This is a genomic window from Sphingomonas sp. Y38-1Y (genome assembly GCF_032391395.1).
Taxonomy (GTDB): Bacteria; Pseudomonadota; Alphaproteobacteria; order Sphingomonadales; family Sphingomonadaceae; genus Sphingomonas.
In genome coordinates, this window is record NZ_CP135916.1 from 230,686 (window position 1) to 285,831 (window position 55,146).

Consider the following 55,146-nt stretch of genomic DNA (forward strand, 5'->3'; position numbering starts at 1 on the left):
GCGCGATCGGCAAAGGGACGACCGTGGCGCTGTGGCTGCCGATCAGCACCGTGCTGCCCGATGGCGAGCACCAGCCGAACCGCGCGCCGCGGCCGGGCGAGGCGCGCGGTACCGCGCTGCTGGTCGACGACGAGGATCTGGTGCGCATGAGTACCGCGCACATGCTCGCCGACATGGGCTATGACGTGGTCGAGGCGAATTCGGGCGAAGGCGCGCTCCAGATGGTGCGCGGCGGGCTCGGACCCGACCTGGTCGTCACCGACCATCTGATGCCGGGCATGAACGGCGCGCAGCTCGTCCGCGAACTGCGCGAGCTGCGTCCGTCGCTCCGCGCGCTGATCGTGTCGGGCTATGCCGAGGCGGAGGGGATCGATCCCGACATCCCGCGGCTCACCAAGCCGTTCCGCAGCGCAGAGCTTGCCGCCAGCCTGGCGACGTTGTCGGGGGACACGGCCGCGCCGGGCGAATAAGAAGAGCAAAACAGGGAGGGACAGATGAAGCGCATCGTTCGATTGATCGCATCGGCCGCGTTGATCGCGGCGACACCGCTGCAGCTTGGCGGCGCGGCCTATGCCCAGGTCCGCAGCGAAGCGCGCGGCCCCGCGCCGATCTCGGCCGAGCGGCTGGATCGCGTGTCGCAGCTGATGCAGCGTTACGTCGATCAGGGCCGGATCGCCGGCGCGGTCGTCCAGATCCAGCAGGACGGGCGCCCCGTCTATGCCCGCGCGTTCGGCTGGCGCGACAAGGAAGCGCGCGACCCAATGCGTCCCGACGCGATCTTCCGCATCGCATCGCAGACCAAGGCGCTGACGAGCACCGCGGTGCTGATGCTGATGGAGGAGGGCAAGCTCCTCATCAGCGATCCGGTCGGCAAGTACCTCCCCGAATGGCGCAAGACGAGCGTCGCGGTGGCGCGGCCCAATGGCGGGTACGACGTCGTCCCCGCCAAGCGCGAGATCACGATCCGCGACCTGCTGACCCACACCGCCGGCATCTCCTATGGCAACGGCGCGGCGGAAAAGGCGTGGCGCGATGCCGGCATCTTCGGCTGGTACTTCGCCGACCGGGCCGAGCCCGTCGCCAGCGTCGTCGCGCGCATGGCCGCGCTGCCGATGGCGGAGCAGCCGGGCGAGAAGTTCGTCTATGGCTACAACACCGACATCCTGGGCGTGATCGTCGAGAAGGTCAGCGGCCAGACGCTGGAGGCGTTCCTGAACGAGCGGCTGATCCGGCCGCTGGGCATGAAGGACACCTCCTTCTACCTGCCGCCCGCAAAGGCGAACCGGCTGGCGACCGTTTATGGCGCCGAGGGCGGCGAGCTGCGCCGCGTGCCCGATCCCGGCGCGTGGCAGGGCGGCGGGCATGTCGGCCAGGGGCATTATCTGCGAGGACCGCGCGTCGCCTTCTCGGGCGGGGCGGGGCTGCTCTCGACCGCTGCCGATTACAGCCGCTTCCTCGAGATGATCCGCCGCGGCGGCGAGATCGGCGGGCGACGCTATCTGGGCCGCAAGACGGTCGAGCTGATGACGGCCAACCATCTGGGCGACATCCCGTACCAGGCGGGCAAGGGCTTTGGCCTCGGCTTCAACGTCCGCACCGATCTCGGCAAGGCGGGCGAACCGGGGTCGGAGGGCGAGTTCGGCTGGGGCGGCGCCTATCACAGCCAGTATTGGGTCGATCCGGAAGAGGGACTGACCGTCGCCTATATGGTCCAGCTGCTGCCCGCGGGCGACATCGACGACCATGGCAAGCTGCGCGCGGCGATTTACCAGGCGCTGAACTGAGGCGGAGGAGAGCGGCCGTCAGGCGTCGGGTTCCTCGATCTCCTGCTCGGCCGCTTCCATGAAGTCGCGCGCGGCGTCGCGGTCCTCGGGATCGTCGAACGCTTCGTCGACGTCGGGCGCGATGCCCAGCATGAACATCAGGCACCAGAGCGCGAAGCGGCGACCCGAGTCGCGCTCCAGCCCGAAGGCGATGCGGAGGCGGTCGACGCCCGCCGCGACCTGCGCCGGGGGCAGGTCGCCGATCGCATCGGTGCCGAAGAACTGGTGAAGCAGTTGGTCGAAATCCATCGCCCCTCGCTACATCAGAACACCCGCCGCCGCGACGACGAAAGCGGCTATCGCGTGCCGTCCCAGCCGCCGCCCATCGCCTGATAGAGCGCGACCAGCGCGGTCAGGCGATCCGCCTCGGTCTGGACGAGTGTCAGCTCGACGTTGAGGAGCGCGCGCTGCGCGTCGAGCTGTTCGAGATAGGAGGCATAGCCCGCGCGGTAGCGGTTGCTGGCGTGGCGCAGCGCCTCCGCCACCGCGACGCGTTGCGCTTCCAGCTCGCGCGCCTGACTTGCGAGGCGATCGATCGCGGCGAGGCTGTCCTCGACCTCGCGGAACGCGGTCAGCGCGGTGCGGCGATAGCCGAACGCCGCCTGATCGCGCCGCGCGGCTGCACCGTCCATCTGCGCGTCGAGGCGCCCGCCCTGAAAGATCGGCGCGAGCACGCTGGCGCCCAGCGACCAGATTGTGACGGGATCGGCCAGCGCGGTCGACAGCGTCAGCCCCGCCGATCCCGTCAGCCGCAGCGTCGGCAGGAACTGCGCCCGCGCAGCACGGAGCGAGGCATCGCTGGCGGCGAGCGTGAACTCGGCCTGGGCGATGTCGGGCCGGCGGCGGAGCAGGTCCGAGGGGAGGCCTGCGGGCACCGGCGGCGACCGCAGTTGGTCGAGTGCAACGCCCCGCTCGATCGCGCGCGGTGATTCGCCGAGCAGCAGGCTCAGCGCATTCTCCTGGCGCCGGATGGCCAGGTCCACCTGCGGCAGGATCTGCGCGGTCGCGCGATACTCGGCTTCGGCCTGGCGCAGCTCGAGCTGGGAGGTGTAGCCGACTTCCGCACGCGATCGGGCGATCCGCAGCGCCTCTGCGCGGGAGGCGATCGTCGCCTCGACCACGCGCCGCCGCGCATCGAGCGCGCGCAGCGTGACATAGCCGCTCGCCGTCGCCGCCGCGACCGACAGAAGCGTGGTGTCGCGCGCCGCCTCTGTCGCGAGGGTCGACTGCCGCGCCGCCTCGACCTGGTTGCCGATGCGGCCGAACAGGTCGAGTTCATAGGCGGCCTGAAAGATCGGCTGCGCGCCCGTCGTCTCGCTCGGCTGGCCGAGCGCATTGACCGCCCGCGCGCGCGTCAGCCCCGCCCCGCCGTCGAGCGTCGGGAACAGCTGCGCGCGCGCCAGCCGCTCGTTGGCGCGGGCCTCCTGCACCCGGGCCGCGGCGATCGCGACGTCGACGTTGTTGGCGCGCGCCGTCTCGACGAGCCGGGTCAGCACCGGATCGCCGAAGCCGTTCCACCACGCCGCGTCGATCTCGCCGCCCACCGGCAGCCCGGTACGCCAGGCGAGCGGCGGCATCACCGATGCCGATTGCGGCGGCTGCGGGTCGGGCGCGGTACAGCCGGCGACGAGCAGGCCGAGAAGCCAGGCGCGCTTCATCGCCGCGGCGCGGGCGCGCCGCGCGTGTCGACGCGCGCCTCCACCGACATGCCGGGGCTGAGCCGCGCATAGAGCGGATCGCGCGCGTCGATGGCGATGCGCACGGTCAGCCGCTGGGGCACCTTGACGAAATTGCCCGTCGCGTTGTCGGGGCGAATGACCGAGAATTCGCTGCCCGCCGCGGGCGACAGCCGCTCCACCCGCCCGCGGATTTCGGCACCGCCCAGCGCATCGACGCGAAGCACCGCGGGCTGGCCGGGCAGGATGCGCGCGGTCTGCGCCTCCTTGAAGTTCGCCGAGACCCAGACGGTCGGCGGGACCAGGAACATCAGCTGCGATCCGGCGGTGACATACTGGCCGAGCCGCACCGACACTTCGCCGAGCTTGCCCGCTTGCGGCGCGCGGATGATCGTGTTGGCAAGGTCGATCTGCGCGAGCCGGAGCGCCGCGCGCGCATTCTCGACCGCCGCCTCCAGCCCGCCGCGTGCGACGGAGACGGTACGCACCTCCTGCTCGCCGATCGTCCGCTGTGCCTGTGCCTGGCGGACACCGGCCTGCGCCTGCGCCAGCGCCGCGCGCGTCTGGTCGCGTTCGCGCAGGGACACGGAGCCTTCGGCGACGAGTTCGTCGACGCGGCGCATGTCGGCCTGGGCGCGGGCGAGCTGCGCCTCCGCGGCCTGGATCGCGGCCTGCTGCCCGCCGACCGCCGCTTCGCGCGACCGCGCACTCTGCTGCGAGTTGGCGAGGTTGGCGAGCTGCGTCGCCAGCGTCGCCTGCGCCTGATCGACGCGTTGGCGATAGATGCGGTCGTCGATGCGCGCGAGCAGCGTGCCGGCCTTCACGCTCTCGAAATCGCGGACGGGCACGGCGACGACATAGCCGTTGACCTGCGGCGCGATAATCGTCGTCTGGCCGCGGACATAGGCGTTGTCGGTGACCTGGATGCTCCGGCGAAACGGCGGCAGATCCCATGCCCAGAGCGCGAGCAACGCGCCGGCGAACACCAGCGCGACGAAGAACAGGGTGGAGCGAAGGCCACCGCGCGGCGGCGCCCAGCCACGCCGAGGCGCTGCCTGGGCCCCCGGCTCGACCGGATCGTCCAGCCGCGCAGGCTCGGTCGTCGACTCGTTCATTGCGCCGCGCGCTCCCGCATCTTCTGCATCGCAGCCAGTTCCTCGGCGAGCGGATTGATCCGGTTCGCCCTGAGCCAAAGCCAGCGCCCGCCGAGCCACAGCACGACGAGAAGCGCAAGCACCGCGATCAGGAAGAACACGTCGTTATAGGCAAGGATGTTCGCCTCGCGCGAAACCTGCTGGGCAAGGAGGACGCCGCCCTCCGCCTGGCGGAGCGCTGAGTCGCCCTGCACGCGGGCATAGGCGCCGCCGAGTTGCTGGAGGCGCTGGCCGACGAGGGGGTCGGTCGCGATCAGCGCCTGGACAAGGTCCTGCGAATGCGCCCGCTCACGCGCGATCTGCATCGTGCCGAGCCATGCGGAGCCCGCCAGGCTCCCCAAGGTCTGCGACATGCCGAACACCGCCGAGAAGCTGACCAGATGGCTCGGCCCCCGGGAGATCGCGCGAAGGATGCCGACCATCGTCACCGGCCCGAGCCAGAACAAAGCGGCAAAGGCGATCAGCGCCTGACTGAAATAGAGGTTGGCGGGACGCGTCAGGTTGGTCGCGTGCGCGTCGAGATAGGCGCCCACCGCGATGATCGCCGCGGCGACGACCACCGGCCAGAGCAGATCCTTGGGATTGAGCGTGGCCACCCCCGCCGCCAGTCCGGCGATCGAGGCGAGCAGGATCACCGCGTTGAGCGAGACGAGCTGGTCGTTGGTCATGCCGAGCGCGGTCAGGAGGCCGGTCGACCCCACGGTCTGTTCAGACAGGAGGATGCGGATCGCGAACACGATGACGATGAAGCGGAGCACGTTGCGCGTCCGCATCCAGCGCGTGTTGAGAAGCGGGTTGGCACGGTTGTGCTCGATCAGCATCGCCGCGCCGATCAGCACGATCGCCGCCGCCAGCGCATAGCCGAGCCACGGCGTCGTCCACCACATGATCCGACCCTGGACGAGCACCGCGCAGAGCAGCGCCATGCCCGGCGCGAACAGCGCAAAGGTGAGGAAATCGAGCTTCTCGAACGCGGGGAAGCGATCCGCGGGCGGCAGTCGCAGCAGCGCGACCGCGCCCAGGCAGAGCAAAGTCAGCCCCAGCTCGAACACGAACAAGGTCTGGATGTCGCCGTCGACGAGCAGCAGCGGCGAGATCACGCGCGCCAGCGGAAGCCCGAGCTGGACGATGCCGAAGCCGATGATCATCCCCGACAGCCGCGACGCGGCGGGCATCGCCTGCATGATGTAGAAGAAGCTGAGCGTCGTCAGCGCGCTGCCGACCAGCCCCGCGGCGCCGCGCGTCAGCAGCTCCACCTCATAGCTGTGGACGAACACCTGCAGGACGGTCACGCCCAGGAACCCGGCCAGGAACAGCCGCGTGAAGCGCTGAAGGCCGAATTGCTGGCGAAACTTGATGAGCAGCAGGCTCATGCACACGCTGGTCATCGAATAGATGGCGTTGAGCCACCCGCCCTCGACCGGGGTCAATCCCAGCGAGCCCTGGATCAGCGGCAGGTTGGCCAGCAAGAGCCCGTTGCTGAGCCCGCCGGTCAGCCCCAGCAGCACCCCGATCGCGAAATAGCCGATGCGGCGCGGCAGCGGGTGATCGGGCGTCGCCGGCGACCCCGGCAGGAACGGCCGTTCGTGCGGTTTGAAGTCATAGGCGCCGGCAGTGCTCAAGCCATGGCTTTGCCAGCGACCGGCGGCGAATCCAAGCGGCCGGGCTCAGTCGCCCAGCAGATGGAGTGCGATCTGGCGGCGGTGCGGCCGGACGCGATGCTCAAACAGATAGATGCCCTGCCACGTGCCCAGCATCGGCCGGCCGGCCATGACCGGCACCGACAATTGCACCTGCGTCAGCGCGGCGCGCAGATGCGCGGGCATGTCGTCCGGCCCCTCGTCGTCATGCGCATAGTCGGCGCTTTCGGGCGCGATCCGGGCGAAATAGGCTTCCAGGTCGGTCCGCACCTCGCGCGCCGCATTCTCCTGGATGAGGAGCGAGGCGGAGGTGTGGCGGCAGAAGATCGTCAGGAGTCCGGTCTCGATCCCCTCGCCCGCCACCCAGCCGACGATCTCTCGCGTGATCTCGACCAGGCCCTGGCGCTGCGTCGCGACGGTCAGCACGTGCGCGGCCTGCCTCATGCCGGCGGCTGCACGTCGGCGATGGTGCGCAGGCGCCAGCCAGTCGGAAGGAAGTCGGTCGACATGTAGAAATAGAAAGCACAGCCACCGCCGCTGCGATAGCTGCCGCCCTTGAGGATGCCATAGGCGGTGGTGCCGAGGAACACGGGCGAGCCGCTGTCGCCGCCCTTGCACGATGGCCCCGCGACCGTCGTCCAGGTCGGCAGGCAGGCGCCGCCGCACAGGTCGCCCGCCGGCGCGAAGTCGGTGAGCTCGACCTGCGAGCAGCTGTACCCCGTCCGCTCGCCGCGGTGGCAGACGACGTCGCCCGTGCGCGTCGCCGCCCGGCCGACCGCGCCGGTGACCGATCGCCGGGCGGTGCGCGCCTTGTCGGTGAAGAAGGTGGGCGCGAGCACCCCGGCGCTCAGGTTGAGCTGGACGTCCTGATAGCCCCAGCCCCATTGCCCCGCGAACGGCAGCTCGGCCTCGCGCCCCGCGGCGTCGCGGATGCTGAGCGTGTCGGGACAGTGCGCCGCGGTGGTGAGCGCGTCGCGCGTGCCGTCGGTGACGACGAAGCCCGCGGTGCAGAGGTAGCGGCGTTCGTCGCCCGGCCGACTGCCCATCATCCGCATCCCGCCGCCGATGCCGTCATCCTCCTGAAAGTCGAGCGCGGGATCGTCGACGACGCGCAGCCGGATCGGCACGCGCGTCAGCTCCCACAGGCGCGTGCGAAGCGCCTCTGCCCCCTCGCGCGCGATGTCGCGGGTGGAGACGACCGCAACGAGCTCGCCGGTGCGCTGGTCGACGCCCAGACCCGGCGGGACGATCAGGCTGGCGCGGATCGCCGCCTGATGCGCGGTCAGCGCCTGGACGAGCGCGGTGTGGCTGGCGGGCGCGCCGACGACATAGACCGCCTCCACCCGCTCGCCGGCGAGCTCGAGCCATTCGGTCGCGACCGGCTCGCTGCCGGTCAGGCGGACGACGATGCGGAAGCCGGGCTTGTGCTCGACCGACATGCCCGCGAGCCGATCGGCAAAGCGCGCGGCGATCGCGTCGGTCGCGGGAATGCTGGCGAGCTGGAGGCGGAGCGTCCGCGCTGCCTCCAGCGGGGTGATTCCCAGCCGGTCGGCGACGGCCGCAGCATCCTCGTCGAGCGCGGCGACCGGAAGCGTCTGCGCCGCGACCGGCGTCGCGAAGATCGAGAGCAGTGCCGCGGCCAGCGCGGTTCGCAGGTTCCTATGCACGCGGCCGAACATAGCCTCCGTCACTTGGCCGCGAGCTGAATGGGCGTGTCAGTCGCGCTGAAGGACGATCTTGGGCAGGGTCTTGATCGGTTCGACGGTGATCGACCGGAACCAGGTTTCGGCGCCTTCCGACTGAAGCTGGATCTGGCCGTGGGTCAGCGGCTGGCGGCTGCCGTCCGGACCGATCACGGCGAGGTCGCGGACCTCGGCCACTGGTACGCCGTTCACCACATGCACCGCGCGGTCGCCGACGACATAGAGGTCGAGCGTGTTCCACTCGCCCACCGGCCGCTCCGCATCGGTCGCCGCCTCGACATTCCAGGTCGGCGTGCCGTTGACGATGTCGACCTCGCGCCCGCCGAACCGATAGCGCAGGTGCGGCGCGATGATCGCCGGGTCGAACGAGACATTGGTATGCCCGCGCACCTTACCGCCGACCGCGACGATCATGCCGGTGGAGCCGGTCATGATCTCGAACTCGGCGGAGGGGCGCCAGGTGCCGAACACTTCGCCGGGCTTGCCATGGGTGTGATAGAGCAGGCCGTTGTTACGCGGCTGCGTCTCGCGCGGCGCCCAGGTCTTGGTGCCCCACTTGAACTCGAGCCGAAGGTGATAGTCGCGAAGGTCGGCGCGGTGGACCAGGCTGCCCCAGGTCTCGCCCTTGACCCAGATTGCGGGGGCGCCGTCGACGCGACGGACCGCGAAGTCGCCGCTCGTGTCGCGGCTGATGCCGACCGGCACGGCATCGGGCCCAGCGCGATAGGTGATCGCGGGGTCGGCATAGCCCAGCCACGGCGTCCAGCCCGCCAGGCTGCGCCCGTCGAACAGCGCGGTCCGCTTGCTCGCCGGCTTCGGCACGTCGATCAGCACCAGCCGCTGAGGCGCCGCGGCGGGCTCACCGGCGATGGCGCGTGCCGCTTCCTTCGAATCCTGCGCCAAGGCCGGCATGGCGATGGCGGCAAGCGCGGCGACGATCGATACGGTCCTCATGGCTCCCCCTCTCCCTCAGGCTCAGCGCGTCGGCACCGGCTCCGGGCCGGTCCAGTCATAGAAGCCGCGGCCGACCTTCTTGCCGACCCAGCCCGCCTCGACATATTTGACGAGCAGCGGGGCGGGGCGGAACTTCGGATCGCCCGTCCCGTCGAACAGCACGCGGCAGATGTCGAGGCAGGTGTCGAGGCCGATGAAGTCGGCGAGCGTCAGCGGACCCATCGGATGGTTGAGCCCCAGCTTCACCGCGGTGTCGATGTCGCGCACGCTCGCCACGCCTTCGCCGAGCGCGAAGCACGCCTCGTTGAGCATCGGCAGCAGCACGCGGTTGACGATGAAGCCCGGCGCGTCGTTGGCGTGGACGATCTCCTTGCCCAGCGTCCGGCCATAGGCCTCGACCGCGGCGACCGTCGCGTCGGCGGTGGCGAGGCCTCGGATCAGCTCGATCAGCCCCATCACCGGCACGGGATTGAAGAAGTGCACGCCCATGAACCGAGCCGGGTCGGGCGACGCCTGTGCCAGCCGCGTGATCGGGATCGAGGAGGTGTTGGAGGCGAGGATCGCGGTGTCCGACAACACCTTGCCCACCGCCTCGAAGATCTGGCGCTTGATCGGCTCGCGCTCGGTCGCCGCCTCGATGACGAGGTCGCAAGGCCCCATCGCCTCGACGCTGTCGACGGGCTCGATCCGGGCGAGCGCGGCGTCGCGGTCGTCGGCGCTGATCTTTTCCTTGTCGACCGCGCGCGACAGCAGCTTGGCGATGCCCGCCTTGCCCGTCTCGGCCCGCGCCTTGTCGACGTCGGACAGGAGCACGCGATAGCCCGCCTGCGCCGATACCTGGGCGATGCCCGCCCCCATCTGGCCCGCGCCGATCACGCCAATGGTCTTCATCGTTCCACTCCTGCCTATCGATTGGACAGGCTCCTACCGGGTGCTTAGCGTCAGCGCCATGCTCCGTACCGCGCTGGCCTCGACGCTTCTCGCCCTCGCGGCGCCCGCAATGGCGCAGGCCGCACCCGGCGAGCTGCGCCGGTTCGGCGATTGGATCGTCGGCTGCGACAACACGCTGCGGTGCGAGGCCGCGGCGCTGGGGCCGGAAGCCGACCCGTTCGACAAGCCATTGCTGTCCTTCGTCCGCGAGCCCGGCCCCGGTGGTGCGATCGACATCACCTTGGACAGCGAGGCCAAGCTTTCCGACATCACGGTCGATGGCAAGCGCACCGGCGACCAGCCGCTGGCGATCGCACGCGCCTTCGCCGCCGGGCTAGGTGCGCGGATCGGCAAGGAGGGCGCCCTGTCGCTGACGGGTGCGGCGGCGGCGCTGCGCTATATCGACGATCGACAGCGGCGTGGGGGCACGGTCGACGCGATCGTCGCGCGCGGATCGGCAAGCGGCGCGGCGGCCCCTCGCCCGCCTGCGCCCGTCATCCGCGTGCCGCGGATCGCGGGCCGGGCGGCGGCCCTCGCACCGGCGATGCTGGAGCGGATGCGCAAGACGGCGGATTGCCAGCCGATCGACGATGCCGCGATGGCCCGGCCCGAGCTGCACCCGCTTGGCGGCGGTCGGACGCTGGCGATCGTCCCGTGCGGGCTCGGGGCCTATCAGTCCTGGTCGGCGATCTATGTGACCGACGGCACGCGGTTCGCCCCGGCGCGCTTCGACGTGCCGCCGAACGGCGACGGCGAGGTCGTGCCGACCGTGGTCACGCCGTCCTATGATCGCGGTATCCTGTCCTCCTATGCCAAGGGACGCGGTCTCGGCGATTGCGGCGTGTCACAGAGCTATGCGTGGGACGGCAGAAGCTTCAGGCTGACCGAGCGTGCAGAGATGACCGAGTGCCGGGGCAGCCGCGCGCTGATCCGCACCTGGATCGCGCGGGTGGCGCGCTGATCCTCAAGGCGCCAGGTCGACCGGCTTCGCTTCGGCCAGGATCAGCGAGAACCAGCCCTTGGGGTCGGTCCATTCGGCGACCGGCGTCCAGCCGCCCGAACGGAGCAGCACGCGCGCGCCGCGCTCGCCATATTTGTGGCTGTTCTCGGTGTGGATCGTCTCGCCAGCGGCAAGCGCGAACGGCCGTCCCTCGACGGTGAAGGTCGCGTCGCGCTGCGCCTCCAGATGCATCTCGATGCGCGAGGCGGCGTCGTTCCACACCGCCTTGTGCGCGAACGCATCGACGGGGATCGTGCCGGAAAGCTCGCGATTGATCCGCTCGATGAGGTTGAGGTTGAACGCCCCCGTGACGCCCGCCGCATCGTCATAGGCCGGGACGAGCACCGCGGGATCCTTTACCCGGTCGATGCCGATCAGCAGCATCGCGCCCTCGCCCAGGCTCGTGCGCATCGCGCGGAGCAGGTCGGTGGCGGCGAAGGGCGTCATGTTGCCGATCGTCGAACCGGGAAAGAAGCCGAGCTTGGGCATGTCGGCGACCGCGGCGGGCAGCGGCACCGGATGCATGAAATTGGCCTCGACCGGCAGCACCGGCAGGCCGGGGAATCCTCGCGCCAGTTCGGCCGCGGAGGCGCGCAGGAAATCGCCCGAGATGTCGATCGGGACATAGGCGGCGGGATCGGTACAGCCGAGCAGGCGCGGCGTCTTGGTCGAGGAGCCGGAGCCGAACTCGATCACCGCGCGGCCCGGTCCGACCTGTTCGGCGATCTCGCCGCATGCGCTGTCGAGCAGCGCGACTTCGGTGCGGGTGGGGTAATATTCAGGAAGCTCGGTGATCGCCTCGAACAGCTCCGATCCGCGCCGGTCGTAGAACCAGCGCGCCGGGATTGCGCGCGGCCGCGCGGCGAGGCCGGTGAGCACGTCGGCGCGGAACGCCGGGTCCGCCAGGCTGACCTGCCCGTCCTCGATCTCAGGCTTCAGCATGTCAGAGGTCCTTTGCCAGGCGCACGCCGGTGAACTGCCAGCGCTGATGCGGATAGAAGAAGTTGCGATAGCTGGTGCGAAGGTGGCCGCGCGGGGTCGCGCACGATCCGCCGCGCAGCACGAACTGGCCGCTCATGAACTTGCCGTTATACTCGCCGACCGCGCCCTCGACGGGGCGAAAGCCTGGGTAGGGGCGATAGGCGCTGCCCGTCCATTCCCAGACGTCCCCGACCAGGGCGGGTCCGCCGGGCGAAGGCCGCGGCTCGACCGCGCCGGCGGCGTCCATCTGGTTGCCGCCTGCCGGATCGGCATCCGCAGCGACAACTTCCCACTCGGCCTCGGTGGGCAGGCGCGCGTCGGCCCAGCTGGCATAGGCGTCCGCCTCGTAGAAGCTGACATGCGTCACCGGCGCGGCCGGGTCGACCGGGCGACGCCCGTCCAGGCCGAAGCGCGTCCAGGTATCGCCATCCTTGGCCCAATAAAGCGGCGCCTCGATCGCTTCCGCCTTCACCCACGCCCAACCGTCGGACAGCCAGTGGCGCGCGTCGCGGTACCCGCCATCGGCGATGAACGCGGCCCATTCGCCATTGGTGATCGTGCGGTCGGCGATCGCATGGGGATGGAGCAGCACCCGGTGCCGCGGCCCCTCGCAATCGAAGGCGAAGCCGGTACCGTCATGGCCGATCTCAGCGATCCCACCTGCATGCTCGATCCAGCCGACCGGGCCGGGCATCGCCACCGGCTGCTTGCGCTGCGGCTCGTACAGCGCGGGCTCGCAGGGGTTTTCCGAGAAGAGGTGAAGGATGTCGGTGACGAACAGCTCCTGATGCTGCTGCTCGTGATGGATGCCGAGCTCGATCAGCTCGAGCGCGGCGGGCGGCAGCGTGGGCAGCGCCTCGGCCACCGCCGCGTTCACCGCCGCGCGATAGTCGAGCACCTCGGCCAGCGTCGGCCGCGTCACCATGCCGCGGCGATGCCGCGCATGACGTGCGCCCTCGGCCTCGTAATAGCTGTTGAACAGGAACGGGTAGCGATCGTCGAAGCGCTGATAGCCCGGCACATGGTCGCGCAGCACGAAGGTCTCGAAGAACCAGGTAGTGTGCGCGAGGTGCCATTTGGCCGGCGACGCGTCGGGCATCGACTGGACGGTGGCGTCGGCGTCGGAGAGCGGCGCGGCGAGCGCCTCGGTCAATCCGCGCGTCGCAAGGAAAAGGTTCGCCAGGGATGGCGACCGCGGGCTGGTCTGGCGATCTGGCTGCAACGCGCGTCTCCCGTCGTGGCGACACGGCGCGCTGGAAAGCCAGTCAGACGTTCAGCGTGATGCCCCCGGAACCCATAGAACGTCGCCGCCGGCACTTTGGTTCAAACAGCGAGCGACAACAAATGTTAAATCTGACAGTCGGTTGATGTAGATCAAGGCTTCGGGATTGAGCGCGTGATCGCCGGCTGCGGCCACGATCGCGCGCTCGGCCCGGCGGATCGTCGCACGGGCGACATGCATCGCGGCCGCGGCCGGCGTTCCGCCCGGCAGGATGAAGCTGGTCAGTGGATCGAGCGCCGCGGTCGCGCGGTCGATCAGCGCCTCCAGCCGGCCGGTCTGAGCGGGCGTTACGCGAAGATCGTGCTCGCCGCCCGGCCATGGCGTCGCGAGGTCGGCGCCCAGGTCAAACAGCTCGTTCTGGACGATCGCCATCCCGGCGCGCCACTCGTCCTCCGGCATCAGCGACAGCGCGACGCCCAGCGCCGAGTTCGCCTCGTCCACCTCGCCGATGGCGGCGATCAGCGATCCTGCCTTGGACACGCGCGACCCGTCGACCAGGCCGGTCGTGCCCGCGTCGCCGGTCCGCGTGTAGATCTTGTTGAGCTTGACCAGAGGATCAGGTCCGGCCGGCGGCGAACATGATGACGACGACGATCAGGATCGCCAGCGCCTGAAAGAAGATGCGGAACTGCATCATCTTGTTCGACTTGACCGAGGAGGCGGACGGCCCGCCCTCGCCCTTCAGATCGGCCTCCGTCACCTTGAGGAAGGCGACGATGCCGCGGATCAGCGCGACGACCGTCGCGATCATCGCGGCGATCAGGAGGATGACGAGAAAGGTGTTCATGACGCCTTATCTAGTCATCCAGCACCCCGAAACCAAGCGGAAGCCGCCCTCTCTTTAGGTCCATGGCGAGCGCCCGCCCGTCCATGCCCGCCGCCCTCAGGTTGGCGAGCGATGGCGCGCCGTGCCGCTTTGCCAGGCGTGTCCCGTCGGCGCCGGCGAGCAGCGGGTGATGACGATAGATCGGCGTTGGCAGGCCCAGCAGCGCCTGAAGCAGCCGATGGACGTGCGTCGCCTCGAACAGGTCGCGTCCGCGCACGATATGGGTGATGCCCTGTGCCGCGTCGTCGACGGTCACGGACAGGTGATAGCTCGACGGCGCGTCCTTGCGCGCAAGCACGACGTCGCCGTGGCTCGCCGGATCGGCGGCGATCGTGCCGGCGATCTCGTCAGTCCAGACGAGCGGTCCGGCCGCCGCGATCGCCGCCGCCATGTCGAGCCGCCAGCAATGCGGCTGCGACAGATCGGCGGCGCGCTCGCGGCACGTGCCCGGATAGACCACCCCCGCCGGCCCATGCGGCGCGCTCGCCGCGGCGGCGATATCGGCGCGCGTGCAGGTACAGGGATAGACGAGGCCCATCACCCGCAGCCGGTCGAGTGCCGCCGTGTAGCGGTCGAGCCGCGCCGACTGGAACACCACGTCCCCGTCCCAATCAAGGCCGAGCCAGTCGAGATCGGCGAGGATGCCCGCCACATGCTCGGGCCGGCTGCGCGTGCCGTCGATATCCTCGATCCTGAGCAGGAAACGCCCGCCGACGTCCCTCGCCCGCACGTGGGCCTGCACCGCCGACCAGGCGTGGCCCAGGTGCAGCGCGCCGGTGGGGCTCGGCGCAAAGCGGGTCGTGACGCTCATCGCCACCCTTGACCGCGAGTCGATCGCCGTGCTGTCATGGCAACGTCATCCTGTTCGGCGACAGGAGGACCCGCGCGTTGGTGACTGGGAGCTTCCATGTACCATCCCGATCTGATCCGCCATCCGGACGGTTGCCCGGCACTGGTGCTCAATGCCGATTTTACCCCGCTCAGCTATTATCCGCTGTCCGTCTGGCCGTGGCAGACCGCAATCAAGGCGGTGTTCCTCGACCGGGTCAACATCGTCTCGCATTACGAGCGCGAGATCAGGAGCCCGAGCGCGGCGATCAAGCTGCCCTCGGTCATCGCGCTCAAGCAATATGTGAAGCCGTCGCAATTCCCCGCCTTCACGCGGTTCAACCTGTTCCTGCGCGACAAGTTCAGCTGCCAATATTGCGGGACGCCGAGCGACCTGACCTTCGACCATGTGGTGCCGCGCGCCTATGGCGGGCGCACGACGTGGGAGAATGTCGTCACCGCCTGTGCGCCGTGCAATCTCAAGAAGGGCGGTCGCACCCCGCGCGAGGCCCACATGCCGCTCTACGAGCAACCGATCCGGCCGACGAGCTGGCACCTTCAGGAAAACGGCCGGCGCTTCCCGCCGGGCTATCTGCACGAGACGTGGCACGACTGGCTCTATTGGGACGTCGAGCTGGAGGCGTGATTCCACTTTTCGGCCGCCCGCACGCGCGATAGCGTCGCGGCGGGGGGACGAGACCATGAGCGAGATGCGGATCGACCGGCGCGGCGCGCTGGGCCTGGCGGCGATGGGTGCGGCCGGATTGGCCTTGCCCGGCGCGGGGCGGGCACAGGCGGCGACGTCGCGGTTCGACCCGGCCTATGTCGACGGCGTCGTCGCCACCTTCATGCGCCGGTTCGAGATCCCCGGTGTCGGCATCGCGGTAATCCGGCCCGGCGCCGAACCGTGGCTCAAGGGCTATGGCGTCCGCACGGTCGGCCAGCCGGGCGCGATCGACGCGCACACGCGCTTCGCCATCGCCTCGAACAGCAAGAGCTTCACCGCCGCGGCGCTCGCGCTGCTGGTCGAGGAGAAGAAGCTTGGCTGGGACGATCCGGTCCGCAAGCACATCCCCGAGTTCCGGATGAAGGATCCGCTCGCGACCGAGAACCTGACGGTGCGCGAACTGCTCGTCCACAACAGCGGGCTGGCGCTGGGCGCCGGCGACCTGATGCAGTTCCCCGCCAGCGACCGGCCGGCGAGCGACATCCTGAAAGGGCTGCCCTATTTCCCGTTCGCGCGCGGTTTTCGTACCGGCTATGCCTATGACAATGCGCTCTATGTCGTTGCGGGGCTGCTGATCGAGCGGGTGAGCGGGCAGAGCTGGGACCGGTTCGTCGAGGCGCGGCTGCTCAAGCCGCTTGGCATGGCGGATGCGGTGCCGGCGCTCCGCTTCTTGAAGGACGCCAACGTCGCCGGGCGCCACGCGCGATTGGGGCCGCCGGTGCGGGGACAGGGCAAGCTCGCCCGCGTCGCCCCCGACGAGGGGCCGATGACCGACGCCGCGGGCGGCATCAACGCCAGCGTTACCGACATCGCCAAGTGGCTCCGGGTCCAGCTCGCCAAGGGCGCGCTGCCCGGCGGCGGGCGGCTGTGGAGCGAGGCGTCGGCGGCGGAGATGTGGAAGCCTGTCACCATCGTCGGGTCGAGCGACGGGCCGAGTGCCGATTGGCCCTCGCGCGGCGTCACCTCGACCTATGCGCTCGGCTGGTTCGTGCAGGATTATCGCGGCGAACGGCTGGTCCATCATTCGGGCGGACTGTCGGGCCAGATCACGCAGACGGCGATGCTGCCGCGGCTGGGGTATGCGGTGGCGGTGTTCACCAACACGGAGGACGGCCCGTCGGCGGCGCTGCGCAACGCGATCCTCGACCATCTGATGGGCGTCGGGCCGTTCGACTGGGCGGGCGCGTTCGAGAAGCGGCGCGATGCGATGGACAAGGAAGCGTTCGCCGCGGTCGCGGCGGCGGGCGGCATCGACAAGGCACCCGCGGGCGCGCCGAGCCTGCCGCTCTCGGCCTATGCCGGGCGGTACCGCGATCCGTGGTACGGCGACGTCGCCGTCGCTGAGCGGGGCAAGGGGCTCCACATCGATTTCGTGCCGACCCCGGTGTTCACGAGCGCGCTGGAGCCCTGGGGCACCGACGCGTTCCGCACGCGGTTCAAGCCCGGCGCGGGCGAGGATGCGGTGGTGACCTTCACTGTCGAGGGTGGCCGCGCGACGGGAGCAAAGATGAAGGCGCTCTCGCCGCTGGCGGACTTCAGCTACGACTTTCACGATCTGGATTTTACGAAGGTGGGATAGATCGTCACCCCAGCGCAGGCTGGGGTCTCATGCCGCATGAGCGCGCCTACTCGATAGCGGCCCCAGCCTTCGCTGGGGCGACGGTGTTTTTCCGTTCGTGCTGAGCCTGTCGAAGCACGTGCCATCGGGCGCTCCGCTTGTGAAACGTCCTTCGACAGGCTCAGGACGAACGGGTTCTGAGGCTAGCGCTCAGTTCGCCATCGGCAGGCGGAGGCGCACGAGGAGGCCGCCCAGATCCTCGCTTTCCTCCAGGCTCACCGTGCCCTCGTAGATTTCCGCCACGTCGCGGACGATCGCGAGGCCCAGGCCCGTGCCCGGCTTGCCGCTGTCCAGCCGCACGCCGCGATCGAAGATGCGGACGCGGTCGGCCTCGGGAATGCCGGTGCCGTCGTCCTCGACCAGGATCTCGACGAAGCCCGTCGTCGCGCCGACGGTGATGAACACGCTGCCACCGCCATATTTCGCGGCATTCTCGACCAGGTTGCCGAGCAAATCGTCGAGGTCCTGCCGCTCGATATGCGCGGTGAGGTCCTTGCGCCCGTCGACGTCGATGCGGACGTGGCGATAGAGGCGCGCGACCGCACGCTCGACCGCCTCGATCGAGGGCCACACCTCCGCCCGGCTGTGCGCACTGCCCCGACGCCCAACCGCGCGAGCGCGCGCGAGGTGGTGGTCGATCTGGCGGCGCATCGTCCGCGCCTCGCGCACCACCGTGTCCGGCAAGTCGTCGCTGCCCGCCGCCGCCGCGTTCATGATGACCGTCAGCGGCGTCTTGAGCGCATGGGCGAGGTTGCCGGCATGGCGCCGCGCTTCCTCGGCCTGGCGCTCATTGTGCTGGATGAGGCCGTTCAATTCCTCGACCATCGGCGCGACTTCGGCGGGCATCGGCCCCTCGATCCGCGGCGAATCGCCGCCGCGCATCGCCGCCAGCTCGCGACGGAGCTTCTTGAGCGGCAGCAAGCCATACCAGGTCTGGAGCGCGGCCATGACGATCAGGCCGAGCCCGAGCAGCAGGAAGCTTCGGATCAGCGTCTGGCGAAGCGCGGCGATCTGCGCGTCGAGCATCGCGCGGCTCTGCGCGATCTGGAACCGCCACCAGACCGTCGACCGCGGCAGCTTCACGTCGCGTTCGGCGACGCGCAGCTTCTCGTCGGGAAACTCTTCCGAATCATAGGTGTGGACGGCGCCGTTGGCGGCGTGCGGATGCACGCGCAGCACCCGGTCCCACAGCGAGCGGGAGGGAAACGGCCGGAACCCCTTGCCCGACACCTGCCAGTAGAGGCCCGAATAGGGTTCGAAGAAGCGCTGGTCGGCGAGCTCGCGGTTGAACGTCACCTCGCCCTCGCTGTCGATCTCGGCCGAGACGATCATCGAGGTGAGGAGATAGTCGAGCTGGTCGTCGAAATTGCGCGTGATCGCGCCCGTCAGCACGCGGTCGAGCGCGAACCCGCCGCCCGCGAGCAGGAGCAGGATCCACGCCGAGGCGATCACGATCATCCGCCGGCTGAGCGAGCCGGTGATCCGCACATAGGGGCGCGGGCGGTCGGGCGCGGCCTCGCTCACGGCGTTTCGCCCTGGATCAGTCGGCGCTGGCCGGCGCGCCCGACGGGTCGTCCAGGCTGTAGCCGAGACCGCGGATCGTGGTGATGACGTCGGGTCCCAGCTTCTTGCGGATACGCGTCACGAACACCTCAATCGTGTTCGAGTCGCGGTCGAAATCCTGGTCGTAGATGTGCTCGATCAGCTCGGTCCGGCTCACCACCTTGCCCTTGTGGTGGAGAAGGTAGCTGAGGAGCTTGTATTCCTGCGCCGTCAGCTTGACCGGGTCGCCCGCCTTGGTGACCTTGCCCGAGCGCGTGTCGAGGCGGATGTCGCCCGCGGTCAACTCGGCCGAGGCATTGCCCGATGCGCGCCGGATGAGCGCGCGCAGGCGGGCGATCAGCTCCTCGGTCTGGAAGGGCTTGGCGACATAATCGTCGGCGCCCGCATCGAGCCCGGCGACCTTGTCCGACCAGCTGTCGCGCGCGGTCAGGACGAGGACGGGCGTCGTCCGCCCCTCGCGCCGCCAGCGGTCGAGCACGGTCAGCCCGTCGATCTCGGGCAGGCCGAGGTCGAGGATGATCGCGTCATATTGCTCGGTCTGGCCCAGGAAGAGCCCTTCCTCGCCGTCGCTGGCGGTATCGACGGCATAGCCCGCGCCGATCAGCGTGTTCGACAGTTGCTGGCGAAGATTCGGTTCGTCCTCGACGATCAGCACGCGCATCGCGTTCCCCTAAAGCAGTCGCTGTCAGTTGCCCGAGCGGCCCAGAACCTGACCTGAACGCCCGTCGACATCGATCCAGATCACATTTCCATCGCGCAGGAACTTGAGCGTGTAAACCGCGGTTCCCGAATCGAAGTCGAAGCCGATGTACCGGGCGTTCTTCACGCGCGGCACGACGCGGCTCTCGATCTCGCGCAGCGGGAGGATGCGGCCTTCGACCCGGGCGGCGCGGGCGGCGCGATGATCGTCGGCACGCTGTTCGACCGGCGCGGCGATCGCATCGCCGCTTCCCGTCCACGCGCACGCCACCGCCGCCAGAACCGAAAGGCCCGTCATCCTCATGGCGCATCGCATAGGGTCGGGGCGTTGAACAGCCTGTGAATAGGGACGTAACTATCGGGCAACGCTGTCGTGGCTTTCGGGCAACGGCCGCGATCCTTGCTGGCGCGGGCCGAAGCGCCTAACTGGCGGCGCCATGGCCGCACCTGTCCTGTCCTATGAAGATCTCGGCCTCGTTCAGGGGTCGGGCTGGCTGTTCCGTCACCTCGACCTCTATATCGGCGCGCGCGACCGGCTGGCGCTGATCGGGCGCAATGGTGCGGGCAAGACGACGCTGCTCAAGCTGATCGGCGGCCGGCTCGACGCGGACGAGGGGCGGCGCACGATCGTGCCCGGCACCAACGTCGTCATGCTGGAACAGGACCCGCAGGTCGCCGGCTGCGCGACATTGCTCGACTTCGTGCTGGGCGGCGACCGCCCGCCCGCGCGGCACGAGGCCGAGGCGATCGCCGACCAGCTCGGCATCGACCTGGGCCGGGAGGCCGCAACGGCGAGTGGCGGCGAGCGGCGCCGCGCGGCGATCGCGCGCGCACTGGCGCAGAACCCCGACGTGCTGCTGCTCGACGAGCCGACCAACCATCTCGACATCACCGCGATCGAGTGGCTGGAGGACTGGCTGAGCCGCTTTACCGGCGCCTTCGTCGTCATCAGCCACGATCGCACCTTCCTCACCCGCCTGACGCGCCAGACGCTGTGGCTCGATCGCGGCAGCATCCGCCGCGCCGAGGTGGGCTTCGGCGGGTTCGAGGCGTGGACCGAACAAGTCGCCGCCGAGGAACAGCGCGCCGCCGAGAAGCTGGATGCCCGCCTCAAGCTCGAGGAGCATTGGCTCCAGCGCGGCGTCACCGGCCGGCGCAAGCGCAACCAGGGTCGCCTGACCAAGCTTCTCGAAATGCGGGCCGAGCGGGCGGCGATGCAGGGGCCGCAGGGCGCCGCGGCGCTCAGCGTCGGCACCGACGATGCCAAGACGCGGGTCGTCATCGACGCCAAGCACGTCGCCAAGCATTATGGCGACCGCCCGATCCTGAAGGACCTCAACCTGCGCGTCACGCGCCGCGACCGGATCGGCATCGTCGGCCCGAACGGCGCGGGCAAGTCGACGCTCATCAAGCTGCTGACCGGGCAGATCGAGCCCGATACGGGCGAGGTGAAGCTCGCCAAGACGCTCGAACCCGTCATCATCGACCAGCAGCGCAGCCGCATGGCACCCGAGAAGACGGTGCGCGACGTGCTGGCCGACGGCGGCGAGTGGATCGACGTGCTCGGCGTGCGCAAGCACGTCCACGGGTATTTGAAGGAGTTCCTGTTCGCGCCCGAGCTGATCGACGCCAAGGTCGGCACGCTGTCGGGCGGCGAGCGATCGCGGCTGTTGATGGCGCGCGAGTTCGCGCGGCCGTCGAACCTGATGGTGCTGGACGAGCCGACCAACGACCTCGACCTCGAGACGCTCGACCTGCTCCAGGAAGTGATCGGCGATTATGAGGGGACGGTGCTGATCGTCAGCCACGATCGCGACTTTCTCGACCGCACGGTGACGGTGACGCTGGGACTCGACGGATCGGGCACCGCCGACATTGTGCCCGGCGGCTATGCCGATTGGGAGGCCAAGCGGAAGGTGCGCCAGGTCGCGGCCAGGAAGACCGCACCGAAGCCGGTCGAGATAGCCCGGCCCAAGGCGGCGAAGCTCACCTACAAGGACCAGCGCGACTACGACCAACTGCCCCAGCGGATCGAGGCGATCGACGCCGAGATCGCCGCAGCGGAGGCGGCGATGGCGGACCCGGCGCTTTACGCGAAGGACCCGGCGCGCTTCGACAAGTTGATGAAGGACGTCGCGCGCCTGCACGGCGAGAAGGACGCCGCGGAGATGCGCTGGCTGGAGCTGGCGGAACAGGTCGAAGCGCTGGGGTAAGGAGCCGCGCTCCCGCGCAGGCGCGAGCGCAGGGTCACCAACGCCGCGCTGCTTGGCTCTGGGCTCCCGCCTGCGCGGGAGCACGGGTCCTTTGAACGTCACCCCGGACTTGATCCGGGGTCCCGCTTTCTGCCCGTTCGATCAGAAGAAGCGGGATCCCGGCTCAAGGCCGGGATGACGAAGCTTGCACCCCGGCGGAGGCCGGGGTCCAGTTCGGAAAGCCTCCGTTGGCAGTCGCTGCGCGCAACCAAAGACGTTCCCTACGTGGGCCCCAGCCTTCGCCGGGGCACAGATGAGGTCAGCCCTCGACCTGACTCACGTCGCGTACCGCGCCGCGCGACGCGTTCGTCGTCAGGGCGGCGTATGCACGCAGCGCCGCCGAGACCTCGCGCTTGCGGCCGACCGGCTTCCACGCCTTGGCGCCCTTCTCGACCATCGCCGCGCGGCGCTGCGCGAGCACATTCTCCGGCAGGTCGAGCGCGATCAGGCGGTTGGGGATGTCGATGACGATCGGGTCGCCCTGCTCGACCAGCGCGATCAGCCCGCCCTCGGCCGCCTCGGGCGAGACATGGCCGATCGACAGCCCCGAGCTGCCGCCCGAGAAGCGCCCGTCGGTGACGAGCGCGCACGCCTTGCCCAACCCCTTCGACTTCAGATAGCTGGTCGGGTACAGCATCTCCTGCATCCCCGGCCCGCCCTTCGGCCCCTCATAGCGGATCAGCACGACCTCACCCGGCTTGACCATGTTGCCGAGGATGCCGGCGACCGCGGCGTCCTGGCTCTCGAACACATGCGCGGTCCCGCGGAAGGTCAGGATCGACTCGTCCACCCCCGCGGTCTTCACGATGCAGCCTTCGGGCGCGAGGTTGCCGAACAGCACGGCAAGGCCGCCATCCTTCGAAAAGGCGTTCTCGACCGAGCGGATGACGCCGCCCGCGCGATCGGTGTCGAGCTCGTCCCAGCGCTCGGCCTGGCTGAACGCGGTCTGCGTCGGCACGCCGCCGGGCGCCGCGCGATAAAAGGTGCGGACCTCGTCCGAGTTGGTGCGCGACACATCCCAGCGGTCGAGCGCGTCGGCGAACGTCGCCGAATGGACGGTGGGCAGCGAGGCGTCGAACAGCCCGCCGCGCTCCAGCTGGCCCAGGATCGCCATGATCCCGCCGGCGCGGTGGACGTCCTCCATATGCACGTCGGCGACCGCGGGCGCGACCTTGCAAAGCACCGGCACGCGGCGGCTGAGGCGGTCGATCTCGGCGATCCCGAAATCGACGCCGCCCTCCTGCGCCGCCGCCAGCAAATGGAGCACGGTGTTGGTCGACCCGCCCATCGCGATGTCCAGGCTCATCGCGTTCTCGAACGCGGCGCGGCTGGCGATGGTGCGGGGGAGCGCGGTGTCGTCGTCCTGCTCGTAATAACGCTTGGCGAGGTCGACGATCAGGTGCCCCGCCTCGCGGAACAGCTTCTCGCGATCGGCATGCGTCGCCAGCACCGACCCGTTGCCGGGCAGCGCCAGCCCCAGCGCCTCGGTCAGGCAGTTCATCGAATTGGCGGTGAACATGCCCGAGCACGAGCCACAGGTCGGACAGGCCGACCGCTCGATCACCGCCACTTCCTCGTCGGTGTAGCTGTCGTCGGCGGCGACGACCATCGCGTCGACCAGGTCGAGCGCGCGCTCCTTACCCTTCACGACGACCTTGCCCGCCTCCATCGGCCCGCCCGACACGAAGACGACGGGGACGTTGAGGCGCATCGCGGCCATCAGCATGCCCGGCGTGATCTTGTCGCAATTGGAGATGCAGACGATCGCGTCGGCGCAGTGCGCGTTGACCATATACTCGACCGCGTCGGCGATGAGCTCGCGGCTGGGCAGCGAATAGAGCATGCCGCCATGGCCCATCGCGATCCCGTCATCGACGGCGATGGTGTTGAATTCCTTGGCGACGCCGCCCGCCGCCTCGATCTCTCGCGCGACGAGTTGGCCGAGATCCTTGAGGTGGACGTGGCCGGGAACGAATTGGGTGAAGCTGTTGGCGACGGCGATGATCGGCTTGCCGAAATCCTCGTCCTTCATCCCCGTCGCGCGCCACAGCCCGCGCGCGCCCGCCATGTTGCGGCCATGGGTGGTGGTGCGGGAACGATAGGCAGGCATGATTTACGCTTTCGGGAGTCTCGGGGAAGCGCGCCCTATGCAGCTTTGATGCGCGAAATGCCAGCCCGGCTATAGCTTTGTTGCGGCGTCGCAGAACGCCTCGACGTCGCGGGCGTCGTGGTAGAGGCCGATGCCGATGCGCAGCACGTCGCCGCGCACATCGGTATAGACGTCGCGCGCAAGCAGCGCCGCCTGCCAGTCGGCGGCACGCGGGCTGCGGAGTGCCAGGAAGCGCGCCTGCACCGGCCCGGGCGGATTGACGATCTCCATGTCGCCGAGCGGCGAGCGATCGAGCCCGCCGATCAACTGGTCGCGCAGGCCCGCGACATGCGCGGAGATCGTCGCGGTCGACAGCCCCTCCCGCGCCAGCATGTCGCGCACCGCGACGAAGCGGTAGAGGCCCGACACGTCGAACGTCGATCCCAGGAAGCGACGGCCATCGGGCGCATAGCCGACCCCGCCCAGCGGCGCCGAGAGGTCGTCGAACGCGGCATACCAGCCGGTGATCCCCGGCCGCGGCGCGAAACCGGGCGGCGCATGAAGGAAGCCGATCCCTTCCCCCGACATCGCATATTTGTAGCCGCCGGCGGTGTAGAACAGCGCTCCGGCATAGGCGGAGAAGTCGGTCTCGACCGCCATGAAGCCGTGATAGCCGTCGACCAGCACCCAGGGCCCTTCGGGCGCGGCGACGGCGGCAAGGTCGGACAGCGCACCGAACACGCGGCCGGTGCCGAACGCGACATGGCTGACGACGATCAGGTCGTGGTCGCCCGATCGTGCGCGCTCGACCAGCCGTTCCTCGACGCCCTCGCCCGCCTCGACGGTCTCGAGCACCACCTCGCCGCTCTCGACCCAGCGCGCCGCCTGGCGCGTGAAGCTGTGGAACTCGCCCGCGGTGGCGAGGATGCGGACCGGCCGCCGGTCGATCGCCGAGACGATGCGGATCAGGAAGTCGTGGGTGTTGCCCGCGAAGCAGACGCTGGACGGATCGGGAAGGCCAAGCTCACGCGCGACATGGCCCTGCCCGGCGGGCCACATTTCCTCCATCACGCGGCGCCACTTGGTATCGGCAAGCCGCGCAGCATCCTCCCACGCCGCCTGATGCCCCAGCCAGCTCGCATCGGGCCACAGATGATGGCTGTGCGCGGCGAAGTGCAGCCGGTCGGCATTCGCGGCGAGTGAGCGCTGGAACAGATGCTTGTAGCTTTGCGTCACAGGCCGATCCTCACAACGTCGTCCTCAGCGACCAGAGTTCCGGAAAGGCGCGCTTGGGAAGCGTCGATTCGAGATAATGGACGCCGGTGCCGCCCGTCCCGCGCTTGTGGCCGATGATGCGGCTGACCGTGATGACGTGCTTGTGCCGCCAGGTCGCGAACGCCTCGTCCAGGTCGACGAGCTTCTCGGCGAGCTGATAGAGCGGCCACCAGCGTTGCTCGTCGCGATACACCTCGCCCCAGGCCGCCTCGACATCGGGATCGTGCGTATAGGGCGCGCTCCAGTCGCGGGTCAGCGCGCCTTCCGGGATCGCCAGACCCGCTCGCGCGGCCGCCAGGTTGGCCTCGTCCCACAGGCTGGGCCTCGTCGCGGCGTCATGGGTCTGGGGACCGTGGCGCGGGCCGTCGCGAAAGCCCATCATCACCTCGACCGTGCGGAACTGGTCCGACTGGAACCCCGACGAACTGCCGAGCACGCCGCGAAAGCGCGTATAGTCGCTGGGCGTCATCGTCGTGAGCACATCCCAGGAGAGCGTCATCACCGCCTGGATGCGGCTGACCCGCGCGAGCACCTTGTACACCTCCGGCAAGCGGTCGGCGCGGAGCAGCGTGATCGCCTGATGAAGCTCGTGGATGGCCTGCTTCATCCAGAGCTCCTGCGTCTGGTGCATCGCGATGAACAGCGGCTCGTCGGGATGGTCCGAGATCGGCCGCTGCGCGTCGAACAGCGTCGGAAGCGCCAAATAATCGCCATAGGTCATCGCCATGCCAGCGATCTAGCGGGAGCGCGCGTCGGCCTGCAAGCGCTGCCGCGTTCGGTTACTTTGCCGCGGGAAACTCGGGCGCGTCCGGCGGGATCGCGGCGCCACGCCAGCGCTCGACCACCACCGTCTCCGGCGTGCCGTCCTCACGCTTGCGGCGCTCGATCAGCGCCGCCCCCTGTTGGCTCGTGCCACCGATCCGCGCGCGCGTCCGCACCCAGAAATGGTCGGAGGCGAAGCGCGTGCCGGGCGGCATCGTCAGCCCTTCGCGCGTCAGATCCTCGGCATCGATGAAGCCGCGCCGGTCGCGCACCGCCAGCAAGCGCTCGACCACCACCGGATCGCGCAGCATCAGCGTCAGAAGCTCGCGCCCCGCGGCGTTGAGGCTGATCTGCGTCTCGGCGGGCAGCGCGGTCACCATCGTCGCCAGCCGGTCGGCGGCGCCGGGCTCAAGCCCCACCAGTCGGATCGGGCGCAGGTCGGTGACGGGCCCGGCGGCGCGGACATAGCCGATCGCCTGAACGATCTGCTCGGGCGTCAGCCCCGCATCGCGCGCGATCGATTCGAACAGGATCACCGCCGCGGACTGGCCCGAGCGGACATTGTTGATGTTGAAGCGCCCCTCGGCATCGGCGACGGCAAGGTCGAAGGTACCGCCCTCGATCGCGATGCCGCTTTCGGCGACCGCGGCCCAGGGCTCGCCGCGATGATCGGCCTCGGGCGCCTCCTCGGCATCGCGGCGCAGCGCCGTCAGCGCCGACAGCTCGCCGCCGCGCACGATCGCCGCGGCGCGCGACGCTTCCCGCATGCGCAGCGCGCCGTCGAGCGCCAGCTCCTCGCGATTGACCATCAAGAGGACCAGCCCGCTCGCGATCGCGACGAACAGGAGGACGTTGATGAGGATCAGCCCCTCCTCGCCGCGGGGCGCGGACGGTCGGGTCATGGCCCGCCCTTCGCACGCGTCGGTAGCGCGACGACGCGGCGCAGCGTTCCGCGCGGGCCCATCGCCACGGTAAGCTCGATCGCGCGCGGCCAGTCCTCGCCGCGCTCCTCGCTCGGCGGCCAACCCTCGCGCCAGCCGCCGTCGAAGAAGCGCGCCGAAACGGCGGTGACGCCCGACAAGACCGGCTGCGGCGCGCCGCCGACCGTCCGCACCAGCGCATCGCCCGCGCGGATCCAGCGGATCTCGACCGGCGCCCCGCCCAGCCCCGGCGCCGCCCGCGTGAAGATAAGCTCGCGCCCGTTGGAGACGATTCGCCCGCGCGCGATCTGGTCGACGTCGCTGGTCAGCACGTACATCGCCCGCGCCGCCGCCCCCTGCTCGTCGAGCCGCGTGGCGGTGCGCCCCTGCACGCCCAGGATCGAATCGACCAGCGCGAGCCCGGCGACCGCAATAAGCGCGAATAGCGCGAGCGAGATCATCAGCTCGATCAGGGTGAAGCCGGCTTGCGCTTCATTCGTCACCCCGGACTTGTTCCGGGGTCTACCGTGCCGCGCACTCAGCGGCGTCTGGGTACGCGGTGACGTGGACCCCGGAACAAGTCCGGGGTGACGACTGCGATGGGCCAGGCTCACCGCCTCACGCGCCGCGGCTGGTGGCGACCTTGGCATAGCCGTCGGGGCCCGCGACCACGATCGCCATGTCGCGCGCGACGCTGCCGTCCTCGCGGAAGCGCAGGGGACCGGTCGCGGTCTCGAAGCTCGGCTCGGCGAGCAGGCCGGCGCGGTCGAGCGCGTTCTTGCCGCGGAGCGTCTTGGTGATCGCCGCCGCGTCATAGGCGATGGCGGCGATGATGCCAGCCTCGCCGCCCATCCGCGCCTCGAACGCCGAGGAAAAGGCCGCGAACGCCGCCGGATCGGGGCTGGCGAGCCACGCGCCCTCCAGCACGGACAGGCTCGCGGGGCGATGGTCAAGCGCTTGGACGGTGCCGAGAAGCTGGATGCCCGTCGTCTTCAGGTTGCGCGCCGCCGCCATCACCGGATCGCCGCCGCCGGGGATCAGCACCGCGTCGGGCGCGTCCCCCGCCGCCGGCAGCGGCTGGCCCGCGGCCACGTCGATCCGCCGCACGTCCAGGTTGAGCTCGCCCTGCAACCCCGCCGCCGCTTCCGCCGCGGCCACTGCCCAGCGCGATCCGTCGGCGATCACGGCCACGCGCCGCACCCCGCGCGAGCGTGCATAGCGCAGGATCGCACCCGTCGTCTGACGTGCAGTGATGCCCATCGTGAACGCGCCCGGCGCCCGCGCACCCGGATCGTTGGAGAAGGCGAGCACCGGCACGCTCGCGCCCGCAACCGCCGCCACGGGTGCGACTTCCTCGGCCAGGAGCGGCCCCAGGATCATCGCCACCTTGCGCTTCATCGCGGCGCGCGCCGCGGCATCGGCGCCCGCCGCGGTGCCGCCGGTGTCGAACACGATCAGCCGCCCGGGCGTGTTTTCGGCAAGCATCGCCGCGCGCACCATGCTAGTGCCCAGCGCCGCGCGCGGTCCGCTTTGCGGCACCAGCAGCGCGACCGGCCGCTTGTCGGTCTTGGCGGCGAAAACGGGGGACGCGATCGATGCAGAAGCTGCTGCGACGAGGGACGATCGCAGAAACCCTAGCGCGGCCCGCCGATCCAGCGGCGCTGCTTCCGAATGCGGATGGTGCGGCACGGCGGCGTCTTATCCTGTTCGGCAGCGTCGGCATAGTCGCCTATGCGCTCGCGATGCTCGTGACGATCCCGGCGAGCGTGTTCCTCAAGAACCGGCCGTGGCGCACCGGCGTCGCCGGCACGATCTGGTCGGGCGAGGTCGGCGTCGCGGGCGGCAGCATCGTGCGCTGGAGCTTCGCGCCGCTCCGGTCGCTGACGTCGCTGGGTTTCGCGGTCGACTGGCGCGCGACGGGCGAGGACACCGATCTGGGCGGACAGGCGCTGCTGCGGCCGGGCGGGGTTCGGCTCGATGCGGTCAGCGGCACCGCCGACGGCGCGCTGCTCGCCGCGTTGCTCCCCAATCTCGGCTTCGCCTGCGACGTCACCCTGCAGGCGGAATTCCCGCAGCTCACGATCGGGCCGGGGCATGGCGTCGTCGAGGGACAGGCGACGATCGATCCCGGCGCGTGCCGCAAGACGCCCGACGGCGCGCCCGTGCCCACCCCCGCGATGCTGCTGACCGCCGAGCATGTCGGCAACGAAAGCCGCATCCGCATCGCCCCGATCGCGCAGCGCCGCCGCACGCTGATCGACGCGGTGGTCGGCGAGGTTGGCAGCTACAAGGTCACGCTTACCCCCGACGGCGCCGCGCTGCTCCCGTTCACCGGACTGCCGGCGGGCGTCAGCGTCGAATCGAGTTTCTGACGGGCACCGGCTCGCGTTCCGATCGTTACCCCGGCGAACCGATGCGCTTCTCGCCTGCCTTGCTCCTCCTCACCGCGCTGCTGACCGGTTGCGACCGGCGGCCGGACGACGTGCCGGTGGTCGTCAGCGCGATCGGCAGCGCGGCGCCGCGGCTTGCCGCACGGCCGGGCACGTCGCTGTCGCTGCCCGACGCGCTGCTCACCGCCTCGACCGCGCAGGGCCTCGTCCGCTTCGATGCGCTGGGACAGGTCGAGCCGGGGCTGGCCGAACGCTGGATCGTCATCGACGACGGACGCAGCTACATTTTCCGCCTGCGCGAGGCCGAGTGGGCCAATGGCGAGCGCGTGACCGCGCGCGACGTCGTCGCCGGCCTTCGCCGCGCGATCGCCAATCCGCGCAACCCGCTTCGCGCGCACCTGTCGGCGATCGACGAGGTGGTCGAGATGACGCCGCTCGTCATCGAGGTGCGGCTGTCACGCCCCCGCCCCGACCTGTTGCCGCTGTTCGCGCAGCCCGAACTCGCGCTCGCCGGCACCGCGCGTCAGCAGGGCAGCGGGCCGTTCCGCATCGATCGCGCGGGCCTGCCGGTGCGGCTGCGCCCAGGCTTCGACCCCACCCGTCCCGATGCGGATGCGTCCGAGGAGCCCGAAGCGGCCGAGCTCGTCGAATTGCGCAGCGAACGCGCGTCGCGCGCGATCCTGCGTTTCCGCGAACGGCGGTCGGATCTCGTCAGCGGCGGCAGCTTTGCCGACTGGCCGCTGGTCGAGGTCGCCGACGTGCCCCCCGCCAATCGCCGCATCGATCCCGCGCGCGGGCTGTTCGGGCTGGCCGTCACGCGGCGGAGCGGCTTCCTCGCCGCGGCCGAGCGGCGGGAGGCGGTGGCGATGGCAATCGACCGCGCCGCGCTGACCCGCGACTTCGCCGCCGACTGGACGGCGAGCGACACGCTGCTGCCCGACACGCTCGATTCGGCGGCGGCGCCGGCGCGCCCGCCCTGGCTCGCCTTCGACCTCGACGCGCGGCGGACGGCGGCCCAGGTGCGCGTCGCCGGCTGGCGCGCGGCGAATGGCGGCCAGGCGCCGCGACTGACCATCGCCATGCCGGAGGGGCCGGGCGCCGGCCGCCTCGCCGCGCGGCTGATCGCCGACCTTGCCAGCATCGGCGTCCTCGCGCGCCGCGTGCCGGCGACCGCGCGGGCGGACCTGCGCCTCGTCGACGCCGTCGCCCCTTACGACAGCGCCCGCTGGTACCTGCGCATGGCGTGCCAGCCCTGTGCCGAACCGGTCGCCGGCACCCTCGCGCGCGCCAGGGAAAGCGGCGATCTCGCGGCGCGCAGCCAATTGCTGGCGGAGGCGGATGCCGCGCTCGTTCGCGACGTCGCGTTTATCCCGCTGGCACAGCCGCTGCGCTGGTCGCTGGTGGCGCTCCGCCTGCGCGCGTGGCGCGGCAATGCGCGCGCGTGGCATCCATTGAATCACCTGCGCCGCGAAACCAATTAGGTTTCATGGCACAGACCCGCATCGACCCGTCGATCTTCGACCGGCTCCCCCTCAAGCGCGACCCCAACTCGGTGCGGACGCGGGTGGAGGCGATCGAGCGGGTGATGGAACGGTCGATCACCATTCCCGGCCTCAGCCGGCCGATCGGGCTCGACGTCATGCTCGGCCTTATCCCCGTCGCCGGCAGCTTCATTGGCGCGGCGGCGGGCGCGTACATGCTCTGGGAAGCGCGCAACCTGCGCATGTCGAAGTTCGCGATGACGCGGATGGCGGGCAATGTCGGCATCGACTGGGCGCTGGGGCTGATCCCCGGCGTCGGCATCGTCCCCGATTATTTCTTCCGCGCGAATTCGCGCAACCTGCGCATCATCCACCGCCACCTCAACAAGCATCACCCCGGCACGGTGACGCTGGACGCCTGATTGCCTCCCCGAGCAGTGTATTGCACGGCTATGGCACCTGTGTCATAGTCGAGCAATACAGGAGGGAAGCCATGTATAGTGAAACCGATCTGGAAAGTGCCGTCAGCGCCGGCGCGTTGAGCCCCGCCGCCGCCGAATCGCTGCGTGCGCACGTTGCCGCGCAGCGCCGCACGCCGGCCGTGGACGAGGAGCATTTTCGGCTGCTGACCGGGTTCAACGACATCTTCGTCGCGGTGGCGCTCGCGCTCTTGCTGGCGGCGGTGGCCCAGATCGGCGCGGCGATCACACCGGGGATGGGCGGCATCGGCGTCGCGGTCGCGGCCTGGCTGCTCGCCGAATATTTCACGCGCCGCCGCCGCATGGCGCTTCCCAGCATCCTGCTGCTCGGCGCGTTCGTCGGCGGCGTGGTCGCCGCCCCGATCGGCGCGCTGGTCGCGATCGAACCCGACTTCAGCGAGCGCGTGACCGCCGCGGTGTTCGCGGGCGTCGGGCTGCTGGGCGTCGCCGCGGCCTGGGCGCACTGGCGCCGCTTCATGGTGCCGATCACCGTCGCCGCAGGCGCGCTCGCGGTCACCGGCACCGCGGTCGCGCTCGCCTTCTTCGCCTATCCGCAGCTGGACGACTCGGCGCTGCCGCTGCTCCTTGCCGCCGGCCTTGCGATCTTCGCGCTGGCGATGCGCTGGGACATCTCGGACCGCGCGCGCACGACGCGGGCGAGCGACGTCGCCTTCTGGCTCCATCTCGCCGCCGCGCCGCTGATCGCGCACCCGATCTTCCACCTGCTCGGCGTGTTCGAGGGGCCGGTCAGCCCCGCCATCGCGGTCGCGGTGCTCGCGCTCTATCTCGCCTTCGCGTTCGTCGCGCTGGCAGTCGACCGCCGCGCGCTGCTCGTCTCCAGCCTCGCCTATGTCCTATTCGCGCTCTACGAGCTGTTCCGTAGTGCCGGCGCGGTCGAGCTGGGCGCGGCGTTCACCGGGCTCATCATCGGCTCCGGCCTGCTGACGCTCTCGGCCTTTTGGCAGCCGATGCGCCGCCGCGTGGTGGGGCTGCTCGGCAGCGACATGGCGATGCGCCTGCCGCCCGCCGTGGCCTAGTCCTCGACGATCTTCATCAGCCGGCGTTCGAGGGGAGCGAGAACGCCGGCAAGGTCGTGTCCGCGCTTCAGCACCGCGCCCGTCTCGCTCACCAGCGCCCACATGCCCTGGCGCTGGCGCAGCGCCGGGCGCTTCTCGATCCGCACCTCGGGCCGCTCGGCCGCGCGGCGAAAGGCGGCGAACACCGCCGCATCGCGCCCCAGCTCGATCGCATAGTCGCGCCAATGCCCCGCCGCGACCATCCGGCCATACAGGTCGAGGATGCGGTTCAGCTCGAGCCGTTCGAAGCCGATCTGGAGCGGCCGTCGGCCATGAAGGGGAATGACCTCGCCGCTCACGCCCGGTTGCGGCGCTCCGCTTCCTCGGCGACCAGCGCATCCAGCCGCTTGCGCATCGCCTCGAGCTCGCAGCGCAGGATCTCGACCTTCTGCGTCGCCGGGTCGAACACCTGGCTGCACGGGGTGCCATAGGGCATGAACGGCTTCTGGTACGTCTCCGCCTCGATCAGCGTCGCCTTGGCGGGGATGCCGACCATCGTCGCGCCCTCGGGCACGTCCTTGGTCACCACCGCATTCGCGCCGACGCGCGCGCGCTCGCCCACCGTGATCGGGCCCAAGACCTGCGCGCCCGATCCGATGATGACGCCGTTCAAGAGCGTCGGGTGCCGCTTGCCCGCGACGCCGTTGTCGGGGCTGGTTCCGCCCAGCGTCACGCATTGATAGATGGTGACGTCGTCGCCGATCACCGCCGTCTCGCCGATGACGGTGAAGCCATGGTCGATGAAGAAATTGCGCCCGATCACCGCGCCCGGATGGATGTCGATCGCGGTCAGCCAGCGCGACCAATGATTGACCGCGCGCGCGGCAAAGAACCAGCCGCGCACGAACAGCCAGTGCGCGATCCGGTGATAGGCAAGCGCCCACACGCCCGGATAGAGCAGGATTTCAGCACGCGATCGCGGCGCGGGGTCGCGCGCGCGAATCGAATCGAGATAGACGCGAAGCGCCCTCAGCATGGCGTGTCCCCTAGCCACGAAGCATGCGATGTAGGACGGCCGTCATGACATTCCAAGCAGGCAACCTTGACCGCTTGTGAGCGCTAAACGCGAACTGTCTTGTTTCCGGCCGCGTGCCCCGGCAATCCCCACCGTGTCACTCTTGATAAGGACGCGCATGTTCGAAGGCATCCAGTTCGCCGAAATGCTGCCCTATGTCGCGGTCGGCCTGGTGGCCCAGATCGTCGACGGCGCGCTGGGCATGGCGTTCGGCGTAATCTCCAGCACCCTGTTGGTGAGCGTGATCGGCGTCCCCCCCGCGACCGCATCGGCGGGCGTCCACCTGGTCGAATGCTTCACGACCGGCGTGTCGGGGATCAGCCATGCCATTCACAAGAACGTCAACTGGAAGCTGTTCTGGCGCCTGCTCGTCCCTGGCGTCATCGGCGGGGTGACGGGTGCGTACCTGCTGACGTCGATCGATGCCTCCATCACCCGGCCGATTGTGATGACCTATCTGTCGGGGATCGGCCTCTATCTCCTGTGGCGGGGCCTTCGCTATCCGCCGCACCGCGAGCGCGAGCCGCGCGTGATCGAGCCGCTGGGCCTCGCCGGCGGCTTTCTCGATGCGGCGGGCGGCGGCGGCTGGGGGCCGGTGGTGACGTCGAACCTGCTCGTTCAGGGCGCGACACCGCGCACGACGATCGGCACCGTCAATTCGGTCGAGTTCTTCCTGACCGTCTCGGTCTCGATCACCTTCCTGATCGGCATCGGCTCGACCGGGTTCGGGCCGGAATTCTGGCATCCGGTGCTCGGCCTGCTGATCGGCGGCGTGATCGCCGCGCCGTTCGGCGCCATCATCGCCAAGCGCGTGCCGACCAAGACGCTGCTGGTCCTTGTCGGCATCGTCCTGACCGCGACCAGCCTGTTCAGCGTATATCGGTTCTTTGCGGCGTAATCGTACTCTCGCGCAGGCGGGAGCCCAGAGCCAAGCAGCGCAGCGCTCGTGACCCTGGGCTCCCGCCTTCGCGGGAGCACGTCGGGCATCAGAGCGTCGCGTGGATGGTCGCCAGCGCCTTCATCACCGACGCGATGCGCGCCGCGTCCTGGACGTTCGATGCCGACACCTCGGCCTTGCGCAGCACCTTCTCGTGCGAATCGATGCACATGCCGCAGCCGTTCATCGCGCTGACCGCCAGGCTGAACAGCTCGAAATCGACCTTGTCGATGCCCGGCGCGCCGATCACGTTCATGCGCAGCTTGGCCGGCATCGTCCGATATTCCTCGTTCGAGGCGAGGTGGGTAAAGCGGTAATAGACGTTGTTCATCGCCATCACCGCCGCCGCCGCGCGTGCCGCGTTGGCCGCCTCCGGCGACAGCTTGGGCGCGCATTCCGCTTCCGCCGCCTCGACCAGCGGCTTGTGGCCCGAGCCGTGCGCGCAGGCGAGGATCGTGCCGTACTTGCGCTGGTCGTTCAGCCCCGCCTCGTTCAGCAGCGAACCGACGTTGAGGCGGATGTCCTTGGCATAGTCGGGCAGCGCCGACGCGAATTCCTTGAGCGACATGTCTATTCTCCAAACATACGTCACCCCAGCGCAGGCTGGGGTCGCCCCGAGACAGGGGGACCCCAGCTTTCGCTGGGGTGACGGAAAGCTAGCGGGCGCGAGCCGATGCCCGCGCCCGATCAGATCAGGCCGCGACCTGGAGGACGTCGTCGCCCTTGTTCCAGTTGCACGGGCACAACTCGTCGGTCTGCAGCGCGTCGAGCACGCGCAGCGTCTCGGCGGGGTTGCGGCCGACGTTCAGGCCGTTGACCTGCACCGCCTGGATCACGTTGTCGGGATCGATGATGAAGGTCGCGCGGAACGCGACATGCTCGTTCTTGTCGAGAATGCCGAGCGCGCTCGCCAGCACCGCGCCATTGTCGGCGATCCAGGGGAAGTCGGCCTTGGCAAGGTCGGCATCCGACTTGCGCCACGCCAGGTGGACGTGCGCGGTGTCGGTCGAGGCGCCGATCAGCACCGCGTCGCGATCCTCGAAGTCGCTCTTGAGCTCGCTATAACCGACGATCTCGGTCGGGCAGACGAACGTGAAGTCCTTGGGCCAGTAGAACAGCACCTTCCACTTGCCGGGGAAGGCGTCGTGGCTGAGCGTCTCGCCCGCGGGCAGCGCGCTGGTGCCCTGCTGGACGGGAACGGTGAATTCGGGGAGCTTGTCGCCGACGGTCAGCATGGGAATGCCTCCTGTTTGTGCTGGTGATGGGGAGGCGCCTGATGCGCTGCGGCATCATTTGCGCTGCACTGCAACTAGATGACGGTCCGCTTTTGATCCAATGGCCGTTTTCGCGGCTATTGATCGAGCCACTCGATCAATCCATCTGGGGCGCATGACGACCTACCTGCCCACGCTCAAGCAGCTGCAATATCTCGTGGCCTTGCGCGATGCCGGGCATTTCGGGCGCGCGGCCGACGCGTGCTATGTCACGCAATCCACGCTTTCCGCGGGAATTCGCGAGCTCGAGACGCTGATCGGCGTGACGCTGGTCGAGCGGACGCGCCGCGTCGTCCGCTTCACGCCGCTTGGCGAGCGCATCGTCGACAAGGCGCGGCGCGTGCTGCGCGAGGCCGACGAACTGGGCGAGATCGCGCGCGCCGCAGGGCGTCCGCTGGTCGGAGAGATGCGGATGAGCGTCATCCCGACGATCGCGCCCTTCCTGCTCCCCCGGATTCTGCCGCAACTGCGAACGGAATATCCCGAGCTCAAGCTTTTCCTGCGCGAGGAGCCGACCGGCCCCGCGTGCGAGGCGCTGCACCACGGCCGCACCGACTGCGTGCTCCTCGCGCTCCCCTATGCCTGTGGTGAGGTGGAGGTGGAGCCCTTGTTCGACGACCGGCTGCTCGTCGCCTTCCCGGGCGGCGACACGCTGCCCGGCTCCGGCCCGGTGATGGCGGAGGATATCGACGAGACCCGGCTGCTGCTGCTCGAGGACGGGCATTGCCTGCGCGATCATGCGCTGGCGGTATGCGCCAGCCCCGAACTGCGCGGGCAGGCCGCCATGCTCGGCACCTCGCTCCACACCATCGTCCAGATGGTCGAGAACGGTTTGGGCGTCACGATGCTGCCCGAAATGGCGATCGGCGCGGGCATCCTGCGCGGCACCGGCATCGACGCGCGGCCGATCGACGCCGACCGCGCCGCCCGCCGGATCGCACTGGTCTGGCGCAAGGCGAGCCCACGCGAGCGCGACTTTCGCCTTCTGGCCGAAGTGCTTCGCACCGCCGCGCAGGATCGTACCGACAAAAGCCGGTAAGCGAAACCAACCGCGCGCTTGAACGTAGATTAGGCGCGCGTCGTGTCGCTCCCCCCTCCCCCCCGCCGCGGCGCGCAACCCTATTCTGTTCGATCGATGGAGACCTCCATGAACCGCCTGTCCCTTCTCGCCGCTGCCGGCCTCGCCGCGACGTCGAGCCTCGCGCTGGCGCAGACCGCCGCGCCGACGACCGCTTCGCCCACGGGCCAGACCGCGGCGCCGACCGCCCAGACCGCTGCCCCGGCCGGAAGCGCGATGGCCGCGCCCGCCGATCCCACCACCGCCGCCTCGACGCCCGCCGCCGCCGGCGGGACGATCGCCGACGCGGCGATGAACAACGCCAAGCTGACGACGCTGGCGAGCGCGGTAAAGGCCGCCGACCTCGGCACCACGCTGTCGGGCCCGGGTCCGTTCACCGTCTTCGCGCCCGAGAACGAGGCGTTCAGCCGGCTCGCCCCCGGCACGCTCGACACGCTGCTCAAGCCCGAGAACAAGCCCACGCTGACCAAGGTGCTGACCTATCACGTCGTGCCGGGCAAGGTGACGCTCGAGCAGCTGCGCGAGCAGATCAAGGCCGGCGGCGGCAAGGCCACGCTGACCACCGTCGAGGGCAGCCCGCTCACCGTCGCCGAGGAAGGCGCCGCGATCGCGCTGACCGACGTCAGCGGCAACAAGAGCTACGTCGCGCAGCCCGACGTCGCCGCGTCGAACGGCGTGGTGCATGTCGTGAACGGCGTGGTCGTGCCGAAGCTGGCGCCGGCGGCCGCGAGCTCGGGCTCGTAAGCACCCGTTACCTGAACACCGGAAGGGGCGCCGCAGCGATGCGGCGCCCTTTTTGGTGGGGGTGGCAATCGCCTTCAATCCCCGTTCGTGCTGAGCCTGTCGAAGCACGTGGCGCAAGCGCAGCGCTCCGTACACGTCCTTCGACAAGCTCAGGACGAACGGTTGCGAATTGTGCGCCTCGCCCCCATCCGTTCGCTTCGAGCGAAGTCGAGATGCGCGCCGAACAGTGCCAGCGCGTGTTGCCCGGTTCTCGACATCGCTCGAACCGAACGCTGGTTAGTTCAGCGAGGCATGCCAAGGCTTCGAACCGACCTCATGCAGTCGTTACCCGCCCGCGTCATCCCAAACCGCGGCCCGATCCGCATCCCCCGCCCGCGCTTCGACCCACCGCTCGCCCGCACCCGTCGCCTCCCGCTTCCAGAACGGCGCGTCGGTCTTCAGCCGGTCGATGCAATACGCACACGCCTCCAGCGCCGCGGTGCGGTGCGCCGCCGCAACCGCGATCAGCACGATACGCTCGCCCGGCGCCATTGGGCCGACCCGGTGGACGATCGTCGCTGCCGACAGCGACCAGCGCTCGGTCGCCGCCTGCGCCACCGCCTCCAGCGCCGCCTCGGTCATGCCGGGATAATGTTCGAGCGTCAGCGACGCGACGCCATCGTCGGCGCGCACCCGGCCGACGAAGCTCGCCACCGCGCCGGCGCCCGCCACCTCGACCGCCTCGATCTCGGCAAGGTCGATCGGCTCGGGCGAGACGCGGATGCGGATCACCCGCCCGTCACCGGCGGAAAGATCGCGACCTCGCGCGCGCCCGCGATCGGGGCGTCGAGCCCCGCGAACCGCTGGTCCACCGCGGCGCGCAGCCGCTCACGATCGGCGAATGCGGCGGCATGCGCGGCACTCCCGGCCGCCAGCCAGTCGATCAGCGCCCCGACGCTCGTCACCTCGGCGGGCGGGTCGACGCGCTCACTGCCGACGCCCACCGTCTCGCGCACCCAGGCGAAATAGAGCATCTCGATCGCCATCAGCTGTCCATGTGGCGAAGGCCGACGCGCAAGTAATCCCAGCCCGTCACCAGCGTCAGCGCCGCCGCGCCCCACAGGCTCGCCAGCCCGACGACCCGCACAAACGGCCAGTCGGGCGTCGCCCCGGCCAGGATCAGCGCGCCCAGGGAAACGAGCTGCAACGTCGTCTTCCACTTGGCGAGCCGCGATACGGGGACCGAGACGCGCAGCCCGCCCAGGAACTCGCGCAGTCCCGACACCATGATCTCACGAAGCAGGATGATGAGCCCCGCGATCAGGTGCACCCCGCCGATGTCGCGCGTCGACGCCAGCATCAGGATCACCGCCGCGACCATGATCTTGTCGGCGATGGGATCGAGGAACACGCCGAGCTTCGACACCGTCCCCTGCGACCTCGCGAGATAGCCGTCGAGATAGTCGGTGAACCCGACCACGCAGTAGAGGACGAAGGCGAGCGCATATCCCGCCTGCCATTGCGGCCACCACAGCAAGCCGACGAGCAGCGGCACCGCAAAGATCCGCGACAGGGTCAGGATGTTGGGCAGCGTCAGCATGATCGCCCCCTAGGGTCAGGACCCATTACTGGCAACGGTCGTGATCGCCCGGAGCAGCCCGCCGACGAGGAGCGCAGCGCAGTCGCGTAGCTGTCGCTACGCGCAAGCAAGCGACGACGCTCGGCGGGCTGCTCCGGGCGACCGCTTCGCGGCGGGCCGCTGTGGCCGCACGGCGGCGTCGCGCGTCAGTCACGATGTGAATACATCGCTCCCTCCTTGCTCCTACCCGTGCGGCCACATCGGCTCCGTCACGGCCATTGCCAGTAATGGGTCCTGACCCTGACACCGCCAGCGGCGCCGCGCCACGCCCGCTTGAGCGCCCCCGCCGGCTGGGCTACACCCCCGCTCCAAGTCGCCAAGCGTTCCCAACAAGGCCGGTTTCCCGCATGATCAACGCGCTCGGATTGCTCAAGGAGCGCCGCTTTCTCCCGCTGTTCGTCACGCAGTTCCTCGGCGCCTTCAACGACAATCTGTTCAAGACCGCGATGGTGCTGTTCGCGACGTACCAGGTGTTCAAGGACCCGGCGACCGAATCGAACTTCAACGCGCTGGCGACGGGGCTGTCGCTGATCCCCTTCTTCCTCCTGTCCGCGCTTTCCGGCCAGCTTGCCGACACGCATGACAAGGCGCGGATCATCCGGCTGGTGAAGCTGGCCGAGATCGGCATCATGATCTTCGGCGCGACCGGCCTCATCATCGCCAAGCATGGCTATTCGACGCCGGGCATCGTCATGATGCTCTCGGCGGTGCTGATGCTGGGGGTCCACTCCACCTTCTTCGGGCCGATCAAATACGCGATCCTGCCCCAGCATCTGGAGGGCGACGAAGTGCTGGGCGGCACCGGCCTGGTCGAGGCGGGGACGTATCTGTCGATCCTGCTGGGCACCGTCACGGCGGGCTGGGTGGCGGTGGAGACCGCCGCCGTGCTGGTCGTGATCGTCGCCTGCATCGGCCTGGTCGCCGGGCGGAACGTGCCGCCGGCACCGCGGGTGGGGCCGAAGCTCGCGATCAACTGGAACCCGTTCACCGCCTCCTGGCAGCTCATCCGCCAGACGATGCACATCCGCCGCCTGTTCCTGGCGATCTGTGCGATCAGCTTCTTCTGGACGATCGGCGCCGTCCTGATCGTCGTCTTCCCGCCGCTGGCCAAGAACGTGCTCACCGCCGACGAGCGCGTCGCGAGCCTGATGATCGCGATCTTCTCGATCGGCGTCGCGATCGGGTCGGTCATCATCAACGCGATGCTGAAGTCGGAAATCTCGGCCAAGTACGCGCCCGCGTCCGTGATCGGCATGGCGGCGTTCGTCGTCGCCTTCTCGATCGAGTCGCGGCTGTGGACGGCGGCGCCCGCGGGTGAGCTCTACCACCTCGCCGACTTCGTCACCCACCCGCAGGCGCTGCTCGTGCTCGGCACGCTGATGGGGATCGCGATCACCGGCGGCATGTTCGTCGTGCCGCTTTATGCCTTTCTGACGACCACCGTGACCAAGGACCAGACCGCGCGCACCGTGGCGGCGAATAACGTCGTCAATGCCGGCGCGATGGTCGTGGGTGCCGCGGCGGTGATCGCGCTCACGGCCTTCGGCGTGGGGCCGAGCGACATGCTGCTCGTCGTCGCGGGCATGTGCCTGGTGTCCGCCTGGATCGCGCAGCAGCTCCACCGCGCCTGCGATTGAATTTGTCCGGCTGACGCCGGATGACGGCGCCGGCCCGCTCCCCCACCCCGCCTCCCATCGGCATCATGACTGGGAGACGGAGTGGGGGCGCGGGCCGGCGCCGTCTCAGATCAAGAAGGTGTAGAAGCAGACGAAGAACGCGCCGAAGCTCAGCGCGAACAGCTTCAGGTCGCTATCCTCGGCGCGCTTGGCATTGGCGGCGCGGTCGCCGCGCGTCAGCTTGAGGCGGCGACGGAGCGGATGGCTGGGGGCGAGGCTGGTTCGCATGGCACCGTTAACGCGCCGTTTACGATTTGGCTCAAGCCGGTTTGCGGTTAACGCGCGTCCCGTGGCGGGACGGCGCGCTCACTCCGTTCGTGCTAAGCTTGTCGAAGCACGTGCGATCAAGCGCAGCGCTTCGAACACGGCCTTCGACAAGCCTGTCCTGAGCCAGTCGAAGGGCTCAGGACGAACGGCTTTTGAGCGTGGCGCTCACTCCCACCAGTAGGGCAACCGCTTCGCCGTCCCCGTCTCGACCTCGTTCATCGTGCGCGCGTCGTACAGCCGGCCGCCCAGCATCACCCGCGCGATCTTGTCCGAGTTGCGGATGTCGGTGGTGGGATCGGCGTCGAGCACGAGCAGGTCGGCGAGCTTCCCCACTTCCAGGCTGCCGATGTCGCGCGCCATGCCGAGCGACTTGGCAGCCTGGATCGTGCCCGCGCCCAGCGCCTCGACCGGGGTCATGCCGCCGCGGACAAACGACCACAGCTCCCAATGCGAGCCGAGGCCCGCCTGCTGGCCGTGCGCACCGATCGACACCAGCCGCCCCGCCTTGGCGATGCGATGCGCCTCGCGCGCATTGTCGTCGTCGACGAAGTTGCTTTCGGGCGCCTTGACCACCCGTGCGTTGGTGGCGAGCAGCCGGTCGCGCGGCGTGTGCACCATCAGCGGGTTGTCATAGACGTTGGTCGCCTGACGCCAGTAGAACTCGCCCGCCAGACCGCCATAGCTGACGATCAGCGTCGGCGTGTAGTTGGTGTCCGACTGGCCGAACATCTGCACGACATCGCCGTAGAACTTCTCGAGCGGGATGTTGTGCTCCAGCGTCGAGTTGCCGTCGGCGATCAGGTTCATGTCCATGCCGAACAGCGACCCACCCTCGGCGACGACCTGCATCCCCTCGGCCCGGGCGGCGGCGACCACCATCTGGCGCTGTTCGCGGCGCGGCTGGTTGTAGTTCTTCACCGAATGCGCGCCCTGCGCCTTCAGCCGGCGGACATGGTCGAGCGCGTCCTGATAGCTGTCGATCCGCGCATAGACGTCGGCCGCGCGCGCACCATAGATGATCTCGCCCGTCGAATAGATGCGCGGCCCGGTCAGCAGCCCGGCGCGCTGCATCTCGCTGGCCACGAAGATCTCGCTCGCCGACGAGGACGGGTCGTGGATCGTCGTCGTCCCCATCGCCAGGTTCTGGAGCAGCGACCAGTTCTGTTGCGGCACCACCTCGTCGTCGCCCTGCGGCCCATGTGCATGCGCGTCGATCAGGCCGGGGACGATCGTTTTGCCCGCGACGTCGATCGTCCGCACGCCGGCGGGGATGGGGGTCGAGGCGCGCGGGCCGACCGCGACGATGCGATCGCCGCGGATGACGATCACGCCGTCGTCGACGATGCCGCCGTCCGCCGACGCCATGGTGACGATCCGTGCGCCCGTCAGCGCGACCGTGCCGCTGGGCTTTGCCGCCTCGACCGGCATCGACAGGTCGAGGCCGGCGGTGGGCGCCGCGAACTTCGGCGCGTTCTCGCCCGGCGGTGCCAGCGGGAACAGCCGCGCACGCTCGGCGGTGAACAGCGTCGGGCCGGTCGTCCAGTGAATGCGGTCGCCCTTTTGCGACCAGCCCACGTAAGTGGCGCCGTTGGCGCTGACGCGCGTCACCGGCAGCGCCTTCGTCTCGGGATCGATCTCCAGGCTCTGGTTGCCGGGCACCAGCGGCACGACATAAGCCTCGTAATTCTGGATGAACGCCGCGGTCCGCCCGTCCGGCGCGACCGAGAAGTTGGTGGCCAGCTCGCCGACGAATTGCGTCTGCTTGGCGCCGCCCGACAGGTCGGTCGAGACGAGCACCTGCTTGCCCCCGTCCTCGCCCACCATGAACACGCGGTCGCTCGCGGCGCCGAACTGCGGCAGCGCCATGCCCTTGGCGACCAGCACCGGCGCACCGCCGCTGGCCGCGACCCGATAGACGCCGGGCTCGCTCGCGAACTGCGGCAGCGTCACCGCGCGGCCGCCCTTGCCCTCGAACACGATGGTCGCGCCGTCGGGCGAGAAGCGCGGGCGCGCATAATGGCCCGCACGCGTCGTGATCGCCCTGGCCGTGCCGCCGGCCGCGGCGACGCTCATCAGGCGGCCTGCGCCCGCATCGGTCCAGTCGACATAGGCGATCGTGCGGCCATCGGGCGACCAGGCGGGAAACAGCTCGCGTCCTTCACCGCCCCGCGTCAGCCGCCGCGCGGCGCCGCCCGCCATCGGCTTGATATAGAGCTTGCCCAGGCTCTCGAACACCACCTGCCGCCCGTCGGGCGAGACGCTGGCGAAGCGCGGCATCTTGGTCGTGAAGCGTTCCTCGCCGACCGCGATCTCAGGGTGCGGCGCCTGCGTCACGGTGCGCGTGTCGCTCACGCGGAACGGAATCTGGCGCGCCTGCCCGCTCTCGACGTCGACGCGGTTGAGCTTGCCGCCCGCCCACACCACGATCTCGCGGTCGCCGGGCAGCCACGCCATGTTGGGATAGACGCCGGTGACCGCCCAGGTTTCCTGCACATCCTGGTCGAGCGCGTCATAGATCTTGCGCTCCGCCCCGCTCTCCAGGTCGCGGACATAGAGCGTCGACCGCGTCGCCTCGCGCCGGACGAAGGTGATCTTGCTGCCGTCGTGCGAGGGTTGCGGGCGGACCGATCCGCCGTTGCCGGTCACGACCGCGCTGGTCTCGCCCGTCGCCAGGTCGACCTTCTCGATGTGGAACAGGTCGGTGTTCGAATCCTGCGCGTATTCGAAGATCGGGCCGGGCGTGACGTTGCGCGTGAAATAGACGCTCTTGCCGTCGGGCGCGAAGACGGGCTCGCCCAGCTCCTTCTGGTGCCGTTCGTCGGGCCGCTTGACCAGCCGCACGCCCGCCCCGCCGGAGACATGGTACATCCACACCTCACCGGTGCCGAGGCTGCGGCCCGTCGTGAAATGCTTCTTGGCGACGATATATTGGCCGTCCGGCGACCAGCTCGGCTGGTTGAGGAGGCGGAAGTCCTCCTTGGTCACCTGGCGCTTGTCGCTGCCGTCGGCGTTCATGATCCAGATATTGTCGCCGCCGCCCCGGTCGGAGGTAAAGGCGATGCGCCGCCCGTCGGGCGAGAAGCGCGGCTGCACTTCCCAGGCGAGCCCCTCCGCGATCCGCGTCGGCGTGCCGCCCGCGATCGGCATCGTATAGATGTCGCCCAAGAGCGTGAACGCGATCGTCCGCCCGTCCGGGCTGACGTCGACGTCCATCCAGCTGCCCTCGTCGGTGTCGATCCGCGCCTGGCGAAGCTGCGCCCCCGTGGGCGCGTTGACGTCCCACTTGGCCTTCTTGTCGGCAGGCACGGCCGGCGCCTGAGCGGCAACGGTCGCCGGGCGCGGTGTCGGAAGCTGCTCGGCGCTCTGCTCTGGCTGGCGCGCCTCGTTCTCCGGTGCCTCGGTCGCCTCGACGGGCGACTGCGTCTGGGTCGGCGGGGTCTGCGCGTGCGCGGCGCCAAGCGCGAGCGACAGGGCGATGAACGAGACGGCGGTACGCGGCATGGACAGGGCTCCCCGACTGGATCGTTATTTGGTGCCGTGCGTAACCATCGGGTCTGGGAAGGGCAATGCCATGGCTCAAGCCGTTGATCTCGAGCGATTCGTCACCGCGCAGCAAGGGGTCTATCCGACCGCGCTCGCGGAGCTTCGCGCCGGCGAGAAGCGCAGCCACTGGATGTGGTTCGTCTTCCCGCAGATCGCGGGTCTGGGACGCAGTTCGATGGCGCAGACCTATGCGATCGCATCGCTCGAGGAGGCGCGCGCCTATCTGTCGCATCCGGTGCTCGGGCCGCGATATCTGGAATGCGTCGAGGCGCTGCTCGCGCATCGCGGCCGCTCGGCGGAAGCGATCATGGGCGGGATCGACGCGATGAAGCTGCGCTCGTCGCTGACGCTGTTCGCGGCGGCCGGCGGTGGCGACCGGGTGGAGGCGACGCTGGCGGCGTTCTTCGATGGGCCGGATACGGCGACGGTGGCGCGGTTGGGGTGACGAGCTAAGCACCAGCGGGGAGATTAGAGGGCGCGCCGCGGCGAAGCCGCGTCGTCGGTCGGTGGCTGTGCCACCGCCGGCCGGCGCATCGCTTTTCGCTGAATAGCGCAGCTATTCCGCTGCGATGCGCTGGAGCGGGCGAAGGGATTCGAACCCTCGACCCCAACCTTGGCAAGGTCGGCTTCAGCCGTTTTCAGACGTGCTTGTCGTTGCTGATGTTCCCGCATTTCCGACACTTAGTAAACCCACGCGTTTCTGAGGTTTTTCCCCGTTACAGGGGTTTTTGAGCGTTCCTAGTGGGGATATGGTGGGGTGAAAATCCATGGTCAAAATACCCCATTTTTGATAACACCCCACTGAATTCCCCACTGGGAAAGAGGCGGGAGGCAGGCAAGTGGCTGATATCAAAAGACCAACGGGGCGTCCCGGTCGCTATTCGAAGTACGAAAAACTCGAAGCGTCGCTTCCTGCCAAGATGGACAAGCGCCCCGCCTATTGCGACGGCATCGGCCTGTTCCGGGGAGCCAAGTCGTACACGGCATGGGTGAAGGTCCGACTGCCCCATGGAGGCGTCTACAATGGCCGGACGATCCCGGTCGGGGCGTCGATCGAGCACAAGGTCGGCAACCGGGCTTCCTTCACATGGCAGCAACTGGAGGCCGAACGGGACCGCTTGCAGGGGCTGGCCGACCGTAACGAGCCGCTGGAGGCCGCACAGGCCGATACCTTCCAGAGCTATGCGACGGACTGGCTGGCGCGAAAGAAGCCGGTGTTGAAGGGCTATGGCGTCACCAAGGGGCACATCAACACGGCGTTGATCCCGACGTTCGGCAAGAAGGCGATGGACGCGATCACCGTGGCCGATGTGAACCGCTGGATCGGGAAGCAACGCGGCACGCTCGCCCCTGCCACCGTCCAACGGCAACTCAGCACATTCAACGCGATCATGAATGACGCCGTGCGGGTCGGCCTGATCGACCGCAACCCGGCTACCCGTGCCGACAAGATTCGGGGCGTCGAGCCACGGCAACGCTTCGTGACGGAGCAGGAGTGGAAGACGATCCTTGAAACCTGTGAACGGATCGAACGGGAGCAGGACGAAAAGAGCGAGCAGCAACCCCAGCGAATCAGGGGATGGCTGCGGCACTATGTCGCCTGGGCGTACAACTCCGGGATGCGGCGGGCCGAAATCCTTGGCCTGAAAGCCGAGAACGTCCGGCTGGTGGACGACGCCCATATCGTGGTGGAGGTGCTGAATTCGAAGAACGGCAAGTCGCGCTACGTGAGCTGCACGGCGGAGATGCGGGACATTCTGCTGGCGTTGAAACGACTAGACCGGATGCCGGGGGATACCCGCCTGTTCCCTGTGTCCCTGACGACCTTGAAGCGCGCCCTGACGGCACTGTGGAAGGCGACGGGGTTGAAGGATGTGCGATTGCACGACCTGCGGCGTAGCCATGCCACGATCCTGATCGGCAAGGGTGTGGACGTTCGCACGGTTGCGGGGCGGCTGGGCCACACGGGAACGGCGATGCTGGCGAAGCACTATGCGGTCGATCGCGGGGACAAAGAGGCAGCGGCGATGTTTGGATGAGCCTGATTTGCCAAGTGAAAGTCTAGCAAAGTCTATCATAAGACCATGCCGGTTGCGGATCGTTGCGAAACCGTATTGGTCATGGTATAATCCGGTTCATGGGGCATGGTGCCGCATAAAGTAAAGGATACTGGGATCGCCCTCTTCGGAGGGTCGAGAGACGAAACAAGAAGCAGCCGCAAGGCTCCGGCGCTGGCCCTACGACGGGGGTCTTTAACTGGGGTGGCCCTTCATGGGTTGAGTGGCTGAAACAGTAGTCTCTGAAGCATTCCGGCCCGATTTTACCGTCCGTCGTATCAGCGGTTGAACGAGGCTGTTATGAATGCGACTCCCGAATTCTATTCTGACAAAGACATTGCGCGTATCCTGAACATGTCCCCCGCTTGGGTGCGGGGGCAGCGGCACAAGCGTCGTCACGGACAACCGTGCATCTTCAATCTCGAACCTCGCTACATCGGATCGGCGGCGCGCTACGTCCGTGATGAGGTGGAAGCCTTCATAACCCAGTTGCGGGGATGACGGGGATGCAGGGGATCGCCGGAAGCGGCGGGCTGGCCTGTCCCGACAATCTGTTCGAATATGTCGCGGATCAAGCGGACCCAGCGCCTGTCCGTCCTGTACCTGCCCTTCATGGGAAGCCCTTGAAGGCTGGTCGAGGTACGTTCTTTGACGAGCATATCGACGTGCGTGATCCAGAGGGCGAACGCCTGACGGAACGGCTGGTCGACATCTACGACAGGGTAGAGCCACGGCAGCGGAAACGGGGAAGGGATGCACTGCGGCTTCGCCTGCGACGGCTGGCCGCCAATGCACTGCGTGGCTCCTTCTATCGCGATTCTGCCTCGGTCCTCTACTTTCGTAAGGCGGATACCCGGCATTACGATGACAAGCCCGGATGGATGAAACACGGCGCGTTGGCGGACGTCGTGGATGCAATGGCAGAGGCCGGGCTGGTCGAGACGCTGACAGGGCAGCGAATGCCTTGGTACTCCAAGACGCCCTCCACGGCATCGTCCTACCGGGCAACCTCGAACCTGATCGCCTTGGCTCTGGACTGCGGCGTAATCGAACAGTCCGTCGAATGCCGCTTGCCGGTTGAGGAACTGGTTCGCCTCTACGGACCCAAGGGGAACACGGAATTCGACTGGCACAGGGGCGGGATCGTTCACCCCGCCAAGGGCAAGCGCATCCACTTCACGCCCAATGAGGAAACGGAGCAATGGACGGCGGCGCTGGCAGCGATCAACGCCTTCTACCGGCAACAGACGATCGGACTGAGCCTTTCGGCCGACGAACTGACGGGCTGGCTAGGAGGGACGGGTTATCGCTTGCCCGAACTGTTCAAGACCGACCTGTACCGCATCTTCAACAACGGGAATGAAGCCGATCCCCGGTTCGATCAGGGTGGGCGGATGTTCGGCGGCTGGTGGATGTACGTTCCCAGCCCGTTGCGACGGGCGATCACTATCAACGACAAGCCAACGGTAGAAATCGACTATCGGGGCTGCTTCCCCCGGATGCTCTACCATGAACGGGGTATCGACTGTGCGGACGATCCCTACGCGATCCCCGAAATGGAGGCATATGAGCGGGAAACGGGGGTTGCGCCCCGCACCTATCGTCCTTGCGTCAAATGGCTGATGCAAATCCTGCTAAACGGCAAAGGCCGACCGGGAGCCGTAGAGAGGCCAGTCGACATTCTCTACCCGCCCGACCTGTCCATCGACCGCATGGCAAGCATGATCGTCACCCATCACCAGCCGATCGGGGATGCCTTCGGCAAAGGGGACGGCCTTCGCCTTATGCGAACAGAAGCCGACATAGCGTTGGAGATCGTCAGCACGGCAACGACGGAAGGGTGGACCGCTCTGCCAGTCCATGACGCCTTCATAACGACGGACGACCAACGAGACAGGCTGCGGACAGCAATGATTGATGCCTATGTCGCTAGACTAGGCAGGGAACCAGTGTTGAAGGAGGGGTGGGAAGAGAGGAATGGATAAGAATATCAATGGAATAGCGAATCTCTTATCAGACCCCTTATCCATTCATAGGAACTCGTAAGAGCATCCCGCATCCAATCCCGGATCGTGGCCAAAGGTCGCCTTCGATACTGTCCATTGGATGTCGCCTGATCCACGGGTGTAATCCGGTCAACGTCAAGCAGATCGAAGCCCGATCGGGTGCCCTCGACCGTCACCCGTTGGTTGCAATGCCGCTTGGCGGATGACCACGGCGCATCAAGCTGCCAGACCCCGCCGCCGTCGATTTCGAGCGCATGACCGAACCGGGTCCACCGCAACGTGCCAGTGAGAACATGCCGGGTGCCTCGTGGCATCACCCTGTCTCCCCGGAAGTCCGACGCGGTACGCCCCCGCTATCGACTTCACTCCTGATCCTTGGTGATCGGGGAGGTAGTAAACCGAGATGAGTCGGCCCTGGGGCCTTTGGGCTGGAAGCCTTGGACATACGCCACAGGCTCCCCGACCATAAGGGTCAGGAAGTGTGACGCTGTTACGGTCAGCATCTACCGCTCATCTCGGGGTTACTACACCCCAGAGCCATGCGTAGTGGCTCCAAGCCCCTTATGGGCCGGAGTGTAGGCGGACGCAATCTCACGATCTAATCCGGCGGGGAAGCAATCCGAACCGATGGGAGCTAAATGTCAGTTGCACGAGACAAGGAAGGTCGATAGCTTGTTGATAAGGGCCGTGAACAGATTTTTTCGCTGAGTTTCTCGGCGATTGAGAAGTACGCGAGAAGCGCTTGCTACTATGCGATACTCTGCGAATTGCCGCTTGATGAAATTACGCCATGACGACCATATCGCTTAGGAGTGTTCACGGCCTGCTATGCTCGCTGATTTGAAGGCCTGCCAAAGCAGGATTGCCCTCGCCCACCTAATGGGCGTTGAGGCGAAAGAGCTATCCTTTGTTCTGTATAAGATGAACGAGAAGCTCAAGTACGATCAATTTTGTATGAGCAAGAAAAGCGGCGGAACTAGGCTTATCTTGAAGCCTCATCCACGTTTAAAATGGATACAGCGTCGCCTTCTTGATGTTCTATATGAATGCGAAAATGATGTCGTAGCGGCTAGTAAGAAAAACTCAAATCTGGATTTTGGCTTTAAACGCGGCGTCAACATCTACGATAACGCTGAAATTCATAGGAAAAAGCGATACGTTCTCAACATGGATATTGAGGACTTTTTTGGGCAGTTTAATTTTGGACGAGTTAGAGGTTTCTTCTTAAAGAACCATGAGTTTGCGCTACACAAAGATGTAGCAACTGCAATAGCGCAGATTGCTTGCTTTGAAGATACGTTGCCGCAAGGCGCTCCGACATCTCCACACATAGCAAACCTCATCGCTCAGTTTTTTGACCGCAGAATGTGCCGGTTTCTGCAATCTCGCCGCTGCCATTACAGCAGGTATGCGGATGACATCACAATCTCCACGAACCTACGAGAATTCCCTAGCGACGTGGCAGCGCCAGACAGCTCCACCCCGCAAGGATGGGCATTATCTCCCCAGATCATCGACATTTTTGCAAGGGCCGATTTTCCAATCAAGGCCAGCAAAACCCGCATGAGCCTGGCGTCCAACCGTCAAATGGTCACGGGGCTTGTCGTCAACAGCCATCCCAATGTTTCACGAGAATATTACCTCGCCACCCGCTCAATGTGCCACGCCCTGTTCAAAACGGGCAAATGCACCATCCCAGATTTCACTCCTAGTTTTGCTGACAATTGTCCTCCCGAGAAGGAGGGAGATGAGAAACCGTCGAAGTCCAACATGAAAATTCTTGAAGGCAGGTTGTCACATATTCATCACATAAGATCGAAGTCAGACACAAGAACTATTCAAGATAAACAGGACAATCCTACGCAGTTCTGGAGAACTCTTCAGTTATTTTACATTTATAAGTATTTCTTCGGCAATGATAAGCCGACGATTCTAACTGAGGGACCGTCTGATATTTTTTATATAAGGGCTGCCCTACTAAACAGTAAGTCTACTAACCTTAAATCTTTACGGGATGATAAGCAGTCACCATATAAAATAATCCCGAGCTTCTTCAACTTCGATACCAATGCCGCCCATGTTTTAGGCCTGACTGGTGGAGCGGGAAACATTAAGCGTTTTCTATATCTATTCAATAAAAACAAGGATTGCTTCAACCATACCCTCAGAAAGAATCCAGTTGTAATTCTTATTGATAATGATAGTGGCGGAAAGGATGTCTTGTCTCAGGTAAATGGAATATACAAAACAGGCGTTAGTACCGATGATACTAGCATTGTTCATCAAATTACTAGTGGGCTTATTCTTGTAAAGACCCCGCATGTTGGAACCCAAAAGCTGACGTCGATCGAGGATCTTCTTCCTGCCAACGTAAAAAACGTCAAACTTAATGGAAAGACATTTTCGACGGCCAAAAAACTGGATACATCCAAGCACTTTGGGAAAGTTGCACTATCCCACTATGTCAGGGACAATGCTGCAGGGATTAATTTTGATGGCCTTGATCCTCTTTTGGAGGGTCTAAATGAAGCGATAAAGAATTGTAAAATTTGAGTTAGCCGCGCGTTTACCAAGCATGAGTAGCGCAGCTTATATCAATATTCGTCATTCTCTGAAGCGCTGCGGCCTCATTGTTGCTAATGGTCATCATTACTTGCGGAGGATGAAAACCTTCGCGTAGGCTACGCAATTCTTTGATGGCAACCTGTTCGGTGCCACGCTTAGCATTGGCTAGAAGCAAGCCAATCGCGACGTCAGAGCCGTCGAAATAGCTGTCGAAATCGTCTCGACCGATCCCAGATTGATCGCCGAATTCGAGCCATATCTGTTCCGGCTCGCCTCGCACAATCCGCTCGACGGTGGCGACCCCGATAACCGCCCCAACCGGGCGCGTGGCGTATATCCACAGGCGTGTACCAACCGAAAGCTGGGGAATGCGGCGACGCAGTTCGATCGTCTTAGCGCCATCAAGGATGGCTTGTGCGTGGTGGGGATGGATCGAAATGATTGCGTCGTTTTCTGCGTTCATTGGCCCCAAGCTGCCTTGATGATTGCCACCAGATTGTTGTGCGCCAACGGCGTGGCAGAAATGAGGTTGCTCGTCCCTTCGGCCCCCATGGCTTTCAAAGCGGCGAGGGGGACAAGCGTTGGAAATGGCATCAAATTATCAAAGGTCGTCACCAGCACATCATCCGTTGTCGAAAAGTCGGAAAGATCGTCCACGACCACCCGGCGTTCCGCTTCCTTTAAGGTTGTCTCCTTAGGCACGATGATAGAATCCACAATCCGTCCCACCGCGACGATAGCGCTACGGCCTCCCTTTTTACTGGACTCGTAAAACAGGATCGGCAGCCCCGGGCGCATGGCCCTACGGGCGCGGGGCGTATTTACGTATGCCCTCCGTTCCAAAAACGATGCGTCTCGATCTTCGATAAACGCTAGCCGGGTCTGGAGATTTGTTCCCAGCAGTTCGTCGGCATAAGCGCGCTGGATTGGCACGATTACCCCTTCTCGTCCGGGCCAAAGGTAGAGGGTCGGCCCAAACAAATCTTCGAACCGCTCCGGGGACAATGCTGCCGATTGGGTCGGCCCATGGGTGATTGGAACACTCCTTTCCCCATCGGAGAAATCAGGCCATTTCTTCGGTAGCGTCAGACCGGCCTTCCGGCGTGCTTGGTTACGGACTGCATCCCAATTGCTTTCGGTGACGGGACGGCCAATCGCGACTTTCGTCAAATCACTCCCAGCCCCGGCCGCTACAAAGCCGCGAGTTTTTGCGATCGCGCTGACGGTTGGTTGTCCTGACACGTGTACCAGACGTATCGCCGCTGGGCCTGACGAACAGGCGTGTTTGACGGCCGCGTCCAACAGGTACTCTCCGTAAAGTTCGCGATCCAGATGCCCCGCGTCCACGGCGATGAGCAATCTTTCGTCCCCCGACGTTGAAACCGGGGGCACCGAAAACGCGACCGCGACGATAGCGCCGTTTTCCCATATCGCTGATCGCCACCCGTCAGGTCGACCCACGACCGGGCCACAAACTTCCGCGATAATGCCATCCGGGACACCTGACCGCTTGAAATAGGCGGTGGCCTCTTGAACGGTTGGGGTCTTGCACTCGAAACCCGTTCCTTGACGGCCGGTTGTGGGCGATCCGTCTGTGCTTTCAGGTAACAGAGAGATCAGTTCGTCCAGCCCGGCAACGTCGATCCCGACACGTTCCAGAAGGTCATCCCGCGCGGCCAAGATGGCACCGTCGCTCGTAATGAAGCCAGCTACTCGCGATAATGCGGAGTGGGCGAGATGGCGGGCGTCGCTACGCGCCTGTTTCGAACCTGCCCCCGCTGCTCCGCGATCAACAAACACGAGTTGATGGACCGTTTCCGAAAGGCGGTTGAGGTCATCTGGGTCAACGGGGGGCGGCAAGCGTGGAAGCTGTAACGCCATCTGCAAAACCGGATCATTGTTCTGGTCATGAGATGTCCGCTTCAATTCATCAATGAATTCAGGCGCTATTCCAAGGCGGACACGATGATCCAACGCGGCAGCGAACAAAGAGCAGGCCGCTTGATGACGGTCACGATTTTTTACGAGATCAAACAGGACATTTAAATCAAATGTGTAGAATGCCGGTTCGGCCCCGAAGGTTGGTAGCCCAGTGCTGATCGCAGTCGGTGGCGTCGAAAAAAGATGCGGCGTGTCCAAATTCCGAACGCGAATGACAATCGTTCGGCCCCGTGCGGTCCCACCCGGCTTAGATAGTGCCTCTTCAAAGCCATGGCGGGCATAGAAGGAATGAGCATGAGGAAGATTGTCGGCGACTTTGGCTTTTATCGTTGAGAAGCCAAGGCGCTCCATATCCGAGACAAGGGAGTCCATCAGTGCTGAGGCTATCTTGCGCTTTCGCCATTGCGGTTGAACGCAAATTTGTTGGACGCGAGCGTGAGGATAGACACCCCCATGGAATATGTAGCCGACCAAGCTGACCGTTCCGTCAGCATCCTCCGACAACATTACCCGAAGACGCTTTTGGTCGATTGCGTCGGAATAGGCAGCGGGTGTGAGGAAGCCCAGCGCCTCACGTTCGCTGTTCGATAGAAGGATAATTCCACTTAAGTGCTGCCGGAGCTGTTCAGGGTCTTTTACAATGAACGTCCGTGGCATCGCGCGTAAAACCTCCCCGTTGCCAAGGACCGTATCTGTGCCAGAATGACGGATCAAATTTTTTGAAAATTTTTTCTAGCGCGGAAGGCGGACTTTAAAGGCTGATTGAAGAAGCCTTTTCCATGCCCCCCCGGAGGTGCGGTGGGGGCGGCGCTACGATGATTGCGAACTGAAAGGTCGAGTTGGCTACCGCTGAGCGGGGGCGTTCGATTCAGCGCGTTGCGTTGGACGAAGGGGCGCGTGAACGTCCTTGAAGCTGAGTTCGTCAGCAGCCAGCACGAGCCTTCCCGCCGCTCACGATGACGTCTGGGGAGAACACATCAGTGGGGCGACCGGTAGGGATTTCCGGAACCGTCAGTGGGGATATGGTGGGGTGTTTTTTGCCGACCCCCTCGGCATGGCCTGTAAGTCTTTGAGAAGACTGGAGCGGGCGAAGGGATTCGAACCCTCGACCCCAACCTTGGCAAGGTTGTGCTCTACCCCTGAGCTACGCCCGCTCTGGCGCTCTTCGGCAGCGGCCCGGGCGGGTCCGCGCTGTCGAGGCGGGGCCACTAGCATCGGCCCCGCCCCCCTGCAAGCCCCTTTTGCGACGGAAAAAGGAAGGGGTTGGCCACGCCGCCGCAAAGGCCCACATGGGGTTTCGACACATGGTTGAACGAAGAAGGGGTGCCGCCTTGGCCACACTGGGTCTGTCCGCTGCCGACAAGGAAGCCGTCGAGGCCTTTCGCCGCGACATCGTCGAACCGTCGATGACCCAGCTCGTCATCGTCTATTTCACTGCCGAATGGTGCGGCCCGTGCAAGGCGCTGGGGCCGATCATCGACAAGGTGGCGGCGGAATATGCGACCAAGGGCGTCCGCCTCGCCAAGCTCGACGTCGACAAGAGCCAGTTCATCGCCGCGCAGTTTCAGGTGCGGTCGGTCCCGACCGTCTATGCGATGTTCCAGGGTCAGCTCGTCGCCGACTTGGGCCAGGCGCGAACCGAATCGGCGCTCAAGGCCAATCTCGACCAGATCCTCCGCCAGCTGCCGGTCGGCGGCGAGGAACAGGCGGTCGAGGCCGAGCTCGAGCCTCTGATCGCGATGGGCGAGGAAGTGCTGGGCGAAGGCGACGCCGAGCGCGCGCTGTCGCTGTTCGACCAGCTTGCCGAGATGGCGCCCGAGCATCCCGCCGTCGCTGGTGGCCGCGCCCGCGCGCTGGTCGCGCTCGGCCGGGTCGACGAGGCGGAAGCGGCGCTCGCCGGTTTGCCCGAAGAGGCCGAGAAGGCGCCCGAAGTCGCGCGGGCACGCGCCGCCCTGGCACTCGCCCGCGAGGCCGCCCCCGTCGACGATCTCGCCGGGCTCAAGGCACAGGTCGCGGCCAACCCCGACGATCCCGAGCTTCGTTACGAGCTCGCCGGCGGGCTGATGGCGTCGGGCGAGCGCGATGCCGCCGCCGACCTCCTTCTCGACATGATCCGCGCCGACCGCGACTGGAACGAGGGCGCCGCACGTCAGCGCCTCCTGAAGCTGTTCGAGGTCGTCGGGCTTGAGGATCCCTGGGTGTCGCAGCAGCGCCGCCGCCTGTCGGCGATCCTGTTCGGATGAGCGCGACGCGCCTCTCGGTCTTCCCGCTGGGGGGCGCGATCCTGTTTCCCGGGA

Annotated in this window: 54 protein-coding genes and 1 tRNA gene (2 of these 55 cut by a window edge); 20 read left to right on the forward strand and 35 right to left on the reverse strand. The window is 67.3% G+C overall.

The genetic code is table 11. The features are described from left to right. Nucleotides 1-470: the 3' portion of an ATP-binding protein gene (locus RS883_RS00970; protein ID WP_315765221.1), read on the forward strand. 1,813 nt of this gene lie to the left of the window's left edge; the window shows 470 of its 2,283 coding nt (coding positions 1,814-2,283); its start codon lies off the left edge, out of view; the stop codon is at nt 468-470. A 24-nt stretch (nt 471-494) separates the two neighbouring features. Continuing rightward, the gene (locus tag RS883_RS00975; RefSeq protein ID WP_315761787.1) at nt 495-1,784 is read left to right on the forward strand and encodes a serine hydrolase domain-containing protein; all 1,290 of its coding nucleotides are present in this window, start codon (nt 495-497) and stop codon (nt 1,782-1,784) included. Nucleotides 1,785-1,802: 18 nt separating this feature from the next. On the opposite strand, the gene RS883_RS00980 is transcribed toward RS883_RS00975, so the two are convergent. From RS883_RS00980 to RS883_RS01015, 8 genes are read right to left on the reverse strand one after another with little or no spacing between them, the layout of a single operon-like run. Continuing rightward, on the reverse strand, nt 1,803-2,072 hold the full coding sequence (locus RS883_RS00980) for a hypothetical protein (protein WP_315761788.1): 270 nt from the start codon (nt 2,070-2,072) through the stop codon (nt 1,803-1,805). 47 nt (nt 2,073-2,119) lie between these two features. Beyond that, nucleotides 2,120-3,481 carry an efflux transporter outer membrane subunit gene (locus RS883_RS00985; protein ID WP_315761789.1) on the reverse strand — a complete coding sequence of 454 codons (1,362 nt, stop codon included), beginning with the start codon at nt 3,479-3,481 and terminating at the stop codon, nt 2,120-2,122. Beyond that, nucleotides 3,478-4,614 carry an HlyD family secretion protein gene (locus RS883_RS00990; RefSeq protein ID WP_315761790.1) on the reverse strand — a complete coding sequence of 379 codons (1,137 nt, stop codon included), beginning with the start codon at nt 4,612-4,614 and terminating at the stop codon, nt 3,478-3,480. The genes RS883_RS00985 and RS883_RS00990 overlap by 4 nt, the downstream gene beginning before the upstream one ends. After that, entirely contained in the window at nt 4,611-6,275 is a 1,665-nt protein-coding gene (locus tag RS883_RS00995) for an MFS transporter (RefSeq protein WP_315761791.1), read from the reverse strand. The genes RS883_RS00990 and RS883_RS00995 overlap by 4 nt, the downstream gene beginning before the upstream one ends. Nucleotides 6,276-6,320: 45 nt before the next feature. After that, nucleotides 6,321-6,737: a secondary thiamine-phosphate synthase enzyme YjbQ gene (locus RS883_RS01000; protein ID WP_315761792.1), complete on the reverse strand. Its 417-nt coding sequence runs from the start codon at nt 6,735-6,737 to the stop codon at nt 6,321-6,323. Continuing rightward, nucleotides 6,734-7,972, reverse strand: coding sequence for a hypothetical protein (locus RS883_RS01005; RefSeq protein WP_315761793.1), 1,239 nt, complete (start codon nt 7,970-7,972; stop codon nt 6,734-6,736). The genes RS883_RS01000 and RS883_RS01005 overlap by 4 nt, the downstream gene beginning before the upstream one ends. Nucleotides 7,973-8,008: 36 nt before the next feature. After that, entirely contained in the window at nt 8,009-8,950 is a 942-nt protein-coding gene (locus tag RS883_RS01010; protein ID WP_315761794.1) for a DUF1080 domain-containing protein, read from the reverse strand. 21 nt (nt 8,951-8,971) lie between these two features. Then, nucleotides 8,972-9,841, reverse strand: a complete 870-nt coding sequence (locus tag RS883_RS01015) for a 3-hydroxyacyl-CoA dehydrogenase NAD-binding domain-containing protein (RefSeq protein ID WP_315761795.1) — start codon at nt 9,839-9,841, stop codon at nt 8,972-8,974. 58 nt (nt 9,842-9,899) lie between these two features. Between RS883_RS01015 and RS883_RS01020 the strand changes: the two genes are divergently transcribed. Further along, complete coding sequence (locus RS883_RS01020; RefSeq protein WP_315761796.1) at nt 9,900-10,841, forward strand: DUF1176 domain-containing protein; 942 nt, start codon at nt 9,900-9,902, stop codon at nt 10,839-10,841. Nucleotides 10,842-10,844: 3 nt separating this feature from the next. Here the strand turns inward: RS883_RS01020 and egtD are convergent, their stop codons facing one another. The 5 genes from egtD to gluQRS all read right to left on the reverse strand — a co-directional run bounded on the left by egtD (nt 10,845) and on the right by gluQRS (nt 14,780). Continuing rightward, nucleotides 10,845-11,822: an L-histidine N(alpha)-methyltransferase gene (gene egtD, locus RS883_RS01025; protein WP_315761797.1), complete on the reverse strand. Its 978-nt coding sequence runs from the start codon at nt 11,820-11,822 to the stop codon at nt 10,845-10,847. A 1-nt stretch (nt 11,823) separates the two neighbouring features. After that, nucleotides 11,824-13,014 carry an ergothioneine biosynthesis protein EgtB gene (egtB, locus tag RS883_RS01030; protein ID WP_315761798.1) on the reverse strand — a complete coding sequence of 397 codons (1,191 nt, stop codon included), beginning with the start codon at nt 13,012-13,014 and terminating at the stop codon, nt 11,824-11,826. A 120-nt stretch (nt 13,015-13,134) separates the two neighbouring features. Further along, nucleotides 13,135-13,695, reverse strand: a complete 561-nt coding sequence (locus RS883_RS01035; RefSeq protein WP_315765224.1) for a cob(I)yrinic acid a,c-diamide adenosyltransferase — start codon at nt 13,693-13,695, stop codon at nt 13,135-13,137. Between the two features lie 4 nt (nt 13,696-13,699). Next, nucleotides 13,700-13,930 (reverse strand): twin transmembrane helix small protein, encoded by a 231-nt coding sequence (locus RS883_RS01040; protein ID WP_315761800.1) that lies wholly within the window; start codon nt 13,928-13,930, stop codon nt 13,700-13,702. A 10-nt stretch (nt 13,931-13,940) separates the two neighbouring features. Further along, nucleotides 13,941-14,780 carry a tRNA glutamyl-Q(34) synthetase GluQRS gene (gene gluQRS / locus RS883_RS01045; protein ID WP_315761802.1) on the reverse strand — a complete coding sequence of 280 codons (840 nt, stop codon included), beginning with the start codon at nt 14,778-14,780 and terminating at the stop codon, nt 13,941-13,943. A 96-nt stretch (nt 14,781-14,876) separates the two neighbouring features. On the opposite strand from gluQRS, the gene RS883_RS01050 reads away from it, so the two are divergent. Both RS883_RS01050 and RS883_RS01055 read left to right on the forward strand, forming a co-directional pair. Next, on the forward strand, nt 14,877-15,443 hold the full coding sequence (locus tag RS883_RS01050) for an HNH endonuclease (protein WP_315761804.1): 567 nt from the start codon (nt 14,877-14,879) through the stop codon (nt 15,441-15,443). Between the two features lie 55 nt (nt 15,444-15,498). Beyond that, a complete protein-coding gene (locus RS883_RS01055; protein WP_315761806.1) occupies nt 15,499-17,103 on the forward strand; it encodes a serine hydrolase in 1,605 nt (534 codons plus the stop codon). Between the two features lie 189 nt (nt 17,104-17,292). Here the strand turns inward: RS883_RS01055 and RS883_RS01060 are convergent, their stop codons facing one another. From RS883_RS01060 to RS883_RS01070, 3 genes are all read right to left on the reverse strand, one after another. Beyond that, a complete protein-coding gene (locus RS883_RS01060; protein ID WP_315765227.1) occupies nt 17,293-18,600 on the reverse strand; it encodes a sensor histidine kinase in 1,308 nt (435 codons plus the stop codon). A gap of 82 nt (nt 18,601-18,682) precedes the next feature. Next, nucleotides 18,683-19,366 carry a response regulator transcription factor gene (locus RS883_RS01065; RefSeq protein WP_315761808.1) on the reverse strand — a complete coding sequence of 228 codons (684 nt, stop codon included), beginning with the start codon at nt 19,364-19,366 and terminating at the stop codon, nt 18,683-18,685. A 24-nt stretch (nt 19,367-19,390) separates the two neighbouring features. Beyond that, the gene (locus RS883_RS01070; protein ID WP_315761810.1) at nt 19,391-19,702 is read right to left on the reverse strand and encodes a hypothetical protein; all 312 of its coding nucleotides are present in this window, start codon (nt 19,700-19,702) and stop codon (nt 19,391-19,393) included. A 139-nt stretch (nt 19,703-19,841) separates the two neighbouring features. Between RS883_RS01070 and RS883_RS01075 the strand changes: the two genes are divergently transcribed. Then, nucleotides 19,842-21,617, forward strand: a complete 1,776-nt coding sequence (locus tag RS883_RS01075) for an ABC-F family ATP-binding cassette domain-containing protein (protein ID WP_315761812.1) — start codon at nt 19,842-19,844, stop codon at nt 21,615-21,617. A 298-nt stretch (nt 21,618-21,915) separates the two neighbouring features. Here the strand turns inward: RS883_RS01075 and ilvD are convergent, their stop codons facing one another. The 6 genes from ilvD to RS883_RS01105 all read right to left on the reverse strand — a co-directional run bounded on the left by ilvD (nt 21,916) and on the right by RS883_RS01105 (nt 28,241). Further along, nucleotides 21,916-23,766 (reverse strand): dihydroxy-acid dehydratase, encoded by a 1,851-nt coding sequence (gene ilvD, locus RS883_RS01080; protein WP_315761814.1) that lies wholly within the window; start codon nt 23,764-23,766, stop codon nt 21,916-21,918. A 69-nt stretch (nt 23,767-23,835) separates the two neighbouring features. Further along, the gene (locus RS883_RS01085; protein ID WP_315761816.1) at nt 23,836-24,981 is read right to left on the reverse strand and encodes an aminotransferase class V-fold PLP-dependent enzyme; all 1,146 of its coding nucleotides are present in this window, start codon (nt 24,979-24,981) and stop codon (nt 23,836-23,838) included. Nucleotides 24,982-24,991: 10 nt separating this feature from the next. Further along, the gene (locus RS883_RS01090) at nt 24,992-25,747 is read right to left on the reverse strand and encodes a tryptophan 2,3-dioxygenase (RefSeq protein ID WP_315761817.1); all 756 of its coding nucleotides are present in this window, start codon (nt 25,745-25,747) and stop codon (nt 24,992-24,994) included. A gap of 52 nt (nt 25,748-25,799) precedes the next feature. Then, the gene (locus tag RS883_RS01095; RefSeq protein WP_315761819.1) at nt 25,800-26,684 is read right to left on the reverse strand and encodes a type II secretion system protein GspK; all 885 of its coding nucleotides are present in this window, start codon (nt 26,682-26,684) and stop codon (nt 25,800-25,802) included. Continuing rightward, nucleotides 26,681-27,205, reverse strand: coding sequence for a type II secretion system protein GspJ (locus RS883_RS01100; RefSeq protein WP_315761821.1), 525 nt, complete (start codon nt 27,203-27,205; stop codon nt 26,681-26,683). The genes RS883_RS01095 and RS883_RS01100 overlap by 4 nt, the downstream gene beginning before the upstream one ends. Before the next feature lie 115 nt (nt 27,206-27,320). Further along, nucleotides 27,321-28,241, reverse strand: coding sequence for a hypothetical protein (locus RS883_RS01105; protein WP_315761823.1), 921 nt, complete (start codon nt 28,239-28,241; stop codon nt 27,321-27,323). A 56-nt stretch (nt 28,242-28,297) separates the two neighbouring features. On the opposite strand from RS883_RS01105, the gene RS883_RS01110 reads away from it, so the two are divergent. The 4 genes from RS883_RS01110 to RS883_RS01125 all read left to right on the forward strand — a co-directional run bounded on the left by RS883_RS01110 (nt 28,298) and on the right by RS883_RS01125 (nt 32,089). Beyond that, complete coding sequence (locus tag RS883_RS01110; protein WP_315761825.1) at nt 28,298-29,074, forward strand: hypothetical protein; 777 nt, start codon at nt 28,298-28,300, stop codon at nt 29,072-29,074. A gap of 59 nt (nt 29,075-29,133) precedes the next feature. Further along, on the forward strand, nt 29,134-30,573 hold the full coding sequence (locus RS883_RS01115; protein WP_315761827.1) for an ABC transporter substrate-binding protein: 1,440 nt from the start codon (nt 29,134-29,136) through the stop codon (nt 30,571-30,573). A 5-nt stretch (nt 30,574-30,578) separates the two neighbouring features. Next, nucleotides 30,579-30,995: a DUF4112 domain-containing protein gene (locus tag RS883_RS01120; RefSeq protein ID WP_315761829.1), complete on the forward strand. Its 417-nt coding sequence runs from the start codon at nt 30,579-30,581 to the stop codon at nt 30,993-30,995. 71 nt (nt 30,996-31,066) lie between these two features. Then, on the forward strand, nt 31,067-32,089 hold the full coding sequence (locus RS883_RS01125) for a hypothetical protein (protein WP_315761831.1): 1,023 nt from the start codon (nt 31,067-31,069) through the stop codon (nt 32,087-32,089). Here RS883_RS01125 and RS883_RS01130 read toward each other — a convergent pair. Together RS883_RS01130 and epsC are read right to left on the reverse strand one after the other, a co-directional pair. After that, nucleotides 32,086-32,427 (reverse strand): DUF2794 domain-containing protein, encoded by a 342-nt coding sequence (locus RS883_RS01130; protein WP_315761833.1) that lies wholly within the window; start codon nt 32,425-32,427, stop codon nt 32,086-32,088. The genes RS883_RS01125 and RS883_RS01130 overlap by 4 nt on opposite strands. Further along, nucleotides 32,424-33,104: a serine O-acetyltransferase EpsC gene (gene epsC / locus RS883_RS01135; protein WP_315761834.1), complete on the reverse strand. Its 681-nt coding sequence runs from the start codon at nt 33,102-33,104 to the stop codon at nt 32,424-32,426. Before epsC ends, RS883_RS01130 begins: the two co-directional genes overlap by 4 nt. A gap of 157 nt (nt 33,105-33,261) precedes the next feature. On the opposite strand from epsC, the gene RS883_RS01140 reads away from it, so the two are divergent. Next, nucleotides 33,262-34,041 (forward strand): sulfite exporter TauE/SafE family protein, encoded by a 780-nt coding sequence (locus RS883_RS01140; protein ID WP_315761836.1) that lies wholly within the window; start codon nt 33,262-33,264, stop codon nt 34,039-34,041. Between the two features lie 88 nt (nt 34,042-34,129). On the opposite strand, the gene RS883_RS01145 is transcribed toward RS883_RS01140, so the two are convergent. Further along, nucleotides 34,130-34,648 (reverse strand): carboxymuconolactone decarboxylase family protein, encoded by a 519-nt coding sequence (locus RS883_RS01145; protein ID WP_315761838.1) that lies wholly within the window; start codon nt 34,646-34,648, stop codon nt 34,130-34,132. 124 nt (nt 34,649-34,772) lie between these two features. Next, nucleotides 34,773-35,315 carry a peroxiredoxin gene (locus RS883_RS01150; protein ID WP_315761840.1) on the reverse strand — a complete coding sequence of 181 codons (543 nt, stop codon included), beginning with the start codon at nt 35,313-35,315 and terminating at the stop codon, nt 34,773-34,775. Nucleotides 35,316-35,469: 154 nt separating this feature from the next. Here RS883_RS01150 and RS883_RS01155 point away from each other — a divergent pair, with 154 nt between their 5' ends. Together RS883_RS01155 and RS883_RS01160 are read left to right on the forward strand one after the other, a co-directional pair. Further along, nucleotides 35,470-36,393 carry a hydrogen peroxide-inducible genes activator gene (locus tag RS883_RS01155; protein WP_315761842.1) on the forward strand — a complete coding sequence of 308 codons (924 nt, stop codon included), beginning with the start codon at nt 35,470-35,472 and terminating at the stop codon, nt 36,391-36,393. 108 nt (nt 36,394-36,501) lie between these two features. Then, nucleotides 36,502-37,176 (forward strand): fasciclin domain-containing protein, encoded by a 675-nt coding sequence (locus tag RS883_RS01160; protein WP_315761844.1) that lies wholly within the window; start codon nt 36,502-36,504, stop codon nt 37,174-37,176. 324 nt (nt 37,177-37,500) lie between these two features. On the opposite strand, the gene RS883_RS01165 is transcribed toward RS883_RS01160, so the two are convergent. Genes RS883_RS01165 through pgsA form a run of 3 tightly spaced genes read right to left on the reverse strand, consistent with a single transcriptional unit; the run spans nt 37,501 to nt 38,755 of the window. Next, complete coding sequence (locus tag RS883_RS01165; protein WP_315761845.1) at nt 37,501-37,947, reverse strand: molybdenum cofactor biosynthesis protein MoaE; 447 nt, start codon at nt 37,945-37,947, stop codon at nt 37,501-37,503. Next, entirely contained in the window at nt 37,944-38,201 is a 258-nt protein-coding gene (gene moaD, locus RS883_RS01170) for a molybdopterin converting factor subunit 1 (protein WP_315761847.1), read from the reverse strand. Before moaD ends, RS883_RS01165 begins: the two co-directional genes overlap by 4 nt. Further along, on the reverse strand, nt 38,201-38,755 hold the full coding sequence (gene pgsA / locus RS883_RS01175) for a CDP-diacylglycerol--glycerol-3-phosphate 3-phosphatidyltransferase (RefSeq protein ID WP_315761849.1): 555 nt from the start codon (nt 38,753-38,755) through the stop codon (nt 38,201-38,203). Before pgsA ends, moaD begins: the two co-directional genes overlap by 1 nt. Nucleotides 38,756-39,141: 386 nt before the next feature. Here pgsA and RS883_RS01180 point away from each other — a divergent pair, with 386 nt between their 5' ends. After that, nucleotides 39,142-40,431, forward strand: coding sequence for an MFS transporter (locus RS883_RS01180; protein ID WP_315761851.1), 1,290 nt, complete (start codon nt 39,142-39,144; stop codon nt 40,429-40,431). Between the two features lie 105 nt (nt 40,432-40,536). Here RS883_RS01180 and RS883_RS01185 read toward each other — a convergent pair whose 3' ends face one another. Beyond that, nucleotides 40,537-40,698, reverse strand: coding sequence for a hypothetical protein (locus RS883_RS01185; RefSeq protein WP_315761853.1), 162 nt, complete (start codon nt 40,696-40,698; stop codon nt 40,537-40,539). A 204-nt stretch (nt 40,699-40,902) separates the two neighbouring features. Beyond that, a complete protein-coding gene (locus tag RS883_RS01190) occupies nt 40,903-44,238 on the reverse strand; it encodes an amidohydrolase family protein (RefSeq protein WP_315761855.1) in 3,336 nt (1,111 codons plus the stop codon). A gap of 70 nt (nt 44,239-44,308) precedes the next feature. On the opposite strand from RS883_RS01190, the gene RS883_RS01195 reads away from it, so the two are divergent. From RS883_RS01195 to RS883_RS01205, 3 genes are all read left to right on the forward strand, one after another. Beyond that, nucleotides 44,309-44,725: a DUF1810 domain-containing protein gene (locus tag RS883_RS01195; protein WP_315761857.1), complete on the forward strand. Its 417-nt coding sequence runs from the start codon at nt 44,309-44,311 to the stop codon at nt 44,723-44,725. 394 nt (nt 44,726-45,119) lie between these two features. Beyond that, complete coding sequence (locus RS883_RS01200; protein ID WP_315761858.1) at nt 45,120-46,319, forward strand: tyrosine-type recombinase/integrase; 1,200 nt, start codon at nt 45,120-45,122, stop codon at nt 46,317-46,319. 524 nt (nt 46,320-46,843) lie between these two features. Next, the gene (locus tag RS883_RS01205) at nt 46,844-48,322 is read left to right on the forward strand and encodes a hypothetical protein (RefSeq protein ID WP_315761861.1); all 1,479 of its coding nucleotides are present in this window, start codon (nt 46,844-46,846) and stop codon (nt 48,320-48,322) included. 5 nt (nt 48,323-48,327) lie between these two features. Here the strand turns inward: RS883_RS01205 and RS883_RS01210 are convergent, their stop codons facing one another. Beyond that, the gene (locus RS883_RS01210) at nt 48,328-48,657 is read right to left on the reverse strand and encodes a DUF5818 domain-containing protein (RefSeq protein WP_315761863.1); all 330 of its coding nucleotides are present in this window, start codon (nt 48,655-48,657) and stop codon (nt 48,328-48,330) included. Nucleotides 48,658-49,222: 565 nt separating this feature from the next. Between RS883_RS01210 and RS883_RS01215 the strand changes: the two genes are divergently transcribed. Next, entirely contained in the window at nt 49,223-50,896 is a 1,674-nt protein-coding gene (locus tag RS883_RS01215; protein WP_315761865.1) for a retron Ec67 family RNA-directed DNA polymerase/endonuclease, read from the forward strand. Nucleotides 50,897-50,909: 13 nt separating this feature from the next. Here the strand turns inward: RS883_RS01215 and RS883_RS01220 are convergent, their stop codons facing one another. The 3 genes from RS883_RS01220 to RS883_RS01230 all read right to left on the reverse strand — a co-directional run bounded on the left by RS883_RS01220 (nt 50,910) and on the right by RS883_RS01230 (nt 54,003). Further along, nucleotides 50,910-51,371 (reverse strand): ASCH domain-containing protein, encoded by a 462-nt coding sequence (locus RS883_RS01220; protein ID WP_315761867.1) that lies wholly within the window; start codon nt 51,369-51,371, stop codon nt 50,910-50,912. Next, nucleotides 51,368-53,506, reverse strand: coding sequence for a GNAT family N-acetyltransferase (locus RS883_RS01225; protein ID WP_315761869.1), 2,139 nt, complete (start codon nt 53,504-53,506; stop codon nt 51,368-51,370). Before RS883_RS01225 ends, RS883_RS01220 begins: the two co-directional genes overlap by 4 nt. A gap of 422 nt (nt 53,507-53,928) precedes the next feature. Next, nucleotides 53,929-54,003 (reverse strand) — tRNA-Gly (locus RS883_RS01230). A 177-nt stretch (nt 54,004-54,180) separates the two neighbouring features. On the opposite strand from RS883_RS01230, the gene RS883_RS01235 reads away from it, so the two are divergent. After that, nucleotides 54,181-55,092 carry a tetratricopeptide repeat protein gene (locus tag RS883_RS01235; protein WP_315761871.1) on the forward strand — a complete coding sequence of 304 codons (912 nt, stop codon included), beginning with the start codon at nt 54,181-54,183 and terminating at the stop codon, nt 55,090-55,092. Further along, nucleotides 55,089-55,146, forward strand: partial view of an LON peptidase substrate-binding domain-containing protein gene (locus RS883_RS01240; RefSeq protein WP_315761873.1) — the start only. It continues 551 nt past the right edge of the window; the window shows 58 of its 609 coding nt (coding positions 1-58); the start codon lies at nt 55,089-55,091; its stop codon lies off the right edge, out of view. The genes RS883_RS01235 and RS883_RS01240 overlap by 4 nt, the downstream gene beginning before the upstream one ends.

What these genes read in the sequence shown, in the direction of transcription:
- RS883_RS01095 (WP_315761819.1), bottom strand. Translation starts at nt 26,684, where the DNA reads ATGACCCGACCGTCCGCGCCCCGCGGCGAGGAGGGGCTGATCCTCATC.
- RS883_RS01205 (WP_315761861.1), top strand. Translation starts at nt 46,844, where the DNA reads ATGCAGGGGATCGCCGGAAGCGGCGGGCTGGCCTGTCCCGACAATCTG.
- RS883_RS01225 (WP_315761869.1), bottom strand. Translation starts at nt 53,506, where the DNA reads ATGCCACGGACGTTCATTGTAAAAGACCCTGAACAGCTCCGGCAGCAC.
- RS883_RS01010 (WP_315761794.1), bottom strand. Translation starts at nt 8,950, where the DNA reads ATGAGGACCGTATCGATCGTCGCCGCGCTTGCCGCCATCGCCATGCCG.
- RS883_RS01125 (WP_315761831.1), top strand. Translation starts at nt 31,067, where the DNA reads ATGTATAGTGAAACCGATCTGGAAAGTGCCGTCAGCGCCGGCGCGTTG.
- RS883_RS01140 (WP_315761836.1), top strand. Translation starts at nt 33,262, where the DNA reads ATGTTCGAAGGCATCCAGTTCGCCGAAATGCTGCCCTATGTCGCGGTC.
- RS883_RS01190 (WP_315761855.1), bottom strand. Translation starts at nt 44,238, where the DNA reads ATGCCGCGTACCGCCGTCTCGTTCATCGCCCTGTCGCTCGCGCTTGGC.
- ilvD (WP_315761814.1), bottom strand. Translation starts at nt 23,766, where the DNA reads ATGCCTGCCTATCGTTCCCGCACCACCACCCATGGCCGCAACATGGCG.
- RS883_RS00980 (WP_315761788.1), bottom strand. Translation starts at nt 2,072, where the DNA reads ATGGATTTCGACCAACTGCTTCACCAGTTCTTCGGCACCGATGCGATC.
- RS883_RS01060 (WP_315765227.1), bottom strand. Translation starts at nt 18,600, where the DNA reads ATGATCGTGATCGCCTCGGCGTGGATCCTGCTCCTGCTCGCGGGCGGC.
- RS883_RS01215 (WP_315761865.1), top strand. Translation starts at nt 49,223, where the DNA reads ATGGGCGTTGAGGCGAAAGAGCTATCCTTTGTTCTGTATAAGATGAAC.
- RS883_RS01055 (WP_315761806.1), top strand. Translation starts at nt 15,499, where the DNA reads ATGAGCGAGATGCGGATCGACCGGCGCGGCGCGCTGGGCCTGGCGGCG.
- RS883_RS01195 (WP_315761857.1), top strand. Translation starts at nt 44,309, where the DNA reads ATGGCTCAAGCCGTTGATCTCGAGCGATTCGTCACCGCGCAGCAAGGG.
- RS883_RS01185 (WP_315761853.1), bottom strand. Translation starts at nt 40,698, where the DNA reads ATGCGAACCAGCCTCGCCCCCAGCCATCCGCTCCGTCGCCGCCTCAAG.
- RS883_RS01005 (WP_315761793.1), bottom strand. Translation starts at nt 7,972, where the DNA reads ATGTTCGGCCGCGTGCATAGGAACCTGCGAACCGCGCTGGCCGCGGCA.
- RS883_RS01180 (WP_315761851.1), top strand. Translation starts at nt 39,142, where the DNA reads ATGATCAACGCGCTCGGATTGCTCAAGGAGCGCCGCTTTCTCCCGCTG.
- RS883_RS01220 (WP_315761867.1), bottom strand. Translation starts at nt 51,371, where the DNA reads ATGAACGCAGAAAACGACGCAATCATTTCGATCCATCCCCACCACGCA.
- RS883_RS01075 (WP_315761812.1), top strand. Translation starts at nt 19,842, where the DNA reads ATGGCCGCACCTGTCCTGTCCTATGAAGATCTCGGCCTCGTTCAGGGG.
- RS883_RS01065 (WP_315761808.1), bottom strand. Translation starts at nt 19,366, where the DNA reads ATGCGCGTGCTGATCGTCGAGGACGAACCGAATCTTCGCCAGCAACTG.
- RS883_RS01145 (WP_315761838.1), bottom strand. Translation starts at nt 34,648, where the DNA reads ATGTCGCTCAAGGAATTCGCGTCGGCGCTGCCCGACTATGCCAAGGAC.
- RS883_RS01210 (WP_315761863.1), bottom strand. Translation starts at nt 48,657, where the DNA reads ATGCCACGAGGCACCCGGCATGTTCTCACTGGCACGTTGCGGTGGACC.
- RS883_RS01050 (WP_315761804.1), top strand. Translation starts at nt 14,877, where the DNA reads ATGTACCATCCCGATCTGATCCGCCATCCGGACGGTTGCCCGGCACTG.
- gluQRS (WP_315761802.1), bottom strand. Translation starts at nt 14,780, where the DNA reads ATGAGCGTCACGACCCGCTTTGCGCCGAGCCCCACCGGCGCGCTGCAC.
- RS883_RS01120 (WP_315761829.1), top strand. Translation starts at nt 30,579, where the DNA reads ATGGCACAGACCCGCATCGACCCGTCGATCTTCGACCGGCTCCCCCTC.
- epsC (WP_315761834.1), bottom strand. Translation starts at nt 33,104, where the DNA reads ATGCTGAGGGCGCTTCGCGTCTATCTCGATTCGATTCGCGCGCGCGAC.
- RS883_RS01040 (WP_315761800.1), bottom strand. Translation starts at nt 13,930, where the DNA reads ATGAACACCTTTCTCGTCATCCTCCTGATCGCCGCGATGATCGCGACG.
- RS883_RS01000 (WP_315761792.1), bottom strand. Translation starts at nt 6,737, where the DNA reads ATGAGGCAGGCCGCGCACGTGCTGACCGTCGCGACGCAGCGCCAGGGC.
- RS883_RS01155 (WP_315761842.1), top strand. Translation starts at nt 35,470, where the DNA reads ATGACGACCTACCTGCCCACGCTCAAGCAGCTGCAATATCTCGTGGCC.
- RS883_RS00985 (WP_315761789.1), bottom strand. Translation starts at nt 3,481, where the DNA reads ATGAAGCGCGCCTGGCTTCTCGGCCTGCTCGTCGCCGGCTGTACCGCG.
- RS883_RS00990 (WP_315761790.1), bottom strand. Translation starts at nt 4,614, where the DNA reads ATGAACGAGTCGACGACCGAGCCTGCGCGGCTGGACGATCCGGTCGAG.
- RS883_RS01020 (WP_315761796.1), top strand. Translation starts at nt 9,900, where the DNA reads ATGCTCCGTACCGCGCTGGCCTCGACGCTTCTCGCCCTCGCGGCGCCC.
- RS883_RS01150 (WP_315761840.1), bottom strand. Translation starts at nt 35,315, where the DNA reads ATGCTGACCGTCGGCGACAAGCTCCCCGAATTCACCGTTCCCGTCCAG.
- moaD (WP_315761847.1), bottom strand. Translation starts at nt 38,201, where the DNA reads ATGGCGATCGAGATGCTCTATTTCGCCTGGGTGCGCGAGACGGTGGGC.
- RS883_RS01015 (WP_315761795.1), bottom strand. Translation starts at nt 9,841, where the DNA reads ATGAAGACCATTGGCGTGATCGGCGCGGGCCAGATGGGGGCGGGCATC.
- egtD (WP_315761797.1), bottom strand. Translation starts at nt 11,822, where the DNA reads ATGCTGAAGCCTGAGATCGAGGACGGGCAGGTCAGCCTGGCGGACCCG.
- RS883_RS01070 (WP_315761810.1), bottom strand. Translation starts at nt 19,702, where the DNA reads ATGACGGGCCTTTCGGTTCTGGCGGCGGTGGCGTGCGCGTGGACGGGA.
- RS883_RS00975 (WP_315761787.1), top strand. Translation starts at nt 495, where the DNA reads ATGAAGCGCATCGTTCGATTGATCGCATCGGCCGCGTTGATCGCGGCG.
- RS883_RS01090 (WP_315761817.1), bottom strand. Translation starts at nt 25,747, where the DNA reads ATGGCGATGACCTATGGCGATTATTTGGCGCTTCCGACGCTGTTCGAC.
- RS883_RS01110 (WP_315761825.1), top strand. Translation starts at nt 28,298, where the DNA reads ATGCAGAAGCTGCTGCGACGAGGGACGATCGCAGAAACCCTAGCGCGG.
- RS883_RS01160 (WP_315761844.1), top strand. Translation starts at nt 36,502, where the DNA reads ATGAACCGCCTGTCCCTTCTCGCCGCTGCCGGCCTCGCCGCGACGTCG.
- pgsA (WP_315761849.1), bottom strand. Translation starts at nt 38,755, where the DNA reads ATGCTGACGCTGCCCAACATCCTGACCCTGTCGCGGATCTTTGCGGTG.